The sequence below is a fragment of the Bacteroidota bacterium genome (genome assembly GCA_038746285.1).
GTDB lineage: Bacteria > Bacteroidota > Rhodothermia > Rhodothermales > JANQRZ01 > JANQRZ01.
Genome location: JBCDKT010000032.1, coordinates 1 through 43343, shown reverse-complemented (window position 1 = coordinate 43343; position 43343 = coordinate 1). Strand labels below are relative to the sequence as shown.

General features: G+C 68.8%; 37 protein-coding genes, 1 other RNA gene and 2 pseudogenes. 12 read left to right on the top strand and 28 right to left on the bottom strand.

Translation table 11 applies throughout. The features are described 5' to 3' along the window. Positions 1–256: pseudogene (locus AAGI91_11390) on the bottom strand (aldehyde dehydrogenase family protein). Between AAGI91_11390 and AAGI91_11385 the strand changes: the two are divergent. Both AAGI91_11385 and AAGI91_11380 read left to right on the top strand, forming a co-directional pair. Beyond that, positions 252–1097, top strand: a pseudogene (locus AAGI91_11385) (aldehyde dehydrogenase family protein). The pseudogenes AAGI91_11390 and AAGI91_11385 overlap by 5 nt on opposite strands. Before the next feature lie 110 nt (positions 1098–1207). After that, on the top strand, positions 1208–1585 hold the full coding sequence (locus AAGI91_11380) for a DUF779 domain-containing protein (protein MEM1043219.1): 378 nt from the start codon (positions 1208–1210) through the stop codon (positions 1583–1585). A 68-nt stretch (positions 1586–1653) separates the two neighbouring features. Here the strand turns inward: AAGI91_11380 and AAGI91_11375 are convergent, their stop codons facing one another. Together AAGI91_11375 and AAGI91_11370 are read right to left on the bottom strand one after the other, a co-directional pair. Further along, positions 1654–2913 carry a beta-propeller fold lactonase family protein gene (locus AAGI91_11375; GenBank protein MEM1043218.1) on the bottom strand — a complete coding sequence of 420 codons (1260 nt, stop codon included), beginning with the start codon at positions 2911–2913 and terminating at the stop codon, positions 1654–1656. 203 nt (positions 2914–3116) lie between these two features. Next, on the bottom strand, positions 3117–3308 hold the full coding sequence (locus AAGI91_11370) for a hypothetical protein (protein MEM1043217.1): 192 nt from the start codon (positions 3306–3308) through the stop codon (positions 3117–3119). 184 nt (positions 3309–3492) lie between these two features. Between AAGI91_11370 and AAGI91_11365 the strand changes: the two genes are divergently transcribed. Both AAGI91_11365 and AAGI91_11360 read left to right on the top strand, forming a co-directional pair. After that, the gene (locus tag AAGI91_11365) at positions 3493–4068 is read left to right on the top strand and encodes an ECF-type sigma factor (GenBank protein MEM1043216.1); all 576 of its coding nucleotides are present in this window, start codon (positions 3493–3495) and stop codon (positions 4066–4068) included. A gap of 3 nt (positions 4069–4071) precedes the next feature. Continuing rightward, complete coding sequence (locus AAGI91_11360) at positions 4072–7011, top strand: protein kinase (GenBank protein MEM1043215.1); 2940 nt, start codon at positions 4072–4074, stop codon at positions 7009–7011. Here the strand turns inward: AAGI91_11360 and ffs are convergent. The 3 genes from ffs to AAGI91_11345 all read right to left on the bottom strand — a co-directional run bounded on the left by ffs (position 7009) and on the right by AAGI91_11345 (position 10749). Continuing rightward, an RNA gene (gene ffs, locus AAGI91_11355) (signal recognition particle sRNA small type) lies at positions 7009–7108 on the bottom strand. The genes AAGI91_11360 and ffs overlap by 3 nt on opposite strands. A gap of 174 nt (positions 7109–7282) precedes the next feature. Then, a complete protein-coding gene (gene priA / locus AAGI91_11350; GenBank protein MEM1043214.1) occupies positions 7283–9754 on the bottom strand; it encodes a primosomal protein N' in 2472 nt (823 codons plus the stop codon). A 68-nt stretch (positions 9755–9822) separates the two neighbouring features. Continuing rightward, positions 9823–10749 carry an alpha/beta hydrolase gene (locus tag AAGI91_11345; protein MEM1043213.1) on the bottom strand — a complete coding sequence of 309 codons (927 nt, stop codon included), beginning with the start codon at positions 10747–10749 and terminating at the stop codon, positions 9823–9825. Between the two features lie 139 nt (positions 10750–10888). Between AAGI91_11345 and AAGI91_11340 the strand changes: the two genes are divergently transcribed. Beyond that, positions 10889–11686, top strand: a complete 798-nt coding sequence (locus AAGI91_11340; protein ID MEM1043212.1) for a helix-turn-helix transcriptional regulator — start codon at positions 10889–10891, stop codon at positions 11684–11686. Positions 11687–11728: 42 nt separating this feature from the next. Here the strand turns inward: AAGI91_11340 and rtcA are convergent, their stop codons facing one another. The 4 genes from rtcA to AAGI91_11320 form a co-directional block, all read right to left on the bottom strand. Then, on the bottom strand, positions 11729–12760 hold the full coding sequence (gene rtcA / locus AAGI91_11335; protein MEM1043211.1) for an RNA 3'-terminal phosphate cyclase: 1032 nt from the start codon (positions 12758–12760) through the stop codon (positions 11729–11731). 68 nt (positions 12761–12828) lie between these two features. After that, entirely contained in the window at positions 12829–13011 is a 183-nt protein-coding gene (locus AAGI91_11330) for an SEC-C metal-binding domain-containing protein (GenBank protein MEM1043210.1), read from the bottom strand. 91 nt (positions 13012–13102) lie between these two features. Continuing rightward, positions 13103–14602 carry an RtcB family protein gene (locus AAGI91_11325; GenBank protein ID MEM1043209.1) on the bottom strand — a complete coding sequence of 500 codons (1500 nt, stop codon included), beginning with the start codon at positions 14600–14602 and terminating at the stop codon, positions 13103–13105. A gap of 779 nt (positions 14603–15381) precedes the next feature. After that, positions 15382–16953: an RNA-binding protein gene (locus AAGI91_11320; protein MEM1043208.1), complete on the bottom strand. Its 1572-nt coding sequence runs from the start codon at positions 16951–16953 to the stop codon at positions 15382–15384. Positions 16954–17154: 201 nt separating this feature from the next. On the opposite strand from AAGI91_11320, the gene rtcR reads away from it, so the two are divergent. After that, positions 17155–18753, top strand: coding sequence for an RNA repair transcriptional activator RtcR (rtcR, locus tag AAGI91_11315; protein MEM1043207.1), 1599 nt, complete (start codon positions 17155–17157; stop codon positions 18751–18753). Positions 18754–18763: 10 nt separating this feature from the next. Here the strand turns inward: rtcR and AAGI91_11310 are convergent, their stop codons facing one another. From AAGI91_11310 to purB, 15 genes are all read right to left on the bottom strand, one after another. Then, positions 18764–19198, bottom strand: coding sequence for a response regulator (locus tag AAGI91_11310; GenBank protein MEM1043206.1), 435 nt, complete (start codon positions 19196–19198; stop codon positions 18764–18766). 129 nt (positions 19199–19327) lie between these two features. After that, positions 19328–19999: a ribulose-phosphate 3-epimerase gene (gene rpe, locus AAGI91_11305; protein ID MEM1043205.1), complete on the bottom strand. Its 672-nt coding sequence runs from the start codon at positions 19997–19999 to the stop codon at positions 19328–19330. Then, positions 19996–20382, bottom strand: coding sequence for a hypothetical protein (locus AAGI91_11300; protein ID MEM1043204.1), 387 nt, complete (start codon positions 20380–20382; stop codon positions 19996–19998). Before AAGI91_11300 ends, rpe begins: the two co-directional genes overlap by 4 nt. 4 nt (positions 20383–20386) lie before the next feature. Beyond that, positions 20387–22426: a transketolase gene (gene tkt, locus AAGI91_11295; protein ID MEM1043203.1), complete on the bottom strand. Its 2040-nt coding sequence runs from the start codon at positions 22424–22426 to the stop codon at positions 20387–20389. Between the two features lie 61 nt (positions 22427–22487). Beyond that, the gene (locus AAGI91_11290; GenBank protein ID MEM1043202.1) at positions 22488–23021 is read right to left on the bottom strand and encodes an NYN domain-containing protein; all 534 of its coding nucleotides are present in this window, start codon (positions 23019–23021) and stop codon (positions 22488–22490) included. A 260-nt stretch (positions 23022–23281) separates the two neighbouring features. Then, positions 23282–24322, bottom strand: coding sequence for an NADH-quinone oxidoreductase subunit NuoH (gene nuoH, locus AAGI91_11285; GenBank protein ID MEM1043201.1), 1041 nt, complete (start codon positions 24320–24322; stop codon positions 23282–23284). A 96-nt stretch (positions 24323–24418) separates the two neighbouring features. Next, complete coding sequence (locus AAGI91_11280; GenBank protein MEM1043200.1) at positions 24419–26149, bottom strand: molybdopterin-dependent oxidoreductase; 1731 nt, start codon at positions 26147–26149, stop codon at positions 24419–24421. A gap of 42 nt (positions 26150–26191) precedes the next feature. After that, positions 26192–26761, bottom strand: a complete 570-nt coding sequence (locus AAGI91_11275) for a DUF4920 domain-containing protein (protein ID MEM1043199.1) — start codon at positions 26759–26761, stop codon at positions 26192–26194. A 56-nt stretch (positions 26762–26817) separates the two neighbouring features. Next, complete coding sequence (gene nuoF, locus AAGI91_11270) at positions 26818–28185, bottom strand: NADH-quinone oxidoreductase subunit NuoF (GenBank protein ID MEM1043198.1); 1368 nt, start codon at positions 28183–28185, stop codon at positions 26818–26820. Between the two features lie 6 nt (positions 28186–28191). After that, on the bottom strand, positions 28192–28863 hold the full coding sequence (locus tag AAGI91_11265; protein ID MEM1043197.1) for an NAD(P)H-dependent oxidoreductase subunit E: 672 nt from the start codon (positions 28861–28863) through the stop codon (positions 28192–28194). A gap of 77 nt (positions 28864–28940) precedes the next feature. Beyond that, positions 28941–30269, bottom strand: coding sequence for an NADH dehydrogenase (quinone) subunit D (gene nuoD, locus AAGI91_11260; protein ID MEM1043196.1), 1329 nt, complete (start codon positions 30267–30269; stop codon positions 28941–28943). Between the two features lie 50 nt (positions 30270–30319). Beyond that, the gene (locus tag AAGI91_11255) at positions 30320–31000 is read right to left on the bottom strand and encodes an NADH-quinone oxidoreductase subunit C (protein MEM1043195.1); all 681 of its coding nucleotides are present in this window, start codon (positions 30998–31000) and stop codon (positions 30320–30322) included. 26 nt (positions 31001–31026) lie between these two features. Continuing rightward, positions 31027–31617: an NADH-quinone oxidoreductase subunit NuoB gene (nuoB, locus tag AAGI91_11250; GenBank protein ID MEM1043194.1), complete on the bottom strand. Its 591-nt coding sequence runs from the start codon at positions 31615–31617 to the stop codon at positions 31027–31029. Between the two features lie 128 nt (positions 31618–31745). Further along, a complete protein-coding gene (locus tag AAGI91_11245; protein MEM1043193.1) occupies positions 31746–32117 on the bottom strand; it encodes an NADH-quinone oxidoreductase subunit A in 372 nt (123 codons plus the stop codon). A gap of 127 nt (positions 32118–32244) precedes the next feature. Further along, positions 32245–33540 (bottom strand): adenylosuccinate lyase, encoded by a 1296-nt coding sequence (gene purB, locus AAGI91_11240; GenBank protein ID MEM1043192.1) that lies wholly within the window; start codon positions 33538–33540, stop codon positions 32245–32247. Positions 33541–33724: 184 nt separating this feature from the next. Between purB and AAGI91_11235 the strand changes: the two genes are divergently transcribed. From AAGI91_11235 to AAGI91_11225, 3 genes are all read left to right on the top strand, one after another. After that, complete coding sequence (locus AAGI91_11235; GenBank protein MEM1043191.1) at positions 33725–34060, top strand: hypothetical protein; 336 nt, start codon at positions 33725–33727, stop codon at positions 34058–34060. A gap of 34 nt (positions 34061–34094) precedes the next feature. Further along, entirely contained in the window at positions 34095–35390 is a 1296-nt protein-coding gene (locus AAGI91_11230) for a S8 family peptidase (protein ID MEM1043190.1), read from the top strand. A gap of 214 nt (positions 35391–35604) precedes the next feature. Next, positions 35605–36903: a S8 family serine peptidase gene (locus AAGI91_11225; GenBank protein ID MEM1043189.1), complete on the top strand. Its 1299-nt coding sequence runs from the start codon at positions 35605–35607 to the stop codon at positions 36901–36903. A gap of 163 nt (positions 36904–37066) precedes the next feature. On the opposite strand, the gene AAGI91_11220 is transcribed toward AAGI91_11225, so the two are convergent. Beyond that, positions 37067–37978 (bottom strand): hypothetical protein, encoded by a 912-nt coding sequence (locus AAGI91_11220; GenBank protein MEM1043188.1) that lies wholly within the window; start codon positions 37976–37978, stop codon positions 37067–37069. Positions 37979–38060: 82 nt separating this feature from the next. Beyond that, a complete protein-coding gene (locus tag AAGI91_11215) occupies positions 38061–38669 on the bottom strand; it encodes a sigma-70 family RNA polymerase sigma factor (protein ID MEM1043187.1) in 609 nt (202 codons plus the stop codon). Between the two features lie 299 nt (positions 38670–38968). Here AAGI91_11215 and AAGI91_11210 point away from each other — a divergent pair, with 299 nt between their 5' ends. Then, positions 38969–39811 (top strand): DUF5715 family protein, encoded by an 843-nt coding sequence (locus AAGI91_11210; GenBank protein ID MEM1043186.1) that lies wholly within the window; start codon positions 38969–38971, stop codon positions 39809–39811. A gap of 67 nt (positions 39812–39878) precedes the next feature. On the opposite strand, the gene AAGI91_11205 is transcribed toward AAGI91_11210, so the two are convergent. Continuing rightward, entirely contained in the window at positions 39879–40220 is a 342-nt protein-coding gene (locus AAGI91_11205; protein ID MEM1043185.1) for a type ISP restriction/modification enzyme, read from the bottom strand. A gap of 211 nt (positions 40221–40431) precedes the next feature. Between AAGI91_11205 and AAGI91_11200 the strand changes: the two genes are divergently transcribed. Both AAGI91_11200 and AAGI91_11195 read left to right on the top strand, forming a co-directional pair. Beyond that, positions 40432–41607, top strand: coding sequence for an ArsA family ATPase (locus AAGI91_11200; protein MEM1043184.1), 1176 nt, complete (start codon positions 40432–40434; stop codon positions 41605–41607). 72 nt (positions 41608–41679) lie between these two features. Beyond that, the coding region (locus AAGI91_11195) for a hypothetical protein (GenBank protein ID MEM1043183.1) at positions 41680–43343 on the top strand (1664 nt) is incomplete at its 3' end.

Sequence of the window (43343 nt, the reverse complement as noted above, 5' to 3'; positions counted from 1 at the left end):
TGCCAACGTCGATGTAGTTGAGGATCTTCTCGTACTGATCGTTGGAGACCTGGGCTCCCATCATGACGCTCGGATCCAGCGGATCACCCATCTTGATGGCCTCCACGCGCCGAATACAGCGGGCGATGAAGTCGTCGTAGATGCTCTCCTGAATCAGGGCGCGGGAGGGGCAGGTGCAGACCTCACCCTGGTTGAGCGCGAACATGACGAAGCCCTCGACGCATTTGTCGAGAAAAGCGTCGTCCTGGGCGGTCACGCTCGAGCTCGGCGGCAAGTCGCCGAACGTGTTCTTCGAGAGCGTGATGGCCGAGGACGACGCGTTCTTCGACAAGTGCCTCGAAGGGGCGGCGATGTTCGCGCTCAACCAGGGTGAGGTCTGCACCTGCCCGAGCCGCATCCTCGTCCAGGAGTCGATCGCCGACGCGTTCACCGAGCGGCTCGTGGCCCGCGTGCAGAACATCAAGATGGGCCACCCGCTCGACGACTCGGTGATGGTCGGCGCCCAGGCCTCGAACGACCAGTACGAGAAGATCCAGCGCTACTTCAACGTCGGGCGCGAAGAGGGGGCCGAGGTCCTCGTCGGCGGCGGCGTCTACACCGGACAGCCGACGATGAGCGTCGCCGAAGAAGGCGGCACCGCTACGGCGACAGCGACCGGCGGCAACGGCGCGTCCGGCAACGGCGCTTCGGGCGACGGCTTCGCGGGCGTTCCGGACGGCGGCTTCTACATCCAGCCGACGGTCTTCAAGGGGACGAACGACATGCGCGTCTTCCAGGAGGAGATCTTCGGCCCGGTGACCAGCCTGACGACGTTCAAGGACGAGGCCGAGGCCATCGAGATCGCCAACGACACGCTCTACGGCCTCGGCGCGGGCGTGTGGACGCGCGACGCGCACGAGCTCTACCGCGTGCCGCGCGCGATCAAGGCGGGCCGCGTGTGGGTCAACTGCTACCACCTCTACCCGGCCCACGCCGCCTTCGGCGGGTACAAGAAGTCCGGGATCGGGCGCGAGACCCACAAGATGATGCTCGCGCACTACCAGCAGACGAAGAACATGCTGATCTCGTACGACAAGAACGCGATGGGCTTCTTTTAGAGGATAGAAAAGGGAGGATAGAGGATGGTCAGCGCGGCATCGACTAGAGCAGTCGGTCCGCTGCCCCACCCTCTATTCTCCATCCCTCTCTTCTCCATCCTCCAGCCATCATGCCGACTCCCCGCGTCCTCGTCACCGACGAAGCCAAGGCCATCATCGACCAGCTCCGCGAGGAGCACGGCCCGCTGATGTTCCACCAGTCCGGCGGCTGCTGCGACGGCTCCCAGCCGATGTGCTACGCCGAGGGCGACTTCCGCCTCGGCCGCTCGGACGTCAAGCTCGGGGCCATCCACGGCTGCCCGTTCTACATGGCCCGCGACCAGTTCGAGTACTGGCAGCACACCCAGCTCACGGTCGACGTGCGGCCGGGGCGCGGCTCCAGCTTCTCGCTCGAAATCCCCCTCGGCCTCCGCTTCCTGATCGACTCCCGCCTCTACACCGAAGCTGAAGAGGCCGACCTCGTGCCCGTCGAAGCAGTCGAGGCGTAGACCAAAGAGAAGGGGCTGCGCCGAACGAGTCGGCGCGGCCCCTTCGGTGGCTCACGAAGCGCGGGCGTTTAGAACGCCGCCACGCCGACGGTCGTCTCGGGCAGGCCGTCCACGGCGGCGCCGGAGACGCTCACCAGGCTCCCGTCCGGCTCGATGTCGTAGACGCTGATCCGGTTGGTCCCGGCCGAGTGGACGAAGAGGTAGTTCAGCGCGATGTCCATGTCGAGCGGCATGCTCCCCTCGCCTGTGCGGACCGTGATGCCGTCGTCGTTGAGGCGGACGAGTTCGCCGCCCGGGCGGACGAAGAAGCCGGTCACCGAGCCGCTGCCAGTGTTGGTCGCATAGGCAAATGGGCCGAAGGTCTCGATCCAGCATGCGGCCGTCTCGTTGGTGCGCTCGGAGGCCGTGATCGAGACCGGCGCGCCGCCCTCGGTGAAGAGGTAGGACGACGCGGCCGAGGCATCGGCGGCCCCCTCGAACGCCTCGGAGACGATCAGGCGGTTGCGGAAGTCGAAGTCGAACCCGAAGGTCGTCAGGCCATTCGCGGGGTAGACCTGGCGCGCGCCCGCGGCACCGTTCACATCGACCGGGTAGGTCGTGATGGTGTTGGTCGGCTTGTCGGTGATGACGAGGTACGAGCCGTCGGGGCTGAAGTCGATCTGCGACGGGCTGCCTGCGCCGGGGTTGAGCGGCTGCGTCGAGCCGGCGATGGCCGCGAGCGAGCCGTCTTCGCCGATGCGGAAGCCCTTGACGTTGCCTGGTTCACCGGAGCGCCCAGCGTTGATGACGTAGACGAGCCGCTCGTAGACCGTGATGCTGATCGGCCGCGGACCGCCCGAGGCGATGTTGCCGACGAAGTCGAGCGTGCGCTGCCCCGGGTTGATGCGGAAGGCCGAGATCTCGTCCGAGCCGCCATTGACGGCGTAGACGTAGCGGTTGCCGAGGGCGAGGGCAATCGGGTTGGAGGTCCCGTTGAGGCCGTCGCCGCTGCCGGCACCGCCGGTCGGGAAGGTGCCGGCGAGCGAGAGGCGGCCCTGGCGGTCGCGGAGGTAGCCGTAGAGCACGTTGCCGTCGGCGGCGTCGGACATCGTGAAGACGGCCCCTTGCGGGGCCATGCCGCGGGCTTCGAGTTCGGCGTCGGAGAACTCGCCCTTCGACAGACGCTCGGTAGTCTCGGCGTCGAGGAGGGAGTAGTCGACCTGAACCGCGTCGGCGGCGGGGGTGCCGCCCGCGCTGGCGGCGGGGGCGTCGGAGACGGAGTCGCAGCCGCTGGCGACGACGAAGAGCGTCGCGACGGCGAGGAGGGTGAAGCGTTGGATGGTAGGCATGGGGTGACCTCGTTGGTCTTGGGTTGGGTGTGCGAGCGGGGCCGAGTGCCCCTCGCAGTCAGGTACCCCGTCTCGCCCGCCGGCCGGCTCACCGCCATCCGACTTTTTTATCCTGCGTCCTTGCTCCGCGAGGGCGACAAAGGAAAGGGGCTGCGCCTGATGCTCGGCACAGCCCCTCTCCTTCACCGTCTGCGCGATAGGCGTCAGTCGGCGCGCTCGAAACCGGCGGCGAGGTCGTCGTGGATGGCCCGGCCGTCGAAGGTGAGGCCCGCTAGGTCGAACTCGAAGTCGAGCGACGCCGCGAGGCGCCGGACGGCGGCCGCGCCGGAGACGGACACGAGGGCGGTGAGGAGGTGGGCGAGCGGAGCGTTGGAGAGCGCGAACGAGCGGATCATGGTCGTGGGGGGCTGGCTGCGTGAATGGGTGCTGTCTCTCTTGACCCTGTCTGCCCCACCGGCCGGCTCACCCGACCCGATATTTTTCCGCAAGTATGGTAGCACAGATCATAGAATCGTGACGGACAGCGGCTCCGTCGCTGGCTATATTCAAGCTCGCTGCCTGAGCTTGACCCAGCCGCGCATGGCCGACGTCACCCAACTGCTTCGCGAGGTCCGGCAGGGCGAGGACCGCGCCGCCGACGCCCTCTTCGCGCTCGTCTACGACGAGCTCTCGGCGCTCGCCAAGCGGCAGCGCGCTCGCTGGAATGGCAACGACACGCTCAACACGACGGCGCTCGTCCACGAGGCCTACCTCAAGCTCGCCGGCGGCGCGCTCGACGTGGACGGCCGGGCGCACTTCTTCGCGCTCGCCTCGAAGGCGATGCGGCAGGTGCTGAGCAACTACGCCCGCGACCGCCGACGCCAGAAGCGCGGCGGCGCGCAGCCCCACGTTGCCCTGGACGACGCCACTGCCCTCGCCGACCCCGTCGCGTTCACCGACGACGTGGCCGACACGTTCGTCGCGCTCGACGAAGCCCTCGCCCGGCTCGAAGCGCTCAGCCCGCGCCAGAGCCGCGTCGTCGAGTGCCGGTTCTACGGGCAACTCTCGGTGCCGGAGACGGCGACGGCGCTCGGCCTCTCGCCCGCAACGGTCAAGCGGGACTGGGCCGCGGCGCAGGCCTGGCTCCACCGCGAACTCCGACGCCCTCCGGTGTGAGCGATGGCCACCACGCCTGAGGACCGTTGGGAACGCGTAAGCACCCTCTTCGCCGACGCGCTCGACCGCCCGGCCGCCGAGCGCACGGCCTGGCTCGACGCCGCCTGCGACGACCCTGCGGTGCGCGCCGAGGTCAAAGACCTGCTCGCGGCGCAGCCCGAGGCTGAGTCGGGCTTCGAGGCGCTCGGAGCCGCCGCCGGCCAGGCTCTCGCCGCCTTCGACACGCTTGGCGTGGGGCCGCCGCGGACTCCACCGCCGGGACCCGGAGAGACAGTCGGGCACTACCGCATCGAGGCGGCGCTCGGCGCGGGCGGGATGGGAAGCGTCTGGCGCGCCTTCGACAGGCGCCTGGAGCGGCCCGTCGCACTCAAGTTCCTCCACGCCGACCTCGACGACGCGGCACGCGCACGCCTCCTGCGGGAAGCCCGCGCCGCAGCGGCGCTCGACCACCCCCACGTCTGCACCGTCCACGGCGTCGAGGAAGTCGACGGGCGGACGTTTCTCGTGATGGCCTGCTACGAGGGCGAGACGCTCCGGGTACGGCTCGCGCGCGGCCCGCTCGGCCGAGACGAGGCCCTGGCTGTCGCCGCCGACGTTGCCGACGCGCTCGAGGCCGCCCACGCCGCTGGCGTCGTCCACCGCGACCTCAAGCCGGGCAACGTGATGCTGACGCGGGCGGGCGTGCGCGTGCTCGACTTCGGGATCGCCCACCTTGCCCGCGCCGAGCGCCTCACCCGGACCGGGGCCGCACTCGGCACGGTCGGCTACATGGCCCCCGAGCAGGTCCGCGGCGAGGCGGTCGGGCCGGCGGCGGACCTGTGGGCGCTCGGGGTGCTCCTCGTGGAGATGCGGACCGGCGCGCGGCCGTTCCAGCGTGACACCGAAGCATCGGTGCTCTACGCCGTGCTGGAGTCCGAGCCGGACGGCCTCGGCCGGCTCGACCCGGACGAGCGTTCTCTCGTCCGGCGTTTGCTGGCGAAGCGGCCTGAGGACCGTCCCGCGTCGGCGGGGGACGTGCGCGACGCGCTGCGGGCAGGCGGTATCGGGGTAAAGCTGGCACCGCCCCAGCAGCACGTTACTCGTCGGTGGGCCGTCTGGCTCACGGGCATCGCTCTCCTGGCTCTCGGCGCGTGGCTCGCGTGGCCTGCCGCCCGCCCGCCGGCGGCAACGCAGCCGATGACGCTCGCGGTCCTCCCGTTCGAGGTCCGGGGCGGCGACGCGCTCGGCTACCTCCGCGAGGGCCTCGTCGACCTCCTCGCCACGCAGCTTGACGGCGTGGCCGGTATCCGCGTCGTCGATCCCAACGCCCTCCTCAGTCAGGCGCGCAGCGACGGGCCGCTCTCGCTCGACGAGGCGCGCGCGCTCGCGGCCGGCTTCGCCTCGGAGCAGTTCGTCCTCGGCCGGGTGATGGACACCGGCGGTGGCCTCCGTCTCCATGCGTCGCTCTACGAGACCGGCGGCGCGGAGGCCGCCCGCGCCCAGGCCAGCGCAGCCTCGCCGGAGGACCTGCTGCCCGCGCTCGACGCCCTCGCGCAGCAACTCGTCGCCGCTCAACTTGGCGACCCGGACGAGCAGCTCGCCGGCCTCGCCGCGCTCACGACGACCTCGTTCCCGGCGCTCCGGGCCTACCTCGACGGCGAGCAGTTGCTCCGCGATGCCCGCTTTGCCGAGGCTGAGGTCGCGCTCTCACGGGCCGTCGAGGCCGACAGCCTGTTCGCGCTCGCGTGGTACCGCCTCGCCCGTGCCGCCGGCTGGACCGGCAATGGCTATCTCAACCAACGGGCCGTCGCGCGTGCCCTCCGCCACGCCGAGGACCTCCCCGCTCGGACCCGCGACGTGCTCGCCGGCTACCACGCCTTTCGGACCGGCCGCCCGGCCGAGGCCGAGCGGCGCTACCGGTCGGTCTTGGCCCGCCACCCGGACGACGCCGAGACGTGGCTCCTGCTGACCGAGGTGCTGTTCCACTACAATCCCTACCGCGGGCGGCCCGTCGCCGAGGCACGCGAGCCCCTCACCCAGGCTCGGCGCTGGGCACCGGACAACCGCGAACTGCTCGTCCATTCGCTCGACTTCTCACTGCAGCGAGGCGACGCAGCAGCGCTCGACTCCTTCGCCACGGTCTATCTCACCGGGGGGCCCTCCCCTGCGATGGGCACGGCGTACGGCCTGATGCGCGACCTCGCAATCGGGGCCGTCGCGGCGTCGGCCGTGCCGGAGCGGCTCCGGAGCGCCGGGCTGGACGTGGCTGTTCTCCTGCTCACGCGCCTCGCACCGCTCGCAGGCGACGAGGTCCTAGCGCGCACGGCTGCCGAGGTCCTCGCCTCGTCGGACGACGCCGACGCCCGCGCGACGGGCTTGCTGCACCTCGCCTCATTTGATGCTGCCGCCGGGCGATGGGCCGAGAGCGAGCGACACTTCGCCGACGCTCAAGTGCTCGATCCCGACCAGGCGCTTACGTGGCGCACGCTTGTTGCGGCACTCCCCAACAGTTCGGTCCCGGACCGCGCCCTCCCCGGCCTCCGCGCAGGCCTCGAAGCGTGGACACCGGCAGCCGTCGCCTACGGCGGCGAGGGCGACGCCGTGCGGCGCTACCTTCTCGGCCTGCTCGACGTTCGGCTCGGGCAGCCTGACCGGGCGCGTGGTGCGGCCCGCTCGCTTGAGACCGACGACACGGTGCTAGCCCGCGCCCTGGCCGCCTCGCTCCGCGCCCGCGCCGAGTTCGCCGCCGACCCCGAAGCGGCCCTCGCCCGGATCGACGCCGTGCGGCTGAGCGTGCCGTTCCCGCTACGCGAGGTCTCGCCGGTCTACGGTCAGGTGCTCGACCGGGCTGTGTGCGCCGAAGCGCTCCGGCTGCTCGGCCGCACCGCCGCCGCTGAGCGCTGGCAGGCCTCGTTGCACGACGGCTACGAGCACGTCCCATTCGTCGCTCCGCAAACGAAATAAGGGCAAGCGACCCGCATCGCGCCGCTACGACCTCCTACCGCTGCTGCCTTCCGGCCCTGACGGAGTTCAGAGGGAGCTGGCCGTACGGGACTTGCCCTTATTCCGCCGACAGGCCCAGGTCCTGGGCGGTCGGCTGAAAACCAGTGGCGGCAATATACGGGGGGGCTGCCGGGGTCGGTTCCGCGTCACCGGAATTTCGTGATGCGCCAGGCGCGATGTGTGAAGTCGAGCGTGACGGTTAGATCTGGATTCACGCATCACGCTTCGCGCATCACAAGAGCCCCGCCGGGTCCACGTCCACATTGATCCGCACGCCCTTCGGCGGCGACCCGAACTGCTCGCTGACGGCCCGGACGAGGCGCGAGAGCGCGTAGGGCTGTCCCGGCTCGCTGGACTTGACAATCGTGTGGAACCGGAACTGCCGCTTGACGCGGCCGATGAATGCTGGCTCCGGCCCGAGCACCTCGATGCCCTTACCTGCCGCCTGCCGAAGCTGCCGCGTCCACCGCTCGGCCGTCTGCTGCACGACGCGCTCGTTCGGCCCCTTGAACTCGACCCCGACGAGTTTACCGTAGGGCGGGTAGCCGAACGCCTGGCGGTCGGGTAGCTCGGTGCGGAGGAAGCCGTCGACGTCGTGCCGGGCGGCGTGCTGGAGGGCAGGATTGTCCGGGCTGCGCGTCTGGAGAATGACCTCGCCACGCAGCGCCCCGCGCCCGGCCCGGCCCGCGACCTGCATCAGAAGCTGGAACGTCCGCTCCGACGCCCGGAAGTCGGGCAGGAGCAACCCGGTGTCGGCGTCGACCACGCCGACGAGCGTGACGCGGGCGAAGTCGAGCCCCTTCGCCACCATCTGCGTCCCGATCAGGATGTCGGCCTCGCCGCGCCCGAAGGCGTCGAGGATTTTTTGGTGGGCGTTCTTCCGGCTCGTCGTGTCGAGGTCCATCCGCAGCACGCGCGCCTCGGGGAAAACGGCGGCGAGCTCTTCCTCGACCCGCTGCGTGCCGGCCCCGAGCCGGACGAGGTTCGCCGATCCACACTGTGGACAGCGTGTGGGCATCGGCTCGACGAGGCCGCAGTAGTGGCAGCGGAGGTGGCGGTGGCTCTTGTGGAAGGTGAGCGTCACGGCGCAGTCGCGGCACTCGGGCGTCCACCCGCAGTCGTCGCAGGTGACGATAGGCGAGTAGCCGCGCCGGTTCTGGAGCAGGATGATGCCCTCGCCCCGGCCGAGCCGGTCGCGGATGGCTTCGCGGAGCGGATGCGAGAGCGCACCCTTGAGGCGGCGGACCTTCTTCTCCCACGTCAGGTCGACGATCTTGACCGGTGGAAGCTCGGCCGCCTTTCGTCCCGGCACCGGCACGCGGTCGGGCATCGTCAGGAGGTCGTACTTCCCGAGCCTCGCGTTGAGCGTGCTCTCCAGGCTCGGCGTCGCGCTGCCGAGGACGCAGACGGCCCCTTCGAGGTGGGCACGCATCACGGCCACGTCGCGGGCGTGGTAGCGCGGGGCCGGGTCGAACTGCTTGTAGCTCCCCTCATGCTCCTCGTCGACGACGATCAGGCCGAGGTTCCGCAGCGGCGCGAAGACCGCCGAGCGCGGGCCGATGGCGACCTCGAACCGGCCACTGCAGAGGTGGCGCCACGCGTCGTAGCGCTCGCCCGCGCTCATGCGGCTGTGGAGGACCGCCACGCGGTCGCCAAAGTGCGCGCGGAAGCGGCGGACGGTCTGCGGCGTCAGCGCAATCTCGGGGACGAGCACGATCCCGGTCCGCCCGGCCTCGAGCGCCTGCCGGAGCGCCTGGATGTAGACCTCGGTCTTGCCGCTCCCGGTGATGCCGTGGAGCAGGAACGTCTTGGTCTCCCCCGCTGCCACCGACGCGCCGACCTGGAACAGGGCCTCGACCTGCCCGGCGTTGAGGTCGTGGACCGGCGGTGGCTCGGGGACCGCGTCGAACGGCGTGCGGACCGCCTCTTTCTCGACGCGCTCGACGAGGCCCTTCTCGACGAGGCTCTTGACCGTCGTGCTCGATGCACCCGTCTCGGCGAGCACGTCGGCCTGCCGGGGTTCGGTCTCGCCGCCCTCGGCCCGCAGCCGGAGCAGCGTCTCGATGACCGCCCGCTGCTTCGCGCCGCGCAGCGCGGCCACGGCGTCGGCCTCGACGTGCTCGGCGAGGCGGAGGTGCCACTCGGTCTTGACGGACGCCTCGGCCCCGACCTCGGCTTCGACCCGGATCAGCTCGTCCCGTTCGAGCCGACGGAGCAGACTCGCCGTGACGCCGTCGACGCCGTGCTGCACCGTGCTGACGGGCTGCGGTCCGTCGGCCTCCAGCATCGCCAGGACGCGCCCACCGACAGAGCCTGTCCTGAACGAAGCCGAAGGATCTAGCCCGAGTGACGGCCGGCCGGTCCGGTAGACGACGCGGCGGCTCTCGACCGTCGCGCCGGAGGGCAGCGCCGCCTTCAGCACCTCGCCCCAGGCACAGACGTAGTAGTCGGCGATCCACTGCGTCAGCCGCAGCAGCACCGGGGAGAACGACGGCACGTCGTCCAGCACGTCGCGGATCGGTTTCAGCTTCCGACTGCTGGTCCCGTCGTCTGTCCGCTCGGCGATGACGCCGGTGAGGGTCCGCGCTCCAAACGGGACCACGACACGCGCACCGGGGACGGCCTCAGCCTCCAGATCCGCCGGGACGAGGTACGTGTAGACCTTGTCGACGGGCGCAAGCGGAACGACTCGGGCGGCAGGCATAGGCAGAGCGGCGGCGGGCGAGCAATCTACGACGCGCCCTGACCGCCGGCACGCCTCCCCGCCGACACTCAGGAGACGGGAGACGCGACGCCGGAGACGGTCCCGGCCGAGGCAGCCCGCCGCTCAAAGCATGCGTCGAAGTGCTGGCCGAGGGCGGCGTTGAACGCGTCGGGGCGCTCTTCGTGAACCATGAGCCCGGCGTCTTCGACCACCACCAGCGACGCCTCGGTGCCGAACGTGTGGCGCATCGTGCGCGCGTCCCTTAGGGGGAAGAAGCGGTCGCGGCCTCCCCAGATCAGAAGCACGGGTGCCGTGATCTTCGCATGGGCTGGTCCCGCTAGGTCGAAGTCGCGGACGTGCACGTGGCGGAGGGTGCGGGCGGCACCGGCCCGAGCGCGGCGGTTGCGGGCCAGCCGCTGGAAGAACAGGTCGTCTAGCGGACCGTGCAGCACGTCGGTGTTGGATGGGGCCGTTGCCTGAAGCCCCTCTCGCCCGATCCGGCTGCCGAGGACCCAGCCCAGCAGCGGCTCGAAACCGGGAAGCTTTCCGGACCAGGAGAAGAGCCGGAGCAGCAGGCTGGGGTGGTACGGAATCTCGGTGTTGCCCAGCACCAGTCCGGCGAGCCGGTCGGTCATCGCAGCGGCGGCGATGCGTGCTACCGAGCCGCCCGAGTCGTGCCCGACGAACCCGACAGGGCGATCCCCGAGGTCCATCAGGTCCATCGCTCCGAGGAGGGCGCTGCTGAAGGCCGCGATCCCGACGGGGGTCTGATCGTCCCACTCGGAGAACCCAGCGAGTGGAAGATCGATCAGGTGACAGGTGTAGCGGCCCGAGAGTGCCGCCACAGCGTGCCGCCACCCCCGCGCATCGAACGGCCAGCCGTGGACGAAAACCAGGTCGGGTCCTTGCCCGACGCGCCAGTAAGGCAGACGAGCCCTGCCCGCGTCGAGCATGCGGAGGGGTGGACCGAAGGGGTGAGGCGTTCTGTGTTCCATGGGGCCGTGTCGTTGTGAAAGGGAAGCCGGTGCTCAAGATGGGCCTCGTTGGCAGGAGATGCAATTACCTGGTCAGGTAGTGGACGGACCCGCGGCGGCGTTCGTTTTTTGGGTGCGACCAGCTCTACCGATGATCGCTATGAAAAAGACAGAGAGCCAGCTCTTTGCCGCGCTGCTCAAGTACTGGCGCACGAAGCGCGGCCTGAGCCAACTCGACCTCGCCCTGACGGCCGACGTGTCCGCGCGGCACGTCAGCTTTCTCGAGACCGGACGGGCACGGCCGAGCCAGGACATGGTGCTGCTCCTGGCTGCTACGCTGGACCTGCCGCTCCGCGAGCGTAACACGATGCTCCGCGAGGCGGGCTTCGCTGAGGCGTTCGACACGCCACCCCTCGACGCCCTCGCCGACGAAGGCATCCGCCGAGCCATTACCACCATGATGCAGCTCCACGAGCCCTTCCCCCTGATGCTACTCGACAGGTGGTACGAAGTGCTCGACATGAACGCAGGAGCCAGGCGGCTGATCGAGTTGGTTCTGGGACCGATCACCTTGCCGGTCAACGCCTCCCTGTTACTCTTCGACGAGCTCAGGCCGTACGTCGTCGGGTGGGAGCAGGCGGCACGCGAGGTCACGGCCCGGCTGCACCGGGAGGCGCTGCACCAACCGCGCGACGAGCGGATGGCAGCGCTGCTAGAACGGGTACTCGCCATGCCCGACGTCCCGGAGGACTGGCAGCGACCCGACCTGTCGAGAGGGTCAGAGGGCGCGTTCGCGCTACGCCTCCGCGCCGGGGACCTGGACCTAGCGTTCGTGACTACGCTCATGGCGTTCAACGCGCCGCAGAACGTGACCCTCGACGAGCTTCGCATCGAGAGCTACTTCCCTCTCGACGACGCGACCGAGGTAGCGTGCCGTGCTCTAGCTAGCCAGGGGTAGCAGCGCGGCGGGCATAGGGCAGGCTTCGGCAAGCCCGGCAAACTACGATGCGTCGTCTGCGCCGCCGACCCGCACCTTCACCCCACCGTCTTCTTCTTCCGCGACTCGAATCTCTTCGGGAACGAACCGTCGGATCACGTCGATGTTGGTCCGGGCGTGCCGGGAGAGCGGCAGGGTGCAGAAGGCCCCTCCGCCCGCCAGCACGAAGGGCACCATCAGTTGGTCGGCGAGGTAGCGCCCGACGGGAACGCCCGACGCGAGGTAGGTCCGCACCTCCTCCACAGCGCTGCGCGCTACGGCCTCGGCCCGCACGCCGACGCGACCGAACCCAGCGAACACCTCCGTCGCCGCCTCGCTCTCGATCTCGACGAGCAGCACGTTGCCGGGGCACGCCGCCTCGACCTCTTCGGCCCGGAAGCAGTCTTCGTCCCAGTTCATCTTCTTCGCCACGGCGTTGAGTTCGCGCTTGGCGATGCGCTTCGACAGGTTGGCGACAATGGCGCGCGCCGACCGTGACCGGACTTCGCCGCGCTCGGTGAGGTCGATGGGGACCAGCCGCTCGGCCGGCTCAACGCGGACGTGGAAGCGTCCGCCGCCGGCCGGGTAGAACCCGTAACGGTCTAGCGAAGCTGCGACGCGCGGCCCCATGCGCTCGACGAGCGGGAGAAAGCTCTTCTGGAGGAAGTCGAACGGCGGTGCCCAGGGGTTGTGCGTCCCGCCTTCGAGTGTCAGCTCCGACGGCTCCGGCGCGGTGAGGAGCGCGGGCAGTATGGTCTGGAGGACGAGCGTCGCACTCCCTGCCGTCCCGACGGCGAAGTGGTACGTCCCAGGCCGGACCGCACGCGGCCGAAACGCCAGCGCCTGCGACCCGATCGCTGCACCCTCGACGCTCGCGCCGCCGATCTCGGCCGCTGCGCGGACAGCGGTGAGGTGCTGCCGCATCAGCCCCGGCTTTTCACGGCCGGCGCGGATGTGATCGATGCGAAAGGGCTGGCCCGTCACGAGGGAGAGCGCGAGCGATGTGCGGAGCACCTGCCCGCCGCCCTCGCCGTGCGAGCCGTCGATGTAGATCATGGATCGGGTAAAAAGTGGGGACACACTGTCCGGTGTGCCCCCGGTGGTTTAGGGTCTGAAAGTAGTCGTCACGCAGCGTTCCGTCGTACCGACCGCTGCGGAGACAGCATCGCTTGAAAGCGGCGGCCCGAGCCGCACGGACAGAGGTCGTTGCGACCGAGCTTCTCGGTCAGCACCTTTCCGTCGCCGACCGTGCGGACGCCACGCTTGACGTGCGTCTCGCTCGGGAAGCCGCGGCGGCGCTTGCTCATCGGCTCAAAAGGACGCTTCGTTGTTGAGGTGTTCGGGATCGTTGCGCATGGCGCTATCCTCCGTGTCTGTGCGGGGCAGCCCGCGAGACTGTCAGGCAGCCCCGCGGTACTGCTTCTCCGCGTCCTTGATGACGAACCGGGCGTCGAGCGATGCGACGGAGCGCGCCAGCCCGGCCTTCTCCACCGAGGCGATGACCTCGCCGAAGTCTTTGTAGGCGTCCGGCGACTCGTCGAGCGGGTAGCGCCGGCAGTTGGAGAGTACGTCTTCGCGCTCGAAGGCGGCGTCGACTTCGGCCTGGTCCAGCGTGCGCTTGGCGTGGCGCCGGCCCATCGTGCGGCCCGCGCCGTGGTTGACGCTGTAGAGGCTCTGCCGTGCGCCCGGCTCGGCCACCATCACCGCCGAGCCGGAGAGCGGGTCGCCGGGCAGCAGGATCGGGTGGCCGGTCTCGGCGAACGGCGTGTCCACGAGGCCGGGGTGCCCCGCGGGGAACGCACGCGTCGCGCCCTTGCGGTGGACCCACGCCTGCTCGCCGTCGATCTCTTCGAGCCGGGCGATGTTGTGGCTGATGAAGTACACGAGGTCGCCCTGCACGCCGGGGAGGACTTCCTGGAAAGCCTCCAGCACGAGCGCGTTGATGAGCAGGTGGTTGACCGTCGCGAAGTTCGCCCCGAGCGACATGTCGTCGATGTAAGCATTGGCGAGGGCCGTGCCGAGCGGGGCGTAGACGAGCTGCTTGTCGCCCGCCGGGTAGGCCCAGCCTTCGCGCTCGAAGTGCTGCTCCATCGCGCGGAACTGCCCCTGCGCGAGCTGATACCCGAACCCACGCGAGCCGCAGTGACTCAGGAACCCGACGTGCCGGTCGCGCAGCCCGAAGTGCTCCGCGAGGTCGGCCTCGCCGTCGGCGACGTGGACAATCTCGCACTCGCCGAAGTGGTTGCCGCCGCCGTACGACCCAAGCTGCCGCACCTTCGACTCGAATGCCTGGAAACCACCGCCCGAACGCAGCACGGCCAGTCGGTCCGCAAGCGCGTCCCGCGTCCCGTCGTGCCCGACGTGGACCGCGTCTTCGCAGCGCGTCGCCCAGTGCACGGGTATCCCGAGCGCTTCGAGCACGTCCTGCGACGCGCCTTCAGTCACAGCCTGCGCGCCGAGCGTGGCATCGACGGGTCGCCCCTTCGCCACCGAGCGCTGGCCCTTGCCGGGGCCGGTCGGCGTCCGCTCCAGGATCGCGTCGATCAGAGCGCGGCGCGTGCGCCGGTCCTCGACGCCATCGGCGGGGAGGTCGAGCTGGAGCAAGCTCATCGAGCACTTGATATCCACGCCGACCGGGCCGGGGTAGATGTGGGTCGGCGACGAGAGCGCGCAGCCGACCGGCGCGCCGTAGCCGAGGTGCGCGTCGGGGTTTAGCACGAGGTCGGTGACGCCGGGCGCAGAGCGCGTGTTCTGCGCCTGCGTCAGGCACACGTCGCCGAAGGTCTGCCGGATGGGGTCGGTGCCGATGACGGTGATCGGCGTGCCCTCGCCGCTGTGCGTGGAGAGGGTTGCGGTGGCTTTGCCGGTGGGCGTGAGGCGGGAGTCGATGGTAGTCATGATGACGAAAAGTATGGAGGGAGGCGGTGCGTGGAGCGCGCCCAGTCCGGGCGGGACGACGAGGTTGGGACGAAACATTATCCTCTGCTCTACCCGCTGAGCTACGGACGCCGAAGCATCCGGCCGGACTCGAACCGGCGACCTGAGGGTTAACATGTAGTTCCGTCGGCATTCGCCCCGCCCGGAGCGGGCGCGGCCTCCACAACAAAGGAGCGACGAGGCGTGGCGAGACGTTCACGGTGCCGGCAGGGCCGTACACCGTCCGATGTAGTCTCGCGGGCATTCGCTCCGGTCAAAGAACAAGGCGACGACAAGGGGTGGCACCACATCCCGCCGAGGCGGGCCGGGACTTGAACCCGAAGCCACGAGGGCCTACCGATGTAGTGGTGCCGGCATTCGTCACCGGGAATAGCAGCGGCGAGGAGTGGCAGGACATTCCCGGCTTCAAGCCGGTGCGTTCGAGGCATGTAGTCCTGCCGGCATCCGCTGCCGTGCGCGTGTCACGTCCCCCCGAGGGTGCGGCGGGCAAGAGGTGCCGAGACATACCCTCTGAGGGCATCGTTTTGAGCGATGTAGTCTCGGCGGCATCCCGCCGCACCCCGACAGGGGTTAGACCCAGAGGGTCTGTTAGCGCCTCTCACAAAACTCTTCGAGTCATTCCCGCGCAGGCGGGAATCCACAGGACAGGCAGCCCGGTGGGTCCCCGCCTTCGCGGGGACGACTGTACATGAGCTTCGCTGGACACTTTTTGAGGTTAACGGTTTCGGTTTCAGGTTGGCTTACAGTTCGACGCGCTCGATCTCGCCGACCCAGTGGCCGGGGTCGAGGCCGTGCTCGGCGAACCGGGCGATCACGTCGAAGACGCGGTCGGAGAAGCCGCCGACATTGAGGATATCCTCGCGGTCGGTGACCTGGCTCGTCCGGTACGGCTGGACGTCGAGGCAGACGAGGCGGGCGTGCGGGCAGCGCTGCTTGAGCGCGTTCCACTCGCGGAGCATCGCCGTGCCGCCGCCGCCCCACTGCGCGTCCACCCACGACTGGTTGTCGGAGACGAACAGCACGAGGTCGGCCTGGGCACGCTGCTTGTTCAGCCGGGCCAGCGGCGCGGAGCAGTTCGTCCCGCCGCCGCCCACTGACGCGAGCCGGGTAGCATTCGTCATGACGCTGTCGCGCGGGTTGAGCCGCACGTCAACGACGCGGTTCTCGAACGGCAGCACAGTCGCCGACGGGTTCGCCCGCAGCACGGCCGCCGCCACAAGCGAGGCAACGTCGACGCACCGGACGGCCGAGGTCGCGCCGCGCCGGTACCCGGTCGCGGGACTCGTCATCGAGCCGGACACGTCCGGGCAGACGACCACGCGGCCCTCGACCGCAGGCACGTTCTCGACGGCGACTTCCATCGCGTCCTGGAGCGCAGCCCGGACCGACCCCGGCACCGCCTCCGACGCCTGTGTGAAGGCGATCAGGAGCTGGTACGGGAAGACCCGTGCCCGCCGGATGGCCCGCCGGTCGCGTAGCCGCTCGGCGACGAGGTCCGTCATCCCCTCCACGCCGAACACGCCGTGGCGTGCGAACGTGTTGAGGTTCATCCGGGTCGTCTGCCACGTCGCACGCCGTGCGACCGCAGCCCACGCCTCGCGGTCGAGGTCGAGCGCGGTCAGCATCTGGAACGGCACGTCCGGCACCGGAGCCGACGGGTCGCGCTTGAACTGCTCGAAGGCGCGGACGACTTCGGGCAGGAGCGCGGCGTCGTGCGCGCGGCCGAGCAGGTAGCCGTAGAAGGCCGCCCGCTCCGGCGTCGCCGGCGTCGGGTGGACCATCCTCACGACGTCCGCCAGCGACGGCGACTGCCCGACCGAGGCGTAGAACAGCTGCGTCTCGGTGCGCGCGGCCAGCCAGTCCCGGACCATCCGCTTCGGCGCCGACCCGAGCGACTTCCGCCCGACGGCCCCGGACCGCATGATCTGCACGAACGTCCGCAGCATCCGGCCGTTGTCGATCACGCGCGGGAAGATCCGCTCCAGGAGACGAACGTCCGCCTGCGGCCGACCGGGGTCGGTGAGGGCTGCGCAGAGCAGCGCGGACACGTCCTTCATGAAGGCGTGCTCGCGGGCGTAGACCGCCGTCTGCGCGACGAAGGCTTCGTCGAGGTTGGCCGCCAGCTTCAGCACCGTGTCGAGCTGGCTCTCGGCCGACGCGTAGAACGTGGCGTTGAGGCAGCCCGTCGCAGCGAACTGCGCGAGCGCGTGCTTCGGCGAAAAGGCGTAGGCCGGGGTCCCTTCACGGTTGACCGCGTCGGTGGCCGGTGCACGCCGACCGCGGAGCGTGTTGAAGAGTGCGAGGTTGACCATGGCGGTTGGGGTCAGGTGATCGGAACGTGGACAGCCTCCCTATGCCAAGCCCCGTGCCAACTCCTCGCCGAACGACCGAACCGCCCCAAAATCGCCCTACGCGACGATTTCGAGTTCTTGAGGCTGCAGCGACTCCCAGTTTTTATAGATTTCAATACTGTAGTTTATATTTTGGTCTAGTCTAAGCTCTCATTTCTTTCTATGCCCCGAACCGTTGCCCTCGGTCTTCTCGGCGTCTCGCTCGACGGCAGCAACGGCACGCCCGCGCGCTGGGAGCGCTGGCGGCCGAGCGTCGCCCTCTGCCAGCACGACGACCTGCTCGTCGACCGCTTCGAGCTCCTCCACCAGCCCAAGTTCACCGACACGGCCGAGGCCGTCGCCGCCGACATCCGCACGGTCTCGCCGGAGACCGAAGTGCACCTCCACCCGCTCCCGATGACGGACGTGTGGGACTTCGAGGAGGTCTTCCGCACCCTCCACGATTTCGCCGTGGACTACACGTTCGACCCCGACGCAGAGGACTACCTCGTCCACATCACAACGGGCAGCCACGTCGCACAGATCAGCCTCTTCCTGCTCGTCGAGAGCCGCTTCCTCCCCGCACAGCTAATCCAGACCAGCCCGCCGCGCCGGAGCAACGCCAACCCCGCCGGCTCCTACCGCCTCATCGACCTCGACCTCTCGAAGTACGACCGCCTCGCCTCGCGCTTCGAACAGACCTTTTGGGAGGACCTGGACTTCCTCAAGTCCGGCATCCAGACCCGCAACGCAGCCTTCAACGCGCTCATCGAGCGCATAGAGCGGGTGGCGATCTACTCCCGCGACCCAATGCTGCTCACCGGCCCGACCGGCGCAGGCAAAAGCCAACTCGCCCGACGGATCTACGAACTGAAGCAGACCCGGCGGCAGGTCGAGGGCGCGTTCGTCGAGGTGAACTGCGCGACGCTCCGGGGTGACCAAGCGATGGCGGCGCTCTTCGGGCACACGAAGGGGGCCTTCACCGGCGCGGACCGGGCTCGGCCTGGTCTCCTTCGCACCGCCGACGGCGGCGTGCTCTTCCTCGACGAGATCGGCGAACTCGGCCTCGACGAGCAGGCGATGCTGCTGCGGGCGCTCGAAGAGAAACGCTTCCTCCCCGTCGGGGCCGACGGCGAGGCGGAGAGCGACTTCCAACTCATCGCCGGGACCAACCGGACGCTCACCGACGCCGTCCGGGCGGGTGACTTCCGCGAAGACCTCCTCGCCCGGATCAACCTCTGGACCTTCCGCCTCCCAAGCCTCCGCGAGCGCCCCGAAGACATCGAGCCGAACCTCGACTACGAACTCTCGAAGGCCGCGCACCGGCTGAACCAGATGGTTCAGTTCTCGACCGAGGCGCGGACGCAGTTCCTAGCGTTCGCCACCTCGGCCGAGGCGCGCTGGAGCGCCAACTTCCGCGACCTCAACGCCGCCGTCACGCGGATGGCCACGCTCGCTCCCGGCGGGCGTATCACCGAGGATGTGGTCAGCGACGAGGTCGGACGGCTCCGTGCCGCGTGGGCCGAGCCGCAGAGCGCCGCCGAGCACGATGCCGAGCGCCTGCACCGCCTCCTCGGCGACCGAGCGGACAACCTCGACCTCTTCGACCGGGTCCAGCTTGCCGAGGTGAGCCGGGTGTGCCAGCAGGCCCCGTCGCTGTCGGAAGCCGGCCGCCGCCTCTTCGCCGAGTCGCGCAAGCGGAAGAAGACGAGCAACGACGCCGACCGCCTCCGCAAGTACCTCGGCCGGTTCGGCCTTAGCTGGAGCGATGTCCAGGCCTAGAGTATCAGGCCTAGAGTATGACGCGCCGGGGCAGCCGGACGACGGTCAGCCAGAACGCTTCAATCGCACGGACGACGCCCATCAGTTCGTCGAGGTCGGCGGGCTTGGTGATGTAGCAGTTGGCGTGGCGCTCGTACGCCCCGTCGATGTCTTCGCGGGCCGAGGACGAAGTGAAGATGACGACGGGAATCAGCCGCAGGCTGGCGTCGGCCTTCATCTCTTCGAGCACCTCGTGGCCGCTCTTCCTCGGCATGTTGAGGTCGAGCAGCACGAGGTCCGGGGCCGGAACGTCGTCCCGCTGCATGAGCGCGAGCGCTTCCTCGCCGTCTCCCGCCACGGACACGTTCAGCGGAAGCGTCGTCTCGCGGAGCGCCTCTTTGGCGAGTTCTACGTCGCCGGGGTTGTCTTCGACGATCAGTACGTTAATCGGGGTGCCAGTCGCCACGTAGGTACGGGGGAGAAGAAAGAGAAGTGCCGAACGGGGCGTCGGGAGAAGTGGACACCGCGCACCGCGCTTTGCCTGCGTCCCGCCTCGGCGGAGAGTTACGGTATATGTTTTAATACTGTGCTGCGCTCAGACGGTTCTCGTCACCGCTTGTTTAAATGCCGCGACGCTCTCCGCAATCGACCCCTCGCCCCGGAAGATGGCGCTCGCCGCGACGAGCACGTCCGCCCCGGCCTCGGTGAGCGCACGGGCGTTGGCGGGTTTCACGCCGCCGTCGACCTCGATGAGCGCCCCCGCCCCGAGCGTGTCGACGAGGCCGCGGATCCGGCTCACCTTCCGCACCGAGGATGCGATAAAGGCCTGCCCCGAGAAGCCCGGGTTGACCGACATCACGAGGACGAGGTCGAGGTCCGGCAGCAGTTCTTCGAGCAGGTAGGGCGGCGTCGCCGGGTTGAGCGCGACGCCCGCCTTCGCGCCGGTTTCCTTGATCTGCTGTACGACGCGGTGGAGGTGCGGCGTCGCCTCCTGGTGAACCGTGATGACCGACGCCCCGGCCTCGGCGAAGGCCTCGACGTAGCGCTCCGGCTCGGCGATCATGAGGTGCACGTCGAGGAGGGTGCCGGTCTCCTCGGCGAGGGCGCGGAGGCCGCGCATCACCGGCACGCCGAGCGAGATGTTCGGGACGAAGTGCCCGTCCATCACGTCGATGTGCAGCCACGCGCACCCGGCCTCGACGGCGGCCCGAGCGTCGCGTTCGAGGTGTCCAAAATCAGCGGAGAGGATGGACGCGGAGAGGATCATGCGCCCTGCCGCTCGCAGTCCACGTACGTGTCCTCAGCGCCGAGGTCGAGCGATGCCCGGGTGCCGCGCAGGCTGAGCCGGTAGACGGCGTCGTCGCTCAGGTATGTCCCGCCGTCCTCACTTTCGAGCGTGACGCTCTGGTCATCGAGCGTAACGACCGCCGTGCGCCCATCGTCCGACCGCGACACGAAGAAGGTCTCGTCGCCCGCGCAGTCATACCGGACGCGCGCCGCGAGTCCCGGCTTGAACCCGTCGGGGACGAGAGGCGCGTCGGGGTCGTCGATTTCCTCGTCGAGGACGGGGTCGTAGGTCTGGTCGTCGGGGGACTGGCACGCGCCGAGGCCCAGGGCAAGCCCGGCGAGCATGAGAATGAAGCTACGCATAGCGTTACCGTTCCAGGAGTGCGCGGGCGGCTTCCGCGACGGCATCTGCCGTGAGGCCGAGGTGCTCGTAGATCTCCTCGTAGGGAGCCGAGGCCCCGAAGCGGTTCAGCCCGATCACCGTCCCGTCGAGGCCGACCCACTCGTGCCAGCCCATGGGGTTGGCGGCTTCCACCGCGACGCGGGCGCGGACGCTCGGCGGGAGCACAGCGTCGCGGTATTCCTGGTCCTGCTCGCGGAAGACCTCCCAGCACGGCATCGAGACGACGCGGGCCGCGATGCCGTTGGCACCCAGCTTGTCTCTGGCTTCGAGGGCGAGATGCACCTCGGAGCCGGTGGCCAGGAGGAGCACGTCGGGCGTGCCGTCGGCGTCCGCGAGGACGTAGGCCCCGCGCCGCGTGCCCTCGGCGGAGCCGTAGGTGGAGCGGTCGAGCGTCGGGACACCCTGGCGGGTGAAGGCGAAGGCGGTCGGCCCGGCGGTCCGCTCGAGGGCGAGCCGCCACGCCTCGGCGGTCTCGTTGGCGTCGGCGGGCCGGACGAGGTGCAGGTTCGGGACCGAGCGTAGGGCCGCGAGGTGCTCGATGGGCTGGTGCGTCGGCCCGTCCTCGCCAAGCCCGACCGAGTCGTGGGTGTAGACCCAGAGGACCGGCGTGTGCATCAGCGCCGAGAGCCGGACGGCGGCCTTCATGTAGTCGGAGAAGACGAGGAACGTCCCGCCGAAGCCGCGCAGGCCGCCGTGAATCGTCAGGCCGTTGAGGATGGCACCCATCCCGTGCTCGCGCACGCCGAAGCGGAGGTAGCGGCCCTCCGGGTGCGCGCGCGAGAAATTCTGCGCGTCCGAGGTCTTGGTCTTGTTCGACGGCGTGAGGTCGGCCGAGCCGCCCATGAGCGCCGGGAGGTCGTCGAAGATGGCTTCGAGGACCTTACCGCTCGCGGCGCGCGTCGCCATGCCCTTCGCGTCGGCCTCGAACGTGGGCAGCGCGTCGGCCCACCCCTCCGGCGGTGCAGCGCTGTGCATGGCGTCCCACTTGGCGGCGAGGTCGGGGTTCGCCTCGCGCCACGCGTCGCGCCGGGTCTTCCATGCGCTGTGCGCCTCGGCGCGGTCGCAGGTTGCGCGGCCCATGTACTTCTTGGCCTCGTCCGGGACGTGGAACGCCGGCTCCAGCGGGATACCGAGGTTCTCTTTCGTCAGCCGGACTTCCTCGTCGCCGAAGGCGTCGGAGTGGGCGCCCGACGTACCGGCTTTGTTGGGGCTGCCGAAGCCAATCGTCGTTCGGACGTTGACGAGCGTCGGCCGGTCGAGGACGCCTTTCGCGGTGCGGAGCGCGTCGCGGACGGCGTCTTTGTCGTGCCCGTCCACGCCGCGGAGGACGTGCCAGCCGAGGGCCTCGTAGCGGGCGACGGGGTCTTCGCTGAAGGCGAGGTCGGTCGAGCCGTCGATCGTGACCTCGTTGTCGTCGTAGAGCACGATCAGCTTGCCGAGGCCGAGGTGCCCAGCGAGCGAGCACGCCTCGTTCGAGACGCCCTCCATCAGGTCGCCGTCGGAGGCGATGACCCAAGTCCAGTGGTCGACGACCGCGTGGTCGTCGGTGTTGAAGACGGCGGCGAGGTGCTTCTCGGCAATCGCCATCCCGACGGCCGTTGCGATGCCCTGCCCGAGCGGGCCGGTCGTGGTCTCGATGCCGGGCGCGAGTTCGACCTCGGGGTGCCCGGCGGTGCGGCTCCCCCACTGCCGGAAGCGCTTGAGCTGGTCCATCGTCATGTCCTCGTAGCCCGCGAGGTGGAGCAGGCTGTAGAGCAGCATCGACCCGTGACCGCCGGAGAGGACGAACCGGTCGCGGTCCGCCCACGCCGGGTCGGCGGGGTCGTGGCGGAGGAACTCGGTCCACAGGACCGTCGCCGCGTCGGCCATGCCCATCGGCAGGCCGGGGTGGCCGGAGTCCGCCTTCTCGACCGCGTCGAGCGTCAGCCCGCGAATCGTGTTGGCGACGAGGGTTTGCAGGTGTTTGACTTCTTCGGGCGAGGAGGTGACGGCGGGGTCGGCCATGACGCGCGGCGGTGGGGTGAGAGAGGGGACGGAGGAAGTTAACGCGTCAGCGTCGTCTGGCCTATGGATAGTTCACGGCTCGCAGCTCGTCAGCATGGACCTTCAATTCCCGCCGCGTGAGCCTGTGGCCCAGGTTTACCAGCACGACTTGGACGCCCTCTCGACGCGCAAATTTCATGGCGGGAACGAAGTCGCTGTCGGCCGTAACTAAGATTAGTTTGTCCACAATCCGTTTGCTCGAAAGCCACGCGACATCGAGGCCGATCTTCATGTCGACGATCTTCTGTTTGATGTCGGGCTGGAAGTCAGCAGCTCTCACGGCCCGACCTGTTGCAATTAGGTCTTGTGCAGCCTGGCGCTTGACGCGCCATCCATCGAAAGAAAGCTCTCCTGCTCGATAGGCGATGTTGTCGGTCACCTCCAGGTCTCGGATCAGCCTGTCCATCGCCCTGTACGTGTTGGTGGCGGAGAAGTCCGTGGGGTTGCCTGTCAGCGGATGAGTTTCAGTTCCGCTGTACGGCTGGCAATGGTAGCAGTAAATCCTGAACAGCTCTTCGTCTGCCGGCCTCACACACCTCTGAGCGAAGTCGCGCACTTCTTGCGCGCTCGGCATGCGTCCGAGTCTACGGCGCAGCTTATGGAGGACGAAACCCAAGTCTAGAAGAACGGCGGTTCTTTTCATATCAGCAAAAAAGAAGACCCCCCCCCGATACCCGAGGGATACGGAGAGGGGTCAGCGCTTAGGTGCCGGCCTACCGGCGTTCGGATTATTGCTGCTTAGTATGCCAAGCACCACACAATGGTTTCAACCAGAAGTCTACTTCCGGCTTTCGGAGAGCACCACTTACATCAGCCTTACCCGCCGAAGAACGTGTGCCAGACGGCGACGAGGCCCGCGATCACCACGATGTTGGCGATCGCGATCGGGAGCAGGTACTGCCAGCCGATCTGCATGAGCTGGTTGTACTTGAAGCGCGGCAGCGTCCACCGGACCCAGATGAACACGAACGCCATCGCCGCCGACTTCACCGTGAACGCGCCGACCTGGAGGACGGTCAGGATGACGCCCTCGAGGCCGAGCAGCTCCTGGAACGGCACGAGGTAGCCGCCGAGGAAGAGCATCGTGATAACCATGCTCGCAATGAACATGTTGACGTACTCCGCGAGGAAGAACATCCCGAACTTCATCCCCGAGTACTCGGTGTGGTAGCCGCCGACGAGTTCCTGCTCAGCCTCGGGGAGGTCGAAGGGCGCGCGGTTGGTCTCGGCGAAGGCGGAGATCGTGAAGATGACGAACCCGACGGGGTTGCGGAAGATGTTCCAGCCGATGAGGCTCCCGCCGTGGTTCTGGCTCTCGATGATGTCGGTCAGGTTGAGCGAGGCGCTCATCAGCACGACCGAGATCACCGCCGCGCCCATCGCCAGTTCGTACGAGATCATCTGCGCCGAGCTTCGGAGGCCACCGAGGAGGGCGTACTTCGAGTTCGACGCCCAGCCGGCGAGCGTCACGCCGTAGACCGAGAGCGAGGTCATCGCGAGGATCACGAGAATGCCCATCCCGACGTCGGCGATCACGAGCCCTTCAGCGAACGGAATCACGCTCGCCGTCGTCATCGCGATCACCACCATCAGTGTCGGCGCGAAGCTGTGGAGGAACGCGTTCGCCGCCGTCGGGACGATATCCTCTTTGAGGATGAGCTTGACCACGTCCGCAAACGGGGTCAGGATGCCCGCCGGGCCGACGCGGTTGGGGCCGCTCCGCTCCTGGATGAACGCCGCCACCTTGCGCTCGGCGTAGACGAGCGCCGACGCCGAGAGGAGCAGGACGTTGAGGACGCCGAAGATGATAAGCGGGAGGCCGACGACCTCCCAAATCGCGGCGATCGTAGCTGCCATACGAAGCGCGGGGGATGGACGAGAGGGTAGGGGCGGGTCTCGTGCCCGCCCGGATCAGGGCACAGGCGTGCTGCGCCCGTACGACGGTCTCAGAAGTTACACGGCCTCGCCGACATCTTCAAGCGGAACGCCGGTGAAGCCCATCGCCTTGTGGGTTGCCCCAGCGAAGGCATCGGTCTGGGCGAGCTCGTCCATGACCGAGGCCGGGCCGGTGTAGCGCATCTTGCGGCCGAGGCGCTCGGCGATCTCGGGGAGGGCCGTCCAGCCGGGCTGGCAGTTGACCTTGTTGCTCTCGTCGTGCCAGCGGTCGAACGGCGTGCCCTGCCGGTCGAGGCGGCTCATGCCGGTCTCCATCATCAGCGCCCGGTTGGCGCTGCGGATGGCCTTGGCGGGCCGCAGCCGCTGCGCCCGCCCGTCCTCGTTGACGAACGTCCCAATCGTCTCGACCGCCATCGCCGCCGGGAGCGCGACGTTCGCCATCGGGAGCGTCTCGTTCGTCGTGTGGTGGTGGTGGAGGATGACCTGGACGCCGTCGAGGTCGTCCTCGTCCAGCAGGCCCGCGCCGACCGGGTCGTCCTGGAGGACGTAGAGCAGCTTGACTTCGCCCGTGGCGAGGCGCGAGCGGAGCAGGCTCGCGTCGATCTGTGGCATCCCGAGGCGCTCGCAGCCCTGCGCGTTCGGCGCGCGGTCGTCGCTCACGAGCCAGCCGTCCCCCGTGCCGGGCTCGACGTGGGGGATGTACTGCGGGGTGGGCGCGCCGAGGTGCTCGGCGAGCTTCTGGAGCAGGTAGTTGTCCTCGACTGTCGCGAAGGCCGAGCCGAGGAAACACATCTCGCTGCCGTCGTACTGCTTGAGGAGGTAGGCCGCCGCGTCGTAGGCCTGCCGCCAGTCCGCCGCGCCGAAGCCGCCGTCGCGGTAGAGCAGGCGAGGGCCATCTGGGCGGTTCTCGTTGAAGGTGCTGTAGATCAGCCGCGCCGCATCGGGCATCCAGTACTCGTTCACGTCGAGGTTCTGGCGCGGGGTGATGCGGAGGACCTCATTGTCCTTGACCCAGTAGTCGACGTTGATGCCCTTCGAGCCGAAGGTCGAGATGCCGGGCGTCTTGGACATCTCCCAGACGCGGGCGCGGAACCGGAAGTAGTCCTCGGTCAGCGCGCCGACCGGGCACACGTCGCAGACGTTCATCGAGTACGGGTCGTCGAACTCGATACCGGGCGCGGTGATGGGGTAGTTCTTGTCGCCGCGGTTGTGGATCGAGAGCTGGTAGCTCTCCGAGATCTCGCTCGTGAAGCGCGTGCAGCGGGTGCAGTTGATGCAGCGCTCGGCGTCGAGGACGACGTTGGGTCCGAGCTGGATGCGCTTGGGCTTGTGGACCTTCTGGAACTCGAAGCGCGAGCCCTCGGGGCCGAACTTGTAGGCCTGGTTCTGGAGCGGGCACTGGCCGGCCTGGTCGCAGATCGGGCAGTCGAGCGGGTGGTTGATGAGGAGGAGTTCGAGGTTGTCGACCTGCCCCTCCTCGACCACGTCGTCCGAGCGCTGGGTCTGGACCACCATCCCGTCCGAGATCGCGATCGCGCAGCTCGGCTGGAGCTTCGGCATGAAGTTGATGACCGGCGAGCCGTCCTCGTTCGTCTGAAGCTCGCCCGTCGCCCGGTCGCGCGCCGGGGTCCCGATCTTGACGAGGCACTGCCGGCAGTTGGCCGGGACGCTCATCGCCGGGTGGTAGCAGAAGTGCGGAATCTCCACCCCGATGTCCGAGCAGAACTGGAGGAGCGTCTCCCCCTGCTCGAACTCGTAGGACCGGTTGTCAATCGTGACCGTAGGCATCGTCCGATTTTGGAGTTGCGATTTTGGATTTCAGATCGGCCGTTACGACTGAACGGTGGAGGCCGCCTCGGGCGTGCGGAGGAGCGCACCGCGTGCGATGAGCGCCACGGTCGGCTCCGGCTCGGTGATGGCGTCGATCTCGGCTTGGGGGCGGCCCTGGTCTTCGGCGAGGTGGCGGAGCATGTCCACGCTCATCGTGTCTACGCGGACGGTGCCCTCGACGACGGCGTCGCTCGCCGCCGGGAGGTCGGGCGGGAAGGTAAAGACGTACTGCCCGTTCTCGTCGCGCGGGACCATGACGCGGACCGGCGTGTCGGTCGGGTTGTCGAGCGACAGCCAGCAACCTTTCATGCGGCAGACTTGCGTGACCGAGCCCTCGACGCGGACGGTGGTGCCGTCGTACGCCAGCGGATCGGCGGTGAGGGTGGCGGGCGCGAGGGCGACTAGGTCGCTGCCTGCCGCCACGTCCGCGCCGTAGTTCACGAACCTATCGTTCAGCCCGAGTTCCTCGGAGGGAGCCTGGACGACGACGTCGGCCTCGCGGACCTCGCCGTCGCGGGTGCAGCCGGCGAGGAGCAGAGCGAGGGCGAGGAGAGAGAAGAGCGCTTTCATCGTGGTTGCCGATAGGTGTGGGGGCGCAGCATGCTGCGCCCGCGCGGGAGAACGGTTCAGACGACAGGGACGAGTTGGCCGGACGCGCCATCGCCCTGGAGGTCGGCCCCGGCGAAGACGGCGGGCTTGCACTTGGCCTCGAACTCGTGCCGGAAGCGGCGGATCGTCCAGCGGACGGGCCACGCGGCAGCGTCGGCGAGCGCGCAGATCGTGCGGCCCTCGATCTGGTCGCAGAGGTCGAGGAGCAGGTCGAGGTCGCGCATGTTGCCCTCGCCCTCGTCGATGCGGGTGACGAGCTTCTCGAGCCAGCCCGTGCCCTCGCGACACGGCGTGCACTGGCCGCACGACTCGTGGTGGTAGAAGTGGGTGATGCGCCGGAGGAAGGCCACCATGTCGGTGTCTTCGTCCATGACCAGCATCCCGGCCGTGCCGAGCATCGAGCCGGCCTCGCGGAGCGAGTCGGAGTCCATCGTCGCGCCCACGCACTGCTCGGCGGTAAGGACCGGGGTCGAGCTTCCGCCCGGAACGAGGGCCTTGAACTTCTTGCCGCCGCGCATCCCCCCGCAGACCTCGTCGATGAGGTCGGAGATCAGCATGCCGGTCGGGAATTCGTAGACGCCGGGCTTGTTGATGTGGCCCGCGATGCCGTAGAGGAGCGGGCCGGGGTGCCGCTCGGCCCCCATCGAGGAAAACCACTCGGCCCCGTGGTTCACGATGAGGGGGACGCAGGCCAGGGTCTCGACGTTGTTGATGGTCGTCGGGCGGCCCCAGATGCCTTTCTGCGCCGGGAAGGGCGGCTTGACCCGGGGGTAGCCGCGCTTGCCCTCCAGGCTCTCCATCAGCGAGGTCTCCTCGCCGCAGATGTACGCCCCCGCCCCCTTGTGGACGACGATGTCGGTCGAGAAGCCCGAGCCGAGGATGTTCTCGCCGATGTAGCCCTTGGCGTAGGCCTCGTCGACGGCGCGCTGGAAGTGGTCGATCCAGCTCGCGTACTCGCCGCGGATGTAGATGTAGCACGCCTTGGCCGTGATGGCGAAGTTGCCGAGCACCATCCCCTCGATGACGAGGTGCGGGTTGTACTCGAAGAGCTGGCGGTCCTTGAACGTGCCGGGCTCACTCTCGTCGCCGTTGCAGCAGAGGAAGCGCGGCACGTCGGGGTCGACGGGCGGCATGAAGCTCCACTTCATCCCGGTGTTGAAGGCCGCACCGCCGCGCCCGCGCAGCCCGCTCTCCTTGACGTGTGCGCCGAGCCCCTGGGGGTCGAACTTGCCGTCGTTGAGGACCGCGCGGAGGGCGGAGTAGCCGCCGTGCTGTTCGTAGACCTCGATCTGGTGGAGGTCGCGCACCGGCGGGAGCAGGACGCGCTGGTAGGTGCGCCAGTCGCCCGCTTTCGTGGTGCCGTCGTTGATCTTGGGGGCTTCCATGATCGCTTACTCGATGGTCTCGGAAACGGGAGGGGTCTGGTAGGCCTCGACGGCCTCGGCGTCGGAGCGGCGGTTGCCGCCGAGGTCGTCCTCATCCTGCGGGAGTGTCACGGACTCGAACGCGGGCACCTTGCCCGCGCGCAGGCCGGCGAGTAGGGTGTCGCACTTGGCCGCGGTGAGGTTGTGGATGTAGGGGCCGTTCGTGACCTGGAGCATCGGGGCGGAGCCGCACGCGCCGAGGCACTCGACCTCCTGGATCGAGAACATGCCGTCCTCGGTCGTCTCGCCCTTCGTGATGCCGAGTTGGTCCTCGAGGTAGTGCAGCATGTCGTAGCCGCCGCAGAGCTGGCACGCGAAGCAGGTGCACACGTCGAGCACCCAGGTGCCCATCTCCTGCTTGTAGTACTGGGTGTAGAACGTCGCCACGCCGAAGACCTTCGCGTAGGGCAGGCCGAGCGTCTCGGCGACGAACTTGATGACCTCGGCCGGGAGCCAGGCGAACTTCTCCTGCGCCAGCCAGAGCACCTTCATCACTGCCCCGTCGGACGTCGGGTACTGGGCGACCCAGCCGTCGATCCGCTGCTGCTCCTCGGCGGTCCACACCAGCTCCTCGTCCGAGAAGCGGCGCTCCGGCACCTGGCCGGGGACGTAGAGCGGTTTGGGAGAGGGAGAGTCCATTGAGCGATTGGGGGATTGAGTGAATGGGTGATTGTGCTGCCCGAATCACCCAGTCAGCGAATCAGAAAATCGGCGAATCACTTGTCGGCTTCGCCCATCACGGGGTCGATGGAGCCGATGAGGACGACGGTGTCGGCGACCATCGCGCCTTCGAGGAGGTGCTCCAGGCCCTGAAGGTTGGAGAAGCTCGGGGCGTTGATCTTCATGCGCCACGGGCTGCCGGTGCCGTCGGAGGCGAGGAAGAAGCCGAGTTCGCCCTTCGGGGCCTCGACGCCGTGGTAGACCTCGACGCCGTCCGGCGGGGCGACGCCCACGTCGGTCATCAGGAAGTCGTGGATCATGCCCTCCATCGAGTAATAGACCTCGTCTTTCGATGCGTACGAGTGCTTGGCGTTGTCGGCGCGGATCGGCCCCTTGACCTCGCCCGGGCCGCGCAGCCGGTCGAGGCACTGGCGGATGATGCGGACCGACTGCTCCATCTCCTCGACGCGGACGAAGTAGCGCGCGAGGCTGTCGCCCTCGGTGCGCATCGGCACCTCGAAGTCGACCTCGTCGTACTTGAGGTACGGCTCGAAGATGCGGAGGTCGTAGTCGATCCCGCAGGCGCGGACGTTGGGGCCGGTGAAGCCGAGGTCGAGGCACTCCTCGGGCGTCATTGTGCCGATGTCCTGGTTGCGGTCGATCCAGATGCGGTTGCGGTCGAGGAGCTTCTTCCAGTCGGCAACGTCGTTCTCGAAGTCGTCGCAGAAGCGCTGGATGAGGTCGAGGGCCGTCGGGCTGACGTCGAAGGCGATGCCGCCGATGCGGCTGTGGCTGACGGTGAAGCGCGCGCCGGCGACCTCGTCGAAGACCGAGTACAGCTCCTCGCGGTACTTGAAGGTCCAGAGGAAGACCGAGAGCGCGCCGGCGTCCATCACCATCGTCCCGATCCACAGGAGGTGAGCCGAGATGCGGGCGCACTCGCACATCATCGTCCGGATCCACTGCGCGCGCTGCGGCACCTCGATGTTGGCCAGCTTCTCGACCGCGAGGCACCACGCGACGTTGCTGTTGTAGGGGCTCATGTAGTCCATGCGGTCCGTATAGGGCATGAACTCCTGGAACGTCTTGACCTCGGCGAACTTCTCGAGCCCCCGGTGGAGGTACCCGATGTCGAGGAGGGCCGTGCGGATGTTCTCGCCGTCGAGCTTGACGACGACGCGGAGGACGCCGTGCGTCGCCGGGTGCTGTGGCCCGATGTTGAGGGTCATCTCCGCTTCGAGCGGGTCGTCCTTCTCGACGTGGATGTGCTTGCTCTCGAGGCGTTCGTAGAGCGCCTCGTTGTGGCGCGGCCAGAACGTGAACGTCTCGTCGTCCGGGTCTTGGCGGACAACGTCGACAGCAAAGGGACGGTCTAGGGTCTCCATAGGTCTGTTGGGTAGGGGCGGTTTCAAACCCGCCCGTACGGCGACTCGGCTTAGTCCTCCGGGACGTTACCGTGAGCGCGGGCGAAGGGGTCCATCGTGATCTCGCCGTCGTTCTCCTGCGGCGGGAGCGGGAGCGAGCCCGGGATGCCGAGCGTCGGGAATTCCTTGCGCGCCGGGTGGTACTCGAAGTCCTCGGGCATGAACATCCGCCGGAGGTCCGGGTGGCCGTCGAACGGGATGCCCATCATGTCCCACGCCTCGCGCTCGTGCCAGTCCGCCGAGCGGTGAACGCTCGTGATGCTCGGCACCGGGACGCCGTCGCCCACGCGGAGCTTGACGCGGATGCGCTTGCGCCGGGGGATGTGGCAGAGGCTGTAGAACACCTCGAAGCGGTCGTCCTCGGTGAACCGGTCGATGGAGCCGAGGTCGGAGAGGTAGGTGAACCCCTGCTCTTTCAGGAAGCGGACGACCTCGACGATCTGCTCGCGCTCGACGAAGACGGTCTGCTCGCCGGCGTACTCGACGACCTCGCCCACGGTCTCGCCAAACGCGGCGCGCAGCGCGTCGATTGTGTCCCCGACCTGCGTGCTCGCCTTCGCGTGCACGTTCGCGACCGGTTCGTCCTTCGGCGGAGCGGCAGGCGTGAAGAGAAACTTCAGCGTCTGCCGCTGCTGCGCCGGGTCGATGGTCTCGGTGCCGTCCGAGGCGATGTCGAGGGGTTCTTTCTTCATAGCTCAGGCCGCGTGCGGCCGCGGTCTCAGGTCGAAGTGTACTGCGCCGTCTCCTCGGGCGTCGCCAGGCGGACGGCGCGGTCGGCTCCGTCGCCGCCGAGGCCGCTCAGGTCGAGGCGGTCCGCAGCCCGGCCGTCGGCGTCCACGGCCTCGCGCTCGTCCTGCGTGATGGAGTACTCGTTGCGGATCTTCTCCTGGATGTCCATCAGCGCGTGGATGATGGCCTCCGGGCGCGGCGGGCAGCCGGGGACGTAGACGTCGACCGGGATGAAGTTGTCGACGCCCTGGACGACACCGTAGCAGCGGTGCATGCCGCCGGTCGAGGCGCACGCGCCCTGAGCGATGGCCCACTTCGGGTCCGGCATCTGGTCCCAGATGCGGCGGATGGCGTGGGCCATCTTGAACGAGACCCAGCCCGCGATGATCATCAGGTCGGCCTGGCGCGGCGAGAAGCGCATGGCCTCGGAGCCGAAGCGCGACACGTCGGCCTTCGGCCCGGCGAAGGCCATCATCTCGATGGCGCAGCAGGCGAGCCCCATCGGCATCGGCATGAGCGAGTTCGAGCGCGCCCAGTTCGTGACGGCGTCGACCGTCGTGGTGAGATACCCTTCTTGCATGGCAGGTCGGAGTCAGGTAAGAGTCTCTTCAACAGCGAGCCTAGCCGAACGTTTCGGATGGCGCGCCCATTTTCAACTGCGACTGAAACTTCACGCGCCCGGCAACTCTCCGGCGGCGACCGCTCGACTTAGTCCCAGTCCAGCCCGCCCTTCTTGATGTCGTAGACGAGCCCGACGAAGAGGATGAGGATGAAGACGAGGATGACGGCGAAGGCCCCCAGCCCGGCCCCCGCGTCGAGGAAGCCCTGGAAGCTGACGGCCCACGGATACATGAACACGACCTCGACGTCGAACACTATAAAGATCATCGCGACGAGGTAAAACTTAACCGAGTACCGCTCGCGCGCGGTGCCGATGGGGTCCATGCCGCTCTCGTAGGGGCTGGCCTTGACGTCGCGCGGGCGGCGCGGCCCGAGCCACTCGGCGAGCTTGAGCAGCGTGAGCGCCAGCCCGAGGGCCAGCAGCATCATGATGAAGATGGGGACGTAGTCGGCGAGCATCGGCGCGGTGGGAGCGGCAGGCTGGAAAATACGGGCTCGGTGCAGGCAAGCGGAAGGGGGCAAGCGGGGAAGAGCGGAAGAATGCGCTGCCTGCTCGTGCCGGCCTGGGCACGGCACCGCCGTGCCCCTACGCCAGCCCGACGCGTTCGAAAATGGTATCGACTTCGCGGAGGTGGTACGACGCGTCGAAGGCGTCGGCGATGGCGTCGGCCGCGAGGTGGTCGGGGACCGACGAGGCCTCGACGACGGCGCGGAAGCTCCGGCGCTCGCGCCAGGCCTGCATCGCGAGCGGCTGGACGAGGTCGTAGGCTGCCTCGCGGCTCATCCCAGTGTCGATCAGCTTGAGGAGCAGGCGCTGGCTGAAGACGAGGCCGTGCGTGCGCTCCAGGTTCTCGGCCATCCGGTCGGGGTAGACCTGGAGGCGCTCGACGATGCTCGCCATCCGGTGGAGGGCGTAGTGGAGGACCGTCGTGGCGTCAGGGAGGATGACACGCTCGACGGACGAGTGGCTGATGTCGCGCTCGTGCCAAAGCGCGACGTTCTCGTAGGCCGCGACCATGTACCCGCGCAGCAGCCGCGCCATGCCGGTGACGTTCTCGCTCCCGACCGGGTTGCGCTTGTGCGGCATCGCGCTCGACCCCTTCTGGCCCGGGCGGAACGCCTCCTCGGCTTCGAGGACCTCGGAGCGCTGGAGGTGGCGCACCTCGACCGCCAGCCGCTCCAGGCTCGCGCCGACGACGGCGAGCGTGGCGAGGTAGTAGGCGTGGCGGTCGCGCCCGAGGACCTGGGTCGAGATCGGGGCCGGGCGCAGGCCGAGACGCTCGCACGTCAGGCGCTCGACCTCCGGCGGGATGTTGGCGAACGTCCCGACCGCCCCCGAGAGCTTACCGACGCGGACCTCCTCGGCGGCGCGGCGGAAGCGCTCGCGGCCCCGGACCACCTCGTCGTAGGCGAGCGCGAGCTTCAGCCCGAAGGTCGTCGGCTCGGCGTGGACGCCGTGGGTGCGGCCGATCGTGAGCGTGGTCCGGTGCGCGCGGGCCTTCGCAGCCAACACGTCGATCATCCGGTCCAGCGCCGCGGCGAGGAGGTCGTTGGCGCGCGCAAGGCGGAGGCTGAGAGCGGTATCGACCACGTCGGACGAGGTCAGGCCGTAGTGGACCCACTTCTTCTCCTCACCGAGCGTTTCGGACACGGCCCGGGTGAAGGCCACGACATCGTGCCGGGTCTCCTCCTCGATTTCATGGATGCGGTCCACGTCGAACCGGGCGTCCCGGTAGAGGACCTCCACGTCCTCAGCGGGAACCGCGCCCGTGGCCTCGCTCCAGGCGGCGCAGGCGGCGAGTTCCACGTCGAGCCAGGCCTGGAATTGGCCCTCCTCGCTCCACAGAGCGGCCATTTCGGGGCGGGTGTATCGGGCGATCATGCGTTCGGATAGGCGGCAGGTGGACGGGACCGAAAGGTAACCCCTTTCCGGGCGCAGGCTCGGCTCCCAAAGTCTAGCCAAACCAAGCGACCAGCTTGACAGAACCTGCGAAACGGTTCTGTACGCGTCGCGCTTTGTTTCTCTTTCACCGGTCGCCCCCGACTTCCCACCCAACACAGGTACCATGAGCACTGTCCTTCTCCGTGCGGTCCCTTTCCTCTTTCTGTTTGCCGCCCTGGTGGGCTGTGACGCGGTCGACGACGTTGCGCCCGCATCCGGCACTGTCGCTTCCGAGACCGGCGAGACAGCGGCCATGGCGACGCCTTCCGAGACGATCCGCATCTCGAACCGCTACATCGTCGTGTTGGCTGAGTCGGTCAGCAACTCGACCGGGAGCGCGTCCTCGAAGGAGGCGCGCCCCTTTTTCTATGCATCATATCGTTACTTGCATTCAGCAGCTTCCGGTCATACCCTCGGGCCGTCTTCGTTCTTTCTCCACCAGCGGGCAGGTCGCTCGTAGCGAGTCGTCTTCCCCGCCCCTCACCCTCAGCCTCATGAACCGCTTTTCCTTCCGCGCCGCCCTCGGTGCCCTCACCCTCACGCTGCTACTGGCCGCCTGCGACACCGCGACCGAGACCCCGGCCTCGGCAACAGCCGACGCCGAAGCGCTTGGGACCGCCACCGACGAAGCCCTTCACGCCCGGCCCGCCGAGGATGTCCTCATTCCCGGCCGCTACATCGTGGTGCTGGCCGAGGAGCCCGTCGCCCTCGCCCGCGGCACCGCCGCCCGCGACCTGCGCGACCTCACCGCCGAAGTCGCCGCGCGCGGCGCCGAGGTGCGCCACACCTACGAGCACGCCCTGACCGGCTTCGCCGCCGCGATGAGCGCTGACGAGGCCGCCGCCCTGGCTGACGACCCGCGGGTGCTCTACGTCGAGCAAGCGCAGCGTGCCTACCTCACCGGCACCGGGACGCAGGGCGGAGCCACCTGGGGCCTCGACCGCGTCAACGCCCGCTCGGGCTTCGACAACCAGTACGGCTGGCGGGCGAGTGGTGAAGGCGTGACGGCTTACATCATCGACACCGGCATTCGCATCACGCACAACGACTTCGGCAACCGGGCCAGCTACGGCTACGACTTCCGCGACAACGACCCGGTGGCGAGCGACTGCAACGGGCACGGGACGCACGTCGCCGGCACCGTCGGCGGGGCCACGTACGGCATGGCGAAGGACGTGGACCTGGTCGCGGTGCGCGTCTTCGGCTGCGGGCCCTTCGGCAGCAGCGACGACATCATCGCGGGCTTCAACTGGGTGGCGGCCAACGCGCAGCTTCCGGCCGTTGCCAACGCCAGCCTGTCGATGGGCAACACGTCGGCGGCACGGGCGGCGACGCAGAGCATCGTGGACGCAGGCGTGGCCTTCGCCGTCGCGGCCGGCAACGGCTACGGTGCCAACGCCTGCAACGGCATGCCCGCCGGCGTCGCCGACGTGATGACGGTCGGCTCGACGGACAACACCGACCGCCGCTCGTCGTTCTCGAACGTCGGAAGCTGCATCGACTTCTTCGCTCCCGGGTCGAGCGTCACCTCGGCGTGGTACACCAGCAACTCGGCCACGAACACGATCAGCGGCACGTCGATGGCCTCGCCGCACGTCGCGGGCGCTGCGGCGATGTACCTCGAGGCGCGCCCGAACGCGTCGCCGGCCAAGGTGCGCAACGTCATCTTCAACTTCTCGACCAAGAACGCCGTCTCCAACTCGAGTTCGCCGAACAACCACCTGCTCTACAACGGTGGCAACCCGGGCAGCAGCGTCGGCGGCGGCGACATGTTCTCCACACTCGACTAGCGTACTTAGCTGCCTAGCAGCGCCATAGCGCTGGCAAAAGCACCACCGGGAGCGCGCCTCGCAGGAGGCGCGCTCCTTTTTTCTTTCTGCCTGCCACTCCGTCACTTGCATTGAGCAGCGTCCGGTCATACTCTCGGGCCGTCTTCGTTCTTTCTCCACCGGCGCACGGGTCGCGCTCGCCGAGACGACCCGCTCGCCCAGCACTCTCACCCTCATGAACCGCTTTTCCTTCCGCGCCGCTCTCGGCGCCCTCACCCTCGCCTTCCTACTCGCCGCTTGTGACACGGCTACGGAGCAAGCCCCGGCGTCGGCCTCGGCTGACCCTGCCGCCGCCCAGGCCGAAACGAAGGCCTACAGCGCCCGCCCCGCTGAGGATGTCCTCATTCCCGGCCGCTACATCGTCGTGCTGGCCGAGGAGTCCGTCGCCCTCGCCCGCGGCACCGCCGCCCGCGACCTGAGCGACCTCACCGCCGAAGTCGCCGCGCGCGGCGCCGAGGTGCGTCACACCTACGAGCACGCCCTGACCGGCTTTGCCGCCGCGATGAGCGCCGACGAGGCCGCCGCCCTGGCTGACGACCCGCGGGTGCTCTACGTCGAGCAGGAGCAGGAGGTCTACCTCACCGGCACCGGGACGCAGGGCGGGGCCACCTGGGGCCTCGACCGCATCAACGCGCGTAGCGGTCTGGACAACCAGTACGGCTGGCGCGCTTCGGGCGAGGGCGTGACGGCCTACGTCATCGACACCGGCATCAACCTCTCGCACAACGAGTTCGAGGACCGGGCCAGCTACGGCTACGACTTCCGCGACAACGACGCCGTCGCCGAGGACTGCAACGGGCACGGGACGCACGTCGCCGGCACTGTCGGCGGCGCAACCTACGGCGTGGCGAAGGATGTCGACATCGTCGCAGTCCGGGTCTTCGGCTGCGGCAACTCCGGTGACACCGGCGAGATCATCGCGGGGTTCAACTGGGTGGCGGCCAACGCGCAGCTTCCGGCCGTCGCCAACGCGAGTCTCGGCGGCGGGGCCTCGGACGCGATGGACGCGGCCGCGCGCGGCGTGGTCAACGCAGGCGTCGCCTTCGCGGCCGCAGCCGGCAACGGCTTCCTCGGTCTGTTTGCGCAGAACGCCTGCGGTACCTCGCCGGCCCGAGAGCCCAGCGTGATGACCGTCAGCTCGACGGATGACACTGACCGGCGGGTCAACTACGCCAACTACGGCGACTGCGTAGACGTCTTCGCACCGGGCCGCGCCATCACCTCGGCGTGGTACACCAGCAACTCGGCCACGAACACCATCGAGGGCACGTCGATGGCCTCGCCGCATGTGGCGGGTGCCGCGGCACTTTTCCTCGAAGTTCGCCCGAACGCGACCCCGGCCCAGGTGAGCAACGCGCTCTTCAACTTCTCGACGAAGAACATCGTCCAGAACCCGCGCTCCGACAACGCGCACCTGCTCTACAACGGCGGCAGCCCGAGCAGCAGCGCCGGCGGCGACGCGCTCACCTGGTAGTCCTGCACGTCCTGTGCTCGCCGAGCACGCACGAGGGCGGCTCTCATGTGGGGGCCGCCCTCGCTCTGCTTTGTGTCGCAGGGGCGTGTGGCAATGCGTCCCTCCACCGACCGAGACGGCTCCTGCCGCAGACTCCGCGCTCTGGCGTCTCCGCGAACCGGTGTCAGTCCGAGAACGGCCCGGTCTGGCAGGTCACCTTGCCCACGCCGGCCTCGACGCGGACGTGGAACGCGTCGTCTTCGTCCTCCACCTGGGGGCTGTGCCACCGCCCCTTGCTGCGCTTGATGTAGCCGTCGGGGATCTCGACCTGGGCCAGCCACGAGTCGGAGGCGTGGAGGATGACCGGCGCGCCCTCCGGCAGCGCGATGCGGACCGAGGCCATCCCGACCTCGATGTCGGCGCGCGCGCCGGGGGGCAGCGGCCCGCCCGTGAAGTCGAGCCCGAAGGAGCCCGCCCCGCCGTCGAACGAGAACCGTTCGAACCGGGCGTTGCCGAGGCGGTGCGTGTCGAACGTCGCCATTCCGGCCTCCACCTCGAGGTCGTCCATCACCACCGGGTTGGGCGTGTCGAAGGCGAGGCGCGTCTTGGCCATGCCGCTCTCGATGCTGAGCCGCTCGACCTGGAACCCGCTCAGGTCGAGGTCGGCCTCGGCCATGCCGAGTTCGAAGGCGAGGTCGAGCGGGACGCGGTCTGACAGAAACAGGAGCCACTCGTTGTCCTCGGGGATGCGGATGCCGCGCACCGTGATGCCGCCGTCGTCTTTGCTGCCCGAGTCCAGCCCGAGGTCGACGTGGGCGGTGCCGTCCTCGTAGGCCACCTCCAGTTCCGGCACCATGTCGTCCTCCTCGAGCGCGATCTCCGCCTGGAACAGGTACCCCTCCTCAGCCTTGCCGACGGCGACCCGCCCGAGGGCGAGCTCGAGGTCGGCCTCCAGCCTCGTCTCGCGTTCGAGGGGGACCTCGAAGTAGTAGCGCTCGGTGAACGAGGCTAGCACGGGCACGGCGGCGAGGAGGAGAGGCAGCGCCAGCCAGGACGCGCGGAGGGGGGCGTTTCGCCCGAGTAGTCTGTTGCTCATAGCACCGCCCTACGGGGGGGAGTGGGTGGAGTTACGGAGGATCGGCTCTCCTCGGTAACTCCACGGTTCGGTAACGCCACAGTCAGAAATCGCCGCGCTGGTCGCGGAGGTACCTGTAGAGGAGCGCGCGGGCGCGGAAGATGTGCGCCTTGACGGTCCCGAGCGGCAGGTCCAGTTCCGAGGCGATCTCGTCGTAGCTCATCTCCTGCTGGTGCCGCATCACGATCACCCGGTGGTACTTAGGCGGGAGCGCGTTGATGGCCTCCTGGATCAACTCCCGCCGCTGGTCGGCCATGACGTGCCGGTCGGGGCGGTAGGTCGTGTCGGGCAGCTCGTAGGGCCGGTCGTCGTCCCGGCCGAGCGCGGGCTGGTCGATGGAGAACGTCTTGAGCTTCTTCTTGCGCAGGTAGTCGATCGTGTGGTTGGTCGCGATCTTGTAGAGCCACGTCGAGAAGGCATAGGCGCTGGAGTAGGAGCCGAGTGAGGTGAAGGCCTTGATGAAGCTCTCCTGGACGAGGTCGTCCACCATCTGCTGCTCGCGCACCATCCGGGCGACGTGGCGGCGGATCGGCTCGCGGTACTTCTGCATGAGCTGCTGGTAGGCCTCCTGGTCGCCGCCGAGGGCGTCGGTGACGAGCGTGCGGTCCTGTTCGCTGGAGGCGGAGGGCGTGTCGGCGGACGGGCGGGCCATGCAGGACGGTAGCGGGGGAACAGGACGGGCGGAATCTACGGACCGCCAACGCCGGGTTCAAAAGCGAGGGTGGGCAGGGGTGCGCCTGTGGCGCGAAATGGGAGGAGCGGGGGGAATGGGGGGATACTTCGGTGTGGAAGAGAAAGGAGGGTGGGGAGAGAAAGGGTGAACGGGCGAATGGTGAGGACGGGGCGGGGACCGCGCTCCTCCTCCATCCTCCCGCTCAGCGGACGTTGGCTCAGAGCGGGACGGTCTCGGTAACTATCTTGACTTTTTTACTCGTGCCCCCGACTCGCCCAATGCGCCGCCTCGCCCTCGCCGCCCTCGTCCTCGCCGGGTGCCAGTCCCCGGATTCTGACCGGACGCTGGGTCTTGCTTCTGACTTCGACGCCGCTGCGGACTCGGCCGACGCCGTCAGCGCGCGCGTCCTCGCCCAGAACCTGGACCGCCTCACCGCACTCGCCGACTCGGTCGAGGCCGCGCTCCGACCCGTCCCGCTCTTGACCTCGGCCGAGCGCCGCGCCCTCGGGCGCTACTCCAACACCCAGCACCTCGCCGCCGCCCGCCGTCTCGGCGTCCCGCAGCCCGTCACCGACGCCGCCCGCACCGACCTCGTCGCCGAAGGCCGCCTCGTGCCGCTGGAGGACTCCGAGTTCTGGACCGTCCGCAAACTCGACTACTCGTCGGCGCTCGTCACGCCGGACACGCGGGCGCTCCTCGAAGAGGTCGGGCAGCGCTTCCAGGCCCGCCTCGCCGCGTTCGGCCTGCCCCCGCTCCGGTTCGAGGTGACCTCGGTGCTGCGCACGGCCGACGACCAGGCGCGCCTACGCCAGACCAACCCCAACGCGGCGCGCGGCGCGAGCGCCCACCAGTTCGGCACGACGGTCGACCTCGCCTACAGCAGCTTCCGCGCTCCGCAAGGCCCAGTGCTCGGCCTCGACACCGCCGACGTGCCCTGGCTCGCTGCGCCGCTCCGCCGCGTCGAAGCCCTGGCGGTCGAGACTGGTGCCGCCCGGATGTCGCGTGAGCTCCAGGCCGAACTCGGCGACGTGCTCGTTGCGATGCAGGACGAGGGCAAGGTGCTGGCGCTCCTCGAAGTCCGGCAGCCCGTCTACCACATCACCGTCGCCCAGCGGTATTAGAGGCTGGGGCCTTGGGGGTCGCATCGTCGACCTACTAACCAACTACTGATACTAATAGCACATCGCCTCACGCCTCCGGCAGGCCGAGGTCGGGCAGGCTCTCGACGATCCGCACGGTCTCGACGCTGACGTGCGTGACGCGGCGGATGAGTTGGAGCAACTCGTCGCCGGCGAAGGCGGCGTTGGGGTCGTGGGTGATCTGGCTGCGCTTGTCGGTCTTGACGCGGAGCTGGTCGACGAGCCATTCGAGGGCGGAGCGGTTGCCGAGCCGGTAGCGGTGCGCCTCCGCCGGGATGCCGGTGAGGGTGACGGCGTCGTTGACGCGGAGCGTCCCGGCCTCGGCGTCGAGCTTCATCTTCTCGACGCGGTAGCCGGCGGCGAGTCGGGCGCGAGCGTCGGCACGGGGCAGCGGGGGTTACGGGCCGGAAAGAAACCGCTGCCCGCGCAAAGAAGCAACCGGCCCGCCGCCTCGGTGCCAGACGGGACTTGGTAGGGCGTGCTCGCCGAGCGCGCCGTGCCCCTGCCGGAATCGCTACGCGTGGGCGGGTCGTGAATCGTCAGCGCGTCGGGAACGGGGACGGTGCTGCCCGGTGGAGGCGGCTCCGTGATCCCGAACTGCTATGCCCCCTCGCATCCTCCTCTTCACCGGCAAGGGCGGCGTCGGCAAGACGACCTGCGCTGCGGCGACGGCGCTCGAGGCCGCCCGGCGCGGCCACCGCACGCTCGTCCTCTCGTCCGACCCCGCGCACTCCCTCGCCGACGCGCTCGACCGCCCGCTCGACCCCGAGCCGACCGACGTTGCGGAGAACCTCCACGCGATGGAGGTCGACCTCTACTACTCGATGCAGAAGTACTGGTCGAGCATGCGCGACCTCATGCTCTCCGTCTTCAAGTGGCAGGGCGTGGACCGGATCGCGGCCGAGGAGATGGCGGCGCTCCCCGGCATGGGCGAGGCCTCGGCGCTCCTCTGGCTCGACAAGTTCTACCGCTCGGGCGACTACGACCTCATCGTCCTCGACTCCGCCCCGACGGGCGAGACGCTGACGCTCCTCACGCTCCCGCAGGTCGCGCAGTGGTGGGTCTCGAAGGCGTTCCCGTTCCAGAAGACGGCCTTCAAGCTCGGCGGCCTCGCCGTCCGCAAGACGACCGGCATCCCGCTCGACCGGGGCTACGCCGAGCTCGACCGCCTCTTCGGGGTCCTCGGCGAGATGCAGCGGGTGCTGCAGGACCCAGCCGTCGCCTCGACCCGGCTCGTGATGAACCCAGAGCGGATGGTGATCGCCGAGGCGCGGCGGGCCTACACCTACCTCCAGCTCTACGGCTACGGCGTCGACGCGGTCGTCGTCAACCGGATCATCCCGCCGGAGCAGGCCGGCGAGGTGATGGCGGCCTACGTCGCGGCGCAGGCGGGCTACCTGGAGGAGATCGAGGGCAGCTTCTCGCCGCTGCCGATCTTGCGCGTGCCGCACGTCGGGCGCGAGGTCTTCGGCCTCGACTTGCTGCGCGAGATCGGGGCCGGCCTCTACGCCGAGCGCGACCCGGCCGAGGTCTTTTACGCCGAGCAGGCCTACCGGATGGACACCGAGGGCGAGGCCTACGTCCTCTCGGCCCACCTCCCGTTCGCCGAGGCCGACGACGTCTCGGCCGAGCAGTTCGGGGACGAACTCGTGGTGCAGGTCCGCAACCAGCGGCGCACGTTCGGGCTGCCGAACTTCCTGGCCTACTACCGCCTCGCCTCGGCTGCGCTCGACGGCGACTGGCTCCGGGCGCGCTTCGAGCCGCAGGCCGGGATGTAGCACCCGGCGGGGTGGCACCCACCGAGGGTTTCGTGTAGCTTCTGCGCCTTTCCCCCTTTACCCTGCTCTTCCATGCGCCTGGCCACGCTCCTCGCCGCCGCCCTCCTCGCCACCGCGGCCACCGCTCAGCCCCAGCGCCTCGCCGGGCCAGACACGCCGGACCCACAGAAAGCGTACGATGCCCAGGCCCAGCGCATGGGCGTGGACCTCTCCGTGACCTGGGAAGGATCGCCGCAGTGGCTCGAGGGCGCGTCCGTGCTCGGGAACGACGTGCTCGGGGTGCTTTTTGGCACCCAGTTCCTCGGGGGCTCCAGCGTCTCGCCCAGCGAAGCGTTCCCGGTCCAGATCGTGTTCTCCGACGCGCTCGAGACGCGCGGCCAGACGTTCCGCCCCACTGGTACCACCGGCACCTGGAGCACGGTCGGCGTGGGGACGGTCCCCGGCGAAGCCTACGACATCTCCGACCCGGCCAACCCGCGGCGTCTCAACCTCGTCTTCGCCGAGGCGAGCACCCCTGACTTCGCGTGGGAACCCGACGGAAGCGTCGAAGGCGGGCGGGAGTGGCTCTACGTGATGGCGAGCGACTATGACTCGACCGGTCAAGCCTATGCCGGCGCTTCGTTTCTCAGTGGCCCGCTCGAGGATCATGTCTACATCTTCCAGTCGAGGCTGGTCGACGGCCGGAGCTTCCTCGAAGCCGACCCCTCGACGCTCACGATCCGGCCCGCCCGCATTGCAGGCCTGGAAGGCACCCCCAACGGGAGCGGCGTCGACCTGACGTGGTCCTACGATGCCCCACCCGAGGTGGCCGGGCTCCGGGTCTACACCGGCCTCACCTCTCCGGCCAGCGACCTCCTGGCTACGCTGCCCCCCTCGCGCTCTTCCTACACTCACGCCGTAGGCGGCATTGACCTCCGGTACTACCGCGTCGAAGCCCTCAGCAGTGGCGGCGAGGTCGTCGACATCAGCCAGGAGACGCGTGCGCGGCCGACGGACGCCTTCAACACCACCTTGCTCGGCCAACTCGACGAGCGCGGCAGCTACGGCGACCTCTGGGGGTATGTTGACCCCGCCACGGGCCGCGAATACGCCCTGCTGACCTCTCGGAACGAAGGTCTCAGCATCGTCGACCTCGACCGGGCGACCCCAACGGAGGTCGGCTTCGTCCCAGGCATTACCGTCGGAACCTTCGGCGTCGTCGCCGACGCGAAGGACATCAAGACCTACCGGCAGTACGCCTACCTCGCCCACGAATTCAAGGACATCCTCATCGTCGACCTCTCGGACCCGGCCAGCCCGCAAGTCGCGGGGCGGCTCGACGTGCAGCCCAGCCGGCCCGACGGCGGCTCGCACAACATCTTGGTCGACGGCGACTACCTCTACGTCGTCGGAGGGCGCGACCCCGGCGGCCTCCGCATCTACCACCTCGCCGACGACCCCACCGACCCCCCGCTCGTCGGCCAGATCAACGGCACCGACGGGCAGACCTACTACCACGACCTCGACATCGTCGGCGACATCGCCTACGCGGCGGCCATCTACGACCAGGGCATCGACGTGCTCGACCTCTCGGACCGCACGAACCCTGAGGTGATCGAGACGATCATCTACCCGGCGACCTACCAGGGGGCGCACAACGTGTGCGCCACGCCGGACGGGGAGACGATCTTCGTCGGGGACGAGATCGGGTCGGGGCCGTGGACGCGGGCCTTCGACGTGAGCGATCTCAGCGACCC

Bases quoted from the DNA above. Each gene is read 5' to 3' on its own strand.
- AAGI91_11225 (MEM1043189.1), top strand. From the start codon at position 35,605: ATGAACCGCTTTTCCTTCCGCGCCGCTCTCGGCGCCCTCACCCTCGCC.
- AAGI91_11380 (MEM1043219.1), top strand. From the start codon at position 1,208: ATGCCGACTCCCCGCGTCCTCGTCACCGACGAAGCCAAGGCCATCATC.
- nuoF (MEM1043198.1), bottom strand. From the start codon at position 28,185: ATGGAAGCCCCCAAGATCAACGACGGCACCACGAAAGCGGGCGACTGG.
- AAGI91_11230 (MEM1043190.1), top strand. From the start codon at position 34,095: ATGAACCGCTTTTCCTTCCGCGCCGCCCTCGGTGCCCTCACCCTCACG.
- priA (MEM1043214.1), bottom strand. From the start codon at position 9,754: ATGCCTGCCGCCCGAGTCGTTCCGCTTGCGCCCGTCGACAAGGTCTAC.
- AAGI91_11340 (MEM1043212.1), top strand. From the start codon at position 10,889: ATGAAAAAGACAGAGAGCCAGCTCTTTGCCGCGCTGCTCAAGTACTGG.
- AAGI91_11300 (MEM1043204.1), bottom strand. From the start codon at position 20,382: ATGCGTAGCTTCATTCTCATGCTCGCCGGGCTTGCCCTGGGCCTCGGC.
- AAGI91_11320 (MEM1043208.1), bottom strand. From the start codon at position 16,953: ATGGTCAACCTCGCACTCTTCAACACGCTCCGCGGTCGGCGTGCACCG.
- AAGI91_11280 (MEM1043200.1), bottom strand. From the start codon at position 26,149: ATGCCTACGGTCACGATTGACAACCGGTCCTACGAGTTCGAGCAGGGG.
- AAGI91_11265 (MEM1043197.1), bottom strand. From the start codon at position 28,863: ATGGACTCTCCCTCTCCCAAACCGCTCTACGTCCCCGGCCAGGTGCCG.
- AAGI91_11365 (MEM1043216.1), top strand. From the start codon at position 3,493: ATGGCCGACGTCACCCAACTGCTTCGCGAGGTCCGGCAGGGCGAGGAC.
- AAGI91_11360 (MEM1043215.1), top strand. From the start codon at position 4,072: ATGGCCACCACGCCTGAGGACCGTTGGGAACGCGTAAGCACCCTCTTC.
- AAGI91_11255 (MEM1043195.1), bottom strand. From the start codon at position 31,000: ATGAAGAAAGAACCCCTCGACATCGCCTCGGACGGCACCGAGACCATC.
- tkt (MEM1043203.1), bottom strand. From the start codon at position 22,426: ATGGCCGACCCCGCCGTCACCTCCTCGCCCGAAGAAGTCAAACACCTG.
- AAGI91_11325 (MEM1043209.1), bottom strand. From the start codon at position 14,602: ATGACTACCATCGACTCCCGCCTCACGCCCACCGGCAAAGCCACCGCA.
- AAGI91_11375 (MEM1043218.1), bottom strand. From the start codon at position 2,913: ATGCCTACCATCCAACGCTTCACCCTCCTCGCCGTCGCGACGCTCTTC.
- rtcR (MEM1043207.1), top strand. From the start codon at position 17,155: ATGCCCCGAACCGTTGCCCTCGGTCTTCTCGGCGTCTCGCTCGACGGC.
- nuoB (MEM1043194.1), bottom strand. From the start codon at position 31,617: ATGCAAGAAGGGTATCTCACCACGACGGTCGACGCCGTCACGAACTGG.
- AAGI91_11215 (MEM1043187.1), bottom strand. From the start codon at position 38,669: ATGGCCCGCCCGTCCGCCGACACGCCCTCCGCCTCCAGCGAACAGGAC.
- purB (MEM1043192.1), bottom strand. From the start codon at position 33,540: ATGATCGCCCGATACACCCGCCCCGAAATGGCCGCTCTGTGGAGCGAG.
- nuoD (MEM1043196.1), bottom strand. From the start codon at position 30,269: ATGGAGACCCTAGACCGTCCCTTTGCTGTCGACGTTGTCCGCCAAGAC.
- rtcA (MEM1043211.1), bottom strand. From the start codon at position 12,760: ATGATCTACATCGACGGCTCGCACGGCGAGGGCGGCGGGCAGGTGCTC.
- AAGI91_11235 (MEM1043191.1), top strand. From the start codon at position 33,725: ATGAGCACTGTCCTTCTCCGTGCGGTCCCTTTCCTCTTTCTGTTTGCC.
- AAGI91_11345 (MEM1043213.1), bottom strand. From the start codon at position 10,749: ATGGAACACAGAACGCCTCACCCCTTCGGTCCACCCCTCCGCATGCTC.
- nuoH (MEM1043201.1), bottom strand. From the start codon at position 24,322: ATGGCAGCTACGATCGCCGCGATTTGGGAGGTCGTCGGCCTCCCGCTT.
- AAGI91_11220 (MEM1043188.1), bottom strand. From the start codon at position 37,978: ATGAGCAACAGACTACTCGGGCGAAACGCCCCCCTCCGCGCGTCCTGG.
- AAGI91_11275 (MEM1043199.1), bottom strand. From the start codon at position 26,761: ATGAAAGCGCTCTTCTCTCTCCTCGCCCTCGCTCTGCTCCTCGCCGGC.
- AAGI91_11330 (MEM1043210.1), bottom strand. From the start codon at position 13,011: ATGAGCAAGCGCCGCCGCGGCTTCCCGAGCGAGACGCACGTCAAGCGT.
- AAGI91_11370 (MEM1043217.1), bottom strand. From the start codon at position 3,308: ATGATCCGCTCGTTCGCGCTCTCCAACGCTCCGCTCGCCCACCTCCTC.
- AAGI91_11245 (MEM1043193.1), bottom strand. From the start codon at position 32,117: ATGCTCGCCGACTACGTCCCCATCTTCATCATGATGCTGCTGGCCCTC.
- AAGI91_11200 (MEM1043184.1), top strand. From the start codon at position 40,432: ATGCCCCCTCGCATCCTCCTCTTCACCGGCAAGGGCGGCGTCGGCAAG.
- rpe (MEM1043205.1), bottom strand. From the start codon at position 19,999: ATGATCCTCTCCGCGTCCATCCTCTCCGCTGATTTTGGACACCTCGAA.
- AAGI91_11210 (MEM1043186.1), top strand. From the start codon at position 38,969: ATGCGCCGCCTCGCCCTCGCCGCCCTCGTCCTCGCCGGGTGCCAGTCC.